Source organism: Mycobacterium sp. JS623 (genome assembly GCF_000328565.1).
GTDB lineage: Bacteria > Actinomycetota > Actinomycetes > Mycobacteriales > Mycobacteriaceae > Mycobacterium.
This window is the reverse complement of sequence record NC_019966.1, coordinates 6185616-6240338: the sequence shown is the minus strand read 5'-3', so window position 1 is coordinate 6240338 and position 54723 is coordinate 6185616. Positions and strand designations below refer to the sequence as shown.

The 54723-nt window shown below is 65.8% G+C and carries 60 protein-coding genes (2 of these 60 running past the window's edge); 28 read left to right on the top strand and 32 right to left on the bottom strand.

Features of this window, described 5'->3' with window-relative positions:
• Both MYCSM_RS30300 and MYCSM_RS30295 read right to left on the bottom strand, forming a co-directional pair.
• Nucleotides 1–147, bottom strand: the 5' end (the start) of a protein-coding gene (locus MYCSM_RS30300) for a DUF222 domain-containing protein (protein ID WP_015310005.1). The gene continues 153 nt to the left of window position 1, outside the view; the window shows 147 of its 300 coding nt (coding positions 1–147); the start codon lies at nucleotides 145–147; its stop codon lies off the left edge, out of view.
• Nucleotides 148–186: 39 nt separating this feature from the next.
• Nucleotides 187–672: a flavin reductase family protein gene (locus tag MYCSM_RS30295; protein ID WP_015310004.1), complete on the bottom strand. Its 486-nt coding sequence runs from the start codon at nucleotides 670–672 to the stop codon at nucleotides 187–189.
• Between the two features lie 23 nt (nucleotides 673–695).
• Between MYCSM_RS30295 and MYCSM_RS30290 the strand changes: the two genes are divergently transcribed.
• Nucleotides 696–1151: a PPOX class F420-dependent oxidoreductase gene (locus tag MYCSM_RS30290; protein ID WP_015310003.1), complete on the top strand. Its 456-nt coding sequence runs from the start codon at nucleotides 696–698 to the stop codon at nucleotides 1149–1151.
• A 2-nt stretch (nucleotides 1152–1153) separates the two neighbouring features.
• Here MYCSM_RS30290 and MYCSM_RS30285 read toward each other — a convergent pair whose 3' ends face one another.
• Nucleotides 1154–1543 (bottom strand): DUF3224 domain-containing protein, encoded by a 390-nt coding sequence (locus tag MYCSM_RS30285; protein ID WP_015310002.1) that lies wholly within the window; start codon nucleotides 1541–1543, stop codon nucleotides 1154–1156.
• Nucleotides 1544–1765: 222 nt separating this feature from the next.
• On the opposite strand from MYCSM_RS30285, the gene MYCSM_RS30280 reads away from it, so the two are divergent.
• From MYCSM_RS30280 to MYCSM_RS30270, 3 genes are read left to right on the top strand one after another with little or no spacing between them, the layout of a single operon-like run.
• Nucleotides 1766–2992: a glycosyltransferase family 4 protein gene (locus MYCSM_RS30280; protein WP_015310001.1), complete on the top strand. Its 1227-nt coding sequence runs from the start codon at nucleotides 1766–1768 to the stop codon at nucleotides 2990–2992.
• Nucleotides 2986–3717 (top strand): class I SAM-dependent methyltransferase, encoded by a 732-nt coding sequence (locus MYCSM_RS30275; RefSeq protein WP_015310000.1) that lies wholly within the window; start codon nucleotides 2986–2988, stop codon nucleotides 3715–3717. The genes MYCSM_RS30280 and MYCSM_RS30275 overlap by 7 nt, the downstream gene beginning before the upstream one ends.
• Nucleotides 3704–4774: a hypothetical protein gene (locus MYCSM_RS30270; RefSeq protein WP_015309999.1), complete on the top strand. Its 1071-nt coding sequence runs from the start codon at nucleotides 3704–3706 to the stop codon at nucleotides 4772–4774. Before MYCSM_RS30275 ends, MYCSM_RS30270 begins: the two co-directional genes overlap by 14 nt.
• A gap of 16 nt (nucleotides 4775–4790) precedes the next feature.
• Here the strand turns inward: MYCSM_RS30270 and MYCSM_RS30265 are convergent, their stop codons facing one another.
• On the bottom strand, nucleotides 4791–6113 hold the full coding sequence (locus MYCSM_RS30265; protein ID WP_015309998.1) for a cytochrome P450: 1323 nt from the start codon (nucleotides 6111–6113) through the stop codon (nucleotides 4791–4793).
• 85 nt (nucleotides 6114–6198) lie between these two features.
• On the opposite strand from MYCSM_RS30265, the gene MYCSM_RS30260 reads away from it, so the two are divergent.
• Nucleotides 6199–8799: a helix-turn-helix transcriptional regulator gene (locus MYCSM_RS30260; protein WP_041312866.1), complete on the top strand. Its 2601-nt coding sequence runs from the start codon at nucleotides 6199–6201 to the stop codon at nucleotides 8797–8799.
• Nucleotide 8800: 1 nt separating this feature from the next.
• On the opposite strand, the gene MYCSM_RS30255 is transcribed toward MYCSM_RS30260, so the two are convergent.
• Complete coding sequence (locus MYCSM_RS30255; RefSeq protein ID WP_015309996.1) at nucleotides 8801–9448, bottom strand: class I SAM-dependent methyltransferase; 648 nt, start codon at nucleotides 9446–9448, stop codon at nucleotides 8801–8803.
• A 54-nt stretch (nucleotides 9449–9502) separates the two neighbouring features.
• Between MYCSM_RS30255 and MYCSM_RS30250 the strand changes: the two genes are divergently transcribed.
• Entirely contained in the window at nucleotides 9503–10072 is a 570-nt protein-coding gene (locus tag MYCSM_RS30250; protein ID WP_015309995.1) for a TetR/AcrR family transcriptional regulator, read from the top strand.
• Here the strand turns inward: MYCSM_RS30250 and MYCSM_RS30245 are convergent.
• Nucleotides 10069–10695 (bottom strand): TetR/AcrR family transcriptional regulator, encoded by a 627-nt coding sequence (locus tag MYCSM_RS30245; protein ID WP_015309994.1) that lies wholly within the window; start codon nucleotides 10693–10695, stop codon nucleotides 10069–10071. The genes MYCSM_RS30250 and MYCSM_RS30245 overlap by 4 nt on opposite strands.
• Nucleotides 10696–10800: 105 nt before the next feature.
• On the opposite strand from MYCSM_RS30245, the gene MYCSM_RS30240 reads away from it, so the two are divergent.
• Nucleotides 10801–12150 carry a cytochrome P450 gene (locus tag MYCSM_RS30240; protein WP_015309993.1) on the top strand — a complete coding sequence of 450 codons (1350 nt, stop codon included), beginning with the start codon at nucleotides 10801–10803 and terminating at the stop codon, nucleotides 12148–12150.
• On the opposite strand, the gene msrA is transcribed toward MYCSM_RS30240, so the two are convergent.
• Complete coding sequence (gene msrA / locus MYCSM_RS30235; RefSeq protein ID WP_198345133.1) at nucleotides 12147–12686, bottom strand: peptide-methionine (S)-S-oxide reductase MsrA; 540 nt, start codon at nucleotides 12684–12686, stop codon at nucleotides 12147–12149. The two genes, MYCSM_RS30240 and msrA, sit on opposite strands and share 4 nt — an antisense overlap.
• Nucleotides 12687–12688: 2 nt before the next feature.
• The gene (msrB, locus tag MYCSM_RS30230) at nucleotides 12689–13147 is read right to left on the bottom strand and encodes a peptide-methionine (R)-S-oxide reductase MsrB (RefSeq protein ID WP_015309991.1); all 459 of its coding nucleotides are present in this window, start codon (nucleotides 13145–13147) and stop codon (nucleotides 12689–12691) included.
• A gap of 61 nt (nucleotides 13148–13208) precedes the next feature.
• On the opposite strand from msrB, the gene MYCSM_RS30225 reads away from it, so the two are divergent.
• Entirely contained in the window at nucleotides 13209–13607 is a 399-nt protein-coding gene (locus MYCSM_RS30225) for a hypothetical protein (protein ID WP_015309990.1), read from the top strand.
• On the opposite strand, the gene MYCSM_RS30220 is transcribed toward MYCSM_RS30225, so the two are convergent.
• A complete protein-coding gene (locus MYCSM_RS30220) occupies nucleotides 13594–14439 on the bottom strand; it encodes an alpha/beta fold hydrolase (protein WP_015309989.1) in 846 nt (281 codons plus the stop codon). The genes MYCSM_RS30225 and MYCSM_RS30220 overlap by 14 nt on opposite strands.
• A gap of 61 nt (nucleotides 14440–14500) precedes the next feature.
• On the opposite strand from MYCSM_RS30220, the gene MYCSM_RS30215 reads away from it, so the two are divergent.
• The 3 genes from MYCSM_RS30215 to MYCSM_RS30205 all read left to right on the top strand — a co-directional run bounded on the left by MYCSM_RS30215 (nucleotide 14501) and on the right by MYCSM_RS30205 (nucleotide 16928).
• Nucleotides 14501–15007 (top strand): nuclear transport factor 2 family protein, encoded by a 507-nt coding sequence (locus tag MYCSM_RS30215; RefSeq protein ID WP_015309988.1) that lies wholly within the window; start codon nucleotides 14501–14503, stop codon nucleotides 15005–15007.
• Nucleotides 15004–16044, top strand: coding sequence for an NAD-dependent epimerase/dehydratase family protein (locus MYCSM_RS30210; protein ID WP_041312864.1), 1041 nt, complete (start codon nucleotides 15004–15006; stop codon nucleotides 16042–16044). The genes MYCSM_RS30215 and MYCSM_RS30210 overlap by 4 nt, the downstream gene beginning before the upstream one ends.
• Nucleotides 16045–16109: 65 nt before the next feature.
• Nucleotides 16110–16928, top strand: coding sequence for a class I SAM-dependent methyltransferase (locus MYCSM_RS30205; RefSeq protein ID WP_015309986.1), 819 nt, complete (start codon nucleotides 16110–16112; stop codon nucleotides 16926–16928).
• A gap of 35 nt (nucleotides 16929–16963) precedes the next feature.
• On the opposite strand, the gene MYCSM_RS30200 is transcribed toward MYCSM_RS30205, so the two are convergent.
• Entirely contained in the window at nucleotides 16964–17446 is a 483-nt protein-coding gene (locus MYCSM_RS30200; RefSeq protein ID WP_015309985.1) for a DUF4262 domain-containing protein, read from the bottom strand.
• A gap of 21 nt (nucleotides 17447–17467) precedes the next feature.
• The gene (locus MYCSM_RS30195; RefSeq protein ID WP_015309984.1) at nucleotides 17468–17944 is read right to left on the bottom strand and encodes a DUF4262 domain-containing protein; all 477 of its coding nucleotides are present in this window, start codon (nucleotides 17942–17944) and stop codon (nucleotides 17468–17470) included.
• An 80-nt stretch (nucleotides 17945–18024) separates the two neighbouring features.
• Between MYCSM_RS30195 and MYCSM_RS30190 the strand changes: the two genes are divergently transcribed.
• Nucleotides 18025–19407: an NAD(P)/FAD-dependent oxidoreductase gene (locus MYCSM_RS30190; RefSeq protein WP_015309983.1), complete on the top strand. Its 1383-nt coding sequence runs from the start codon at nucleotides 18025–18027 to the stop codon at nucleotides 19405–19407.
• Here MYCSM_RS30190 and MYCSM_RS30185 read toward each other — a convergent pair.
• Nucleotides 19404–19874 carry an SRPBCC family protein gene (locus MYCSM_RS30185; RefSeq protein ID WP_015309982.1) on the bottom strand — a complete coding sequence of 157 codons (471 nt, stop codon included), beginning with the start codon at nucleotides 19872–19874 and terminating at the stop codon, nucleotides 19404–19406. The two genes, MYCSM_RS30190 and MYCSM_RS30185, sit on opposite strands and share 4 nt — an antisense overlap.
• 93 nt (nucleotides 19875–19967) lie before the next feature.
• On the opposite strand from MYCSM_RS30185, the gene MYCSM_RS30180 reads away from it, so the two are divergent.
• Genes MYCSM_RS30180 through MYCSM_RS30170 form a run of 3 tightly spaced genes read left to right on the top strand, consistent with a single transcriptional unit; the run spans nucleotide 19968 to nucleotide 21891 of the window.
• Nucleotides 19968–20354, top strand: coding sequence for a DUF427 domain-containing protein (locus MYCSM_RS30180; RefSeq protein ID WP_015309981.1), 387 nt, complete (start codon nucleotides 19968–19970; stop codon nucleotides 20352–20354).
• Nucleotides 20355–20388: 34 nt separating this feature from the next.
• On the top strand, nucleotides 20389–21294 hold the full coding sequence (locus MYCSM_RS30175; RefSeq protein ID WP_015309980.1) for a DNA-3-methyladenine glycosylase family protein: 906 nt from the start codon (nucleotides 20389–20391) through the stop codon (nucleotides 21292–21294).
• 39 nt (nucleotides 21295–21333) lie between these two features.
• Nucleotides 21334–21891, top strand: a complete 558-nt coding sequence (locus MYCSM_RS30170; protein ID WP_015309979.1) for a Dps family protein — start codon at nucleotides 21334–21336, stop codon at nucleotides 21889–21891.
• Between the two features lie 154 nt (nucleotides 21892–22045).
• Here MYCSM_RS30170 and MYCSM_RS30165 read toward each other — a convergent pair whose 3' ends face one another.
• The 3 genes from MYCSM_RS30165 to MYCSM_RS30155 are packed head-to-tail and all read right to left on the bottom strand — an operon-like array spanning nucleotide 22046 to nucleotide 24978.
• Complete coding sequence (locus tag MYCSM_RS30165; RefSeq protein ID WP_015309978.1) at nucleotides 22046–23095, bottom strand: cupin domain-containing protein; 1050 nt, start codon at nucleotides 23093–23095, stop codon at nucleotides 22046–22048.
• A 58-nt stretch (nucleotides 23096–23153) separates the two neighbouring features.
• Nucleotides 23154–24464: a ClC family H(+)/Cl(-) exchange transporter gene (locus MYCSM_RS30160; protein WP_015309977.1), complete on the bottom strand. Its 1311-nt coding sequence runs from the start codon at nucleotides 24462–24464 to the stop codon at nucleotides 23154–23156.
• Nucleotides 24465–24474: 10 nt separating this feature from the next.
• The gene (locus MYCSM_RS30155; RefSeq protein ID WP_015309976.1) at nucleotides 24475–24978 is read right to left on the bottom strand and encodes a PaaI family thioesterase; all 504 of its coding nucleotides are present in this window, start codon (nucleotides 24976–24978) and stop codon (nucleotides 24475–24477) included.
• Between the two features lie 63 nt (nucleotides 24979–25041).
• Here MYCSM_RS30155 and MYCSM_RS30150 point away from each other — a divergent pair, with 63 nt between their 5' ends.
• From MYCSM_RS30150 to MYCSM_RS30135, 4 genes are all read left to right on the top strand, one after another.
• Nucleotides 25042–27120, top strand: coding sequence for a heavy metal translocating P-type ATPase (locus MYCSM_RS30150; protein ID WP_041312862.1), 2079 nt, complete (start codon nucleotides 25042–25044; stop codon nucleotides 27118–27120).
• A gap of 410 nt (nucleotides 27121–27530) precedes the next feature.
• Nucleotides 27531–32111 carry a glutamate synthase large subunit gene (gltB, locus tag MYCSM_RS30145; RefSeq protein WP_015309974.1) on the top strand — a complete coding sequence of 1527 codons (4581 nt, stop codon included), beginning with the start codon at nucleotides 27531–27533 and terminating at the stop codon, nucleotides 32109–32111.
• Nucleotides 32104–33570 carry a glutamate synthase subunit beta gene (locus MYCSM_RS30140; RefSeq protein WP_015309973.1) on the top strand — a complete coding sequence of 489 codons (1467 nt, stop codon included), beginning with the start codon at nucleotides 32104–32106 and terminating at the stop codon, nucleotides 33568–33570. Before gltB ends, MYCSM_RS30140 begins: the two co-directional genes overlap by 8 nt.
• An 81-nt stretch (nucleotides 33571–33651) precedes the next feature.
• Nucleotides 33652–34470: a polysaccharide deacetylase family protein gene (locus MYCSM_RS30135; RefSeq protein ID WP_015309972.1), complete on the top strand. Its 819-nt coding sequence runs from the start codon at nucleotides 33652–33654 to the stop codon at nucleotides 34468–34470.
• A 489-nt stretch (nucleotides 34471–34959) separates the two neighbouring features.
• Here the strand turns inward: MYCSM_RS30135 and MYCSM_RS30130 are convergent, their stop codons facing one another.
• Nucleotides 34960–35847, bottom strand: a complete 888-nt coding sequence (locus MYCSM_RS30130; protein ID WP_015309969.1) for an LLM class F420-dependent oxidoreductase — start codon at nucleotides 35845–35847, stop codon at nucleotides 34960–34962.
• Between the two features lie 61 nt (nucleotides 35848–35908).
• Here MYCSM_RS30130 and MYCSM_RS30125 point away from each other — a divergent pair, with 61 nt between their 5' ends.
• Both MYCSM_RS30125 and MYCSM_RS30120 read left to right on the top strand, forming a co-directional pair.
• Entirely contained in the window at nucleotides 35909–36475 is a 567-nt protein-coding gene (locus MYCSM_RS30125) for a TIGR03086 family metal-binding protein (protein ID WP_041312860.1), read from the top strand.
• A 15-nt stretch (nucleotides 36476–36490) separates the two neighbouring features.
• Complete coding sequence (locus MYCSM_RS30120; RefSeq protein WP_015309967.1) at nucleotides 36491–37495, top strand: PHP domain-containing protein; 1005 nt, start codon at nucleotides 36491–36493, stop codon at nucleotides 37493–37495.
• Here the strand turns inward: MYCSM_RS30120 and dinB are convergent.
• Together dinB and MYCSM_RS30110 are read right to left on the bottom strand one after the other, a co-directional pair.
• Entirely contained in the window at nucleotides 37492–38727 is a 1236-nt protein-coding gene (dinB, locus tag MYCSM_RS30115) for a DNA polymerase IV (protein WP_015309966.1), read from the bottom strand. The two genes, MYCSM_RS30120 and dinB, sit on opposite strands and share 4 nt — an antisense overlap.
• 24 nt (nucleotides 38728–38751) lie before the next feature.
• The gene (locus MYCSM_RS30110) at nucleotides 38752–39393 is read right to left on the bottom strand and encodes a TetR/AcrR family transcriptional regulator (protein ID WP_015309965.1); all 642 of its coding nucleotides are present in this window, start codon (nucleotides 39391–39393) and stop codon (nucleotides 38752–38754) included.
• 77 nt (nucleotides 39394–39470) lie between these two features.
• On the opposite strand from MYCSM_RS30110, the gene MYCSM_RS30105 reads away from it, so the two are divergent.
• Nucleotides 39471–40946 carry a flavin-containing monooxygenase gene (locus MYCSM_RS30105; RefSeq protein WP_015309964.1) on the top strand — a complete coding sequence of 492 codons (1476 nt, stop codon included), beginning with the start codon at nucleotides 39471–39473 and terminating at the stop codon, nucleotides 40944–40946.
• 15 nt (nucleotides 40947–40961) lie between these two features.
• Here the strand turns inward: MYCSM_RS30105 and rraA are convergent, their stop codons facing one another.
• The 9 genes from rraA to MYCSM_RS35420 all read right to left on the bottom strand — a co-directional run bounded on the left by rraA (nucleotide 40962) and on the right by MYCSM_RS35420 (nucleotide 46863).
• Entirely contained in the window at nucleotides 40962–41444 is a 483-nt protein-coding gene (gene rraA / locus MYCSM_RS30100; protein WP_015309963.1) for a ribonuclease E activity regulator RraA, read from the bottom strand.
• Nucleotides 41441–42196, bottom strand: coding sequence for a MerR family transcriptional regulator (locus MYCSM_RS30095; protein ID WP_015309962.1), 756 nt, complete (start codon nucleotides 42194–42196; stop codon nucleotides 41441–41443). The genes rraA and MYCSM_RS30095 overlap by 4 nt, the downstream gene beginning before the upstream one ends.
• Nucleotides 42197–42245: 49 nt before the next feature.
• Nucleotides 42246–42755 (bottom strand): hypothetical protein, encoded by a 510-nt coding sequence (locus MYCSM_RS30090; protein WP_015309961.1) that lies wholly within the window; start codon nucleotides 42753–42755, stop codon nucleotides 42246–42248.
• Between the two features lie 68 nt (nucleotides 42756–42823).
• The gene (locus MYCSM_RS30085; RefSeq protein ID WP_015309960.1) at nucleotides 42824–43666 is read right to left on the bottom strand and encodes a CopD family protein; all 843 of its coding nucleotides are present in this window, start codon (nucleotides 43664–43666) and stop codon (nucleotides 42824–42826) included.
• A complete protein-coding gene (locus MYCSM_RS30080; protein ID WP_015309959.1) occupies nucleotides 43663–44169 on the bottom strand; it encodes a copper resistance CopC family protein in 507 nt (168 codons plus the stop codon). The genes MYCSM_RS30085 and MYCSM_RS30080 overlap by 4 nt, the downstream gene beginning before the upstream one ends.
• Nucleotides 44166–44837 carry a YcnI family copper-binding membrane protein gene (locus tag MYCSM_RS30075; protein WP_015309958.1) on the bottom strand — a complete coding sequence of 224 codons (672 nt, stop codon included), beginning with the start codon at nucleotides 44835–44837 and terminating at the stop codon, nucleotides 44166–44168. Before MYCSM_RS30075 ends, MYCSM_RS30080 begins: the two co-directional genes overlap by 4 nt.
• A 35-nt stretch (nucleotides 44838–44872) precedes the next feature.
• Entirely contained in the window at nucleotides 44873–45400 is a 528-nt protein-coding gene (locus MYCSM_RS30070) for a hypothetical protein (RefSeq protein ID WP_015309957.1), read from the bottom strand.
• A gap of 5 nt (nucleotides 45401–45405) precedes the next feature.
• Nucleotides 45406–46059, bottom strand: a complete 654-nt coding sequence (locus tag MYCSM_RS30065; protein WP_015309956.1) for a DUF6474 family protein — start codon at nucleotides 46057–46059, stop codon at nucleotides 45406–45408.
• 54 nt (nucleotides 46060–46113) lie between these two features.
• Nucleotides 46114–46863 (bottom strand): hypothetical protein, encoded by a 750-nt coding sequence (locus MYCSM_RS35420; protein ID WP_051073840.1) that lies wholly within the window; start codon nucleotides 46861–46863, stop codon nucleotides 46114–46116.
• A gap of 490 nt (nucleotides 46864–47353) precedes the next feature.
• Between MYCSM_RS35420 and MYCSM_RS30055 the strand changes: the two genes are divergently transcribed.
• Both MYCSM_RS30055 and MYCSM_RS30050 read left to right on the top strand, forming a co-directional pair.
• Nucleotides 47354–47845 carry an ImmA/IrrE family metallo-endopeptidase gene (locus tag MYCSM_RS30055; protein WP_015309954.1) on the top strand — a complete coding sequence of 164 codons (492 nt, stop codon included), beginning with the start codon at nucleotides 47354–47356 and terminating at the stop codon, nucleotides 47843–47845.
• Nucleotides 47842–48993, top strand: coding sequence for a hypothetical protein (locus MYCSM_RS30050; RefSeq protein ID WP_041312856.1), 1152 nt, complete (start codon nucleotides 47842–47844; stop codon nucleotides 48991–48993). The genes MYCSM_RS30055 and MYCSM_RS30050 overlap by 4 nt, the downstream gene beginning before the upstream one ends.
• Before the next feature lie 51 nt (nucleotides 48994–49044).
• Here MYCSM_RS30050 and MYCSM_RS30045 read toward each other — a convergent pair whose 3' ends face one another.
• From MYCSM_RS30045 to MYCSM_RS30030, 4 genes are all read right to left on the bottom strand, one after another.
• Entirely contained in the window at nucleotides 49045–49443 is a 399-nt protein-coding gene (locus MYCSM_RS30045) for a helix-turn-helix domain-containing protein (RefSeq protein WP_015309952.1), read from the bottom strand.
• Nucleotides 49444–49848: 405 nt separating this feature from the next.
• Complete coding sequence (locus tag MYCSM_RS30040; RefSeq protein ID WP_015309951.1) at nucleotides 49849–50589, bottom strand: TMEM165/GDT1 family protein; 741 nt, start codon at nucleotides 50587–50589, stop codon at nucleotides 49849–49851.
• Nucleotides 50590–50844: 255 nt separating this feature from the next.
• A complete protein-coding gene (locus MYCSM_RS30035; protein ID WP_015309950.1) occupies nucleotides 50845–51378 on the bottom strand; it encodes a hypothetical protein in 534 nt (177 codons plus the stop codon).
• Between the two features lie 106 nt (nucleotides 51379–51484).
• Entirely contained in the window at nucleotides 51485–51754 is a 270-nt protein-coding gene (locus MYCSM_RS30030) for a hypothetical protein (protein WP_015309949.1), read from the bottom strand.
• Between the two features lie 86 nt (nucleotides 51755–51840).
• Between MYCSM_RS30030 and sodN the strand changes: the two genes are divergently transcribed.
• Nucleotides 51841–52263 (top strand): superoxide dismutase, Ni, encoded by a 423-nt coding sequence (sodN, locus tag MYCSM_RS30025; protein ID WP_015309948.1) that lies wholly within the window; start codon nucleotides 51841–51843, stop codon nucleotides 52261–52263.
• Between the two features lie 67 nt (nucleotides 52264–52330).
• Here the strand turns inward: sodN and MYCSM_RS37920 are convergent, their stop codons facing one another.
• Nucleotides 52331–52489, bottom strand: coding sequence for a hypothetical protein (locus tag MYCSM_RS37920; protein WP_015309947.1), 159 nt, complete (start codon nucleotides 52487–52489; stop codon nucleotides 52331–52333).
• 571 nt (nucleotides 52490–53060) lie between these two features.
• Between MYCSM_RS37920 and MYCSM_RS30020 the strand changes: the two genes are divergently transcribed.
• The 3 genes in view from MYCSM_RS30020 to MYCSM_RS30010 are tightly spaced (at most 23 nt apart) and all read left to right on the top strand, a layout consistent with a single transcriptional unit that may run on beyond the window.
• Complete coding sequence (locus MYCSM_RS30020; protein WP_015309946.1) at nucleotides 53061–53402, top strand: rhodanese-like domain-containing protein; 342 nt, start codon at nucleotides 53061–53063, stop codon at nucleotides 53400–53402.
• Between the two features lie 23 nt (nucleotides 53403–53425).
• Entirely contained in the window at nucleotides 53426–54454 is a 1029-nt protein-coding gene (locus MYCSM_RS30015) for a DUF4328 domain-containing protein (protein WP_015309945.1), read from the top strand.
• Between the two features lie 4 nt (nucleotides 54455–54458).
• Nucleotides 54459–54723, top strand: the 5' portion of a protein-coding gene (locus MYCSM_RS30010; RefSeq protein ID WP_015309944.1) for a glycerophosphodiester phosphodiesterase. The gene runs 560 nt beyond the window's last position; the window shows 265 of its 825 coding nt (coding positions 1–265); it begins with the start codon at nucleotides 54459–54461; its stop codon lies beyond the right edge, outside the window.

The following is a 54723-nucleotide window of genomic DNA, read 5'->3' as shown; positions in this document are numbered from 1 at the left end:
CATCTTCTTGTCGATCTCGCCCAACCGTTTGAGAAGTTCCGTCTTCTCGGGGCGCGTCAGTGCTTCCAGCGGAAGCGCGGCGAGCTGACGGTAACTCGCTTCGGCGGCGTCGAGAGCCGCGATGACTTGCTTCTTATTCGAACTCATGTTCGAAGCGTAGCGCGGTCGTCCGACACGTGACGAAAGTCAGGCGTCGTGGCCCGGATCGAGATCGCGAACATCAGAGAACGTGACGAGTTGCTCGAACCCGTCGGGGGCGCTTCCCGCTACGGGCTCGAGCAGGACGCCAACGTGGTCGCCGAGGTCGTAGCGGCCGCGCACCGCGCCGGCAAACCACCCGGCCGCGTCGTCCAGGATCGGCAACTCGTGAGGGCCCGAGTGCCATGCGCACCGCGCGAATTTGTCGGTGCGATCGCCGGTCTCACTGCCGAACAACCGGGCGAGCTCAGACTGTCGTCGCTCGATCAGGTGGACCGCCAAGTGGCTGGCTCGCTCGGCGACGCGATACGTGTGGTTGCGTTTCGATAGTCCCGCCAGGAATCGTGGCGGATGGATGCTCGTCTGGCTGGTGAACCCGACAAGACAACCGGCCAGCTCGTCGCCGGAGCGGGTGGTGACCACAAACATCGGGTAGTCGAGCAGCGCGACGAGTTTCTCGAAGGGCTGCGTCATCGCCGCGTCGCTAGGGTTGGGGCATGGTCAGAAAGTACGCGACTGCAGATGCCGTTGACCTGTCCGCCCTGCTGGACTTCATTCGGCCGCGACATCGCATGGTGCTCACCACTTTTCGCGCCGACGGCTCGCTGCAGAGTTCCCCGGTATCCGGCGGCGTCGACGACGCCGGCCGCATCGTGATCTCCAGCTATCCGCAACGCGCCAAGTCGGCCAACGTTCGTCGCACGCCGCGGGCCAGCGTGTTGGTGCTGTCTGACGAATTCAACGACGCTTACGTGCAGGTCGACGGCGACGCCGAGGTGATCGACCTGCCGGACGCTGTCGAGCCGTTGGTCGATTACTACCGGTCGATCGCCGGTGAACATCCCGACTGGGCGCAATACCGGCAGGCGATGGTCGACCAGGGCAAGTGTCTGATCCGCGTCACTCCCCGACGCTGGGGTCCCGTGGCGACGGGCGGCTTCCCTCCGCAATAGCGTCACCACGCGCCGTCGAGGTCCAGCGTCATCGCACCCGACGGATCGGCACGAAACTTTCCGGTGCCCGCGACGTTCGCCAGCCCCTGGGTGCCCGACGCGACCCGCAGCTCCGCCGCCGCCACGCCGTCGCGGTACTCGCCGTCGTGCAACAGCACTATGCCGCCCTGCTTGCCGCCGATCGTCCCGGTGATGTGTTCGACACCGACGAACAACGCGCTCCTGTCGGGTGAGTAGGTCAGTAGCCACTTCGTTGTGGACGTCCCCTGGATGTCGCCCTCGTAGCGCTTGGCGACCAGCGCCTCGGTCAACTTCGTCGCGTCATCGCCATCCTCGAACGGCGTTTCGTCCCAACTGGCGATCTCGAAACGGGCTTCGATGTGTCTGCTCATGCCTGCCGGGATACCCCGGACGACAGATCGGGAATCGATAGGCCGAGCAGCGCCGTTCGCGCTGTCTGTGGTAGTCAGAGCTGGGAGGGCGCGTTGCATCCGCTAGCACGTCAAACTATAGTCTGGACACATGTCCAGAGGGTTCGGAGTTACTGCGTGACACCATTTGTCCAGCTCACCGGCCCACGATCTGCCCTCTGCTGCGCGTGTTTGTGAGCTGACATGCGCATCGCTTTGTTGTCTTATCGGAGCAAAACTCATTGCGGCGGCCAGGGGGTCTACGTCCGCCACCTGTCGCGCGGCCTCGTCGAACTCGGCCACGACGTCGAGGTGTTCTCCGGCCAGCCCTACCCCGAGGTGCTCGACCCGCGCGTGCGGCTGACGAAAGTGCCCAGCCTCGACCTGTACCGAGAGCCTGATCCGTTCCGCGTTCCGCGGCCGAGGGAAATCCGCGACCGCATCGACATGCTCGAACTGCTGACGACGTGGACGGCCGGCTTCCCCGAACCCCGTACCTTCACGATGCGCGCTGCCCGGCTGCTGGCCGAGCGGCTCGGCGACTTCGACGTGGTCCACGACAACCAGAGCCTCGGCACCGGCCTGCTGGCCATCGCCGAACTCGGCCTGCCGGTGGTGGCAACGGTGCACCATCCGATCACGCGCGACCGTGTCCTCGACGTGGCGGCCGCGCAATGGTGGCGGAAGCCGTTGGTGCGCCGCTGGTATGGCTTCGCCGAGATGCAGAAGAAGGTGGCGCGCCAGATTCCCGAGCTGTTGACCGTGTCGTCGACCTCGGCAGCCGACATCGCCGAGGACTTCGAGGTCGCGCCGAGCCAGCTGCATGTGGTGCCGCTCGGCGTGGACACCGCGCTGTTCAAGCCCGCCCAGCAGCGGGTCCGCAACCGGATCATCGCGATCGCCAGCGCCGACGTACCGCTCAAGGGCATCAGCCACCTGCTACACGCGGTCGCCCGGTTACGCGTCGAACGCGATCTGGAACTGCAGCTGGTGGCCAAGCTCGAACCCAACGGGCCGACCGAGAAGCTGATCGCCGAGTTGGGTATCTCTGACATGGTGCACATCTCCAGCGGGGTGAGCGACACCGAGCTGGCGGAGCTGCTCGCATCGGCCGAAATTGCTTGCATCCCTTCGTTATACGAAGGTTTCTCGCTGCCCGCCGTGGAGGCGATGGCCAGCGGTACACCGATCATCGCCAGCCGTGCAGGCGCGTTGCCCGAAGTGGTCGGCGCCGACGGGGAATGCGCGCGGTTGGTGCGGCCTGCCGATGTCGACGAGTTGACCGATGTGCTTGGCGAGTTGCTCGACTCGCCCCATGAGTTGAAGCGTTTGGGTGCCGCGGGGCGGCGTCGCGCGCTCGAGGTGTTCAGCTGGGAATCCGTTGCGGCGCAGACCGTCGCGGTGTACGAGAAAGCAATGGCGAAATGCTGACTGTCGACTTCGACCGATTAGGCGTCGGTGCCGGCACGAAGGTGATCGATGTGGGGTGCGGCGCGGGCAGGCACTCGTTCGAGGCCTATCGTCGTGGCGCCGACGTCATCGCGTTCGACCAGAATGCGGCCGACCTCAATGACGTCGACGAGATTCTGCAGGCGATGAAGGAGCAGGGCGAAGCGCCGTCATCGGCCCGCGCCGAGGCCGTCAAGGGCGATGCGCTCGAGTTGCCTTATGCTGACAGCACTTTCGACTGCGTGATCGCCTCGGAGATCCTCGAGCACGTCCCCGAGGACGATAGGGCGATCAGCGAACTCATCCGAGTGTTAAAACCCGGTGGCTCACTCGGCATCACGGTACCGCGGTGGCTGCCGGAAAAGGTGTGCTGGGTGCTGTCGGACGAATACCACGCCAACGAGGGCGGGCACATTCGCATCTACCGGGCCGACGCGCTGCGCGACAAGGTACTGGCGCACGGCCTGCGATTGACGCACACGCATCATGCACATGCGCTGCATGCGCCGTTCTGGTGGCTGAAATGTGCTGTGGGAACCTCGAAGAATGACCACCCCGCGGTGGCGGCCTACCACAAGCTGCTGGTGTGGGACATGATGGAGCGACCGTGGCTCACCCGCACCGCGGAGTCGCTGCTGAACCCGTTGATCGGCAAGAGCGTGGCACTGTACTTCAGGAAGCCGGTGGAGCCTGTTGCTGTCTCCTGAGGTTCCCGGCGTTCCCGGCGTACTCACGCCGGCGCAGTGTCGTCAGACCGCGCAGTCGATCGCCGAAACGCAGGAACCCTCCGGCGCTATCCCCTGGTTCGACGGCGGACACACTGATCCGTGGGACCACGTCGAGAACGCGATGGCGCTTACTGTCGCAGGGCTTTTGGAGCCGGCACGGGCGGCGTTTAACTGGTGCCGCCACATGCAGCGAGCGGATGGATCCTGGCCTATTCAGTTGCGCAAGGGCGTGGTCGAGGACGCCAACAGCGACAGCAACTTCTGCGCATATATCGCGACGGGCGTCTGGCATCACGTGCTGATCACCCGCGACCAAGCATTCGCCGAGACGATGTGGCCGGTGGTCGCAAAGGCCATCGACTTCGTCGTCGACCTGCAGACCAGCGGCGGTGAAATCTCTTGGGCCAGAAGCTCATCCGGACCTGAACCCGAAGCGCTGCTGACGGGCTGCGCCAGCATCTACCACAGCGTCAGATGCGCGTTGGCGCTCGCGGACTACTGCGACGATCCGCAGCCGGAATGGGAAGTCGCCGTGGGCCAGTTGGGACACGCGATCGCCCATCATCCGGAAGCGTTTGTGACCAAGGACCGTTGGTCGATGGAGTGGTATTACCCGGTGCTCGGCGGCGCACTGCAGGGGTCGGCGGCCCGCGAGCGCATCGATGAGCGATGGGACGACTTTGTGGTGCCGGGCCTGGGTATCCGGTGCGTTGACGACCGGCCGTGGGTGACCGGCGCCGAAACCTGTGAGCTGGTGATGGCGTTGGACGCCATCGGCGATTCGGCTCGGGCACACGAACAGTTCGCTGCCATGCACCACCTCCGCGAAGAAGACGGCTCCTACTGGACGGGCCTCGTGTACGCCGACGGCAAGCGCTGGCCAGTCGAGCGCACAACATGGACCGGTGCGGCGATGATCCTCGCCGCCGATGCATTGTCGCGTACCACTGCGGCCAATGGCATCTTCCGCGGTGTCGACCTGCCGCGCGGCCTCGAGGGTGAGTACGACTGCGCCTGCGCCACGAGCGACCGTTAATCGCCGACCAACCCGGCTACCGGCGTCGAACGCGCACCAACGCTCCGCGCGACGGCGCCAGCGCCACGCTTCGCGATTTCCAGCCTTCGTCGCGCGCATTTGAGGGATAAATAATGTAGCCGTGCAGCAGGGTTCGCAGCACCACGCGTAACTCCATGGTCGCAAACGCCGCGCCGATGCAACGGCGGACTCCGCCGCCGTACGGAATCCACTGGGCTGGGTCAGGGCGTTGCGTCATGAACCGATCGGGATCGAAGCAGGCCGCGTCGTGGAACACCGACTCGTCGGTATGTAACAGCCCAATGCTCGCGACGAGCGTGGTCCCCTCTGGCATCGTCCACGGACCGATCTGCAGTGTCGGTGCCTTGACCTGACGAAACGTGGTATCGATGACGGGGCGTGTGCGCAATACCTCAAAGATGGTCGCGTTCAACAGTTCTTCGGATCCCGCATCGACATCGGCCACGAGGCGGTCAAGCAATTGCGGGTGTCTCTGCAGACGTTCGACGGCCCACGCCAGCGTGGTGGCAGTCGTTTCGTGGCCCGCCGCAAGCATCGTGATCAGCTCGTCGGCGATCTCGTCCCGAGTCATCGCAGAGCCGTCCTCGTAACGGCTCCGCAGCATCAACGCCAGCACATCGTCGCGGTCGGCCAGTCCGGGGTCGGCCAGGGCTTTGTCGATCAGCCGATCGACGATCGCGTCGTACTCACGGCGGTACCGAAGGAACCGGCCCCACGGGCTCCAGCGTCCCCAATCCCATTGCGGCACAGGGATCAGTGCAAACTTCGAGCCGAGCCTGATTCCGGGCGGCAGTGTTTCCCGGAGCCGCTCGAATTCCTGCCCCTCGGCGCCGAACACGGCGCGCAAGATGACGTTCAGGGTGATGCGCATCATCGACGGCAGCGCCGCGAATGCCTGGTCCTGCGGCCACGTCGCGAACTCGCTTACTGCCTCGAGTTCGATGATCGCCTCGTATGCAGCCAGTCGCCTGCCGTTGAACGACGGTGTCAACAACTTGCGGCGCGCGCGGTGCCGAGCACCCATCATCGCGAACATCGAGTTCGGTCCCATAACCCGGCCGAGGTTCGCGTCCGTCGTATCCACCAGGTGGGGAGCGGTCCTGAACAACTGCCGAATATCGTTGGGATCACTGATGACAACCAGCTGCCCGAAGATGGGCAGATCGATGGTGAAGGCCGACCCGTAGCACCGGCGCAGCATCGCAAGGGCGATCCGTCGATCGGTCAAGGCCAACGCACCCTGGACAGATCGGGGGAGCCGCGGGCCGGGCGGCAGCTTCACAACGGCGGCAGGCGTGCCCAGATCGGTCGTCGTCATAGCGCGGGGATGGTATTCCGGCGAGGCATCCAGTCAATGGACGGAAAGCGACGACCACGAGTCGGCGCGCTCCTACGCTATTCGGGTGCGCTTGACGTGGCCCTTGATAGGTCGCTCCGAAGAGATGCAGCTGATCTCGGCGGCGATTTCACATCCTGACACCGCCGGGATTCTGTTGTCAGGCGCGGCCGGCGTCGGAAAGAGCCGGGTGGCCAGGGAGGCGCTGTCGGCCGCCGAGTCACGTGGCTGCGTGATCCGGTGGGTCGTGGCCACCACCGCAGCCCGTGCCCTTCCGCTGGGCGCGTTCGCGTCGTTCGTCGGCTCCGCGCCCAGTGACATGCTGCAGCTCGTGCGCGGCGTGATCGAAGCGCTGACCGCCGCCCGCCAGGGTGCCGTTGTGATCGTGGCTGTCGACGATGTCCACCTGCTCGATGACCTGTCCACCTTCGTGTTGCAGCAGATCGTGCAACGCCGCGCCGCCAAGGTCGTGGTCACGGCCCGCGAGGGCGAGCCGATTCCGGCAGGGCTGCAGGAGATGTGGACGCATGATTCGTTTGAGCGCATCGACCTTCAACCGATCTCCCGAGACGAAACCGCGACACTGCTTTCGGCGGCACTCGGTGGTCGCGTGGACGTGGACGCGACGCGCCGCTTGTGGCACCTCACGCGGGGCAACGTCTTGTATCTGCGCAACATCGTCGAACACGAAGTGGCCGACGGGCGCCTTGCCGAGCGGCACGGCTTCTGGACGTGGACCGGCAAACCGGTCGTGACATCCAGCTTGGTCGAGATGATCGAAGCGCGGACGGGAGCACTGCCCGCAGCGGTCGGCGAGGTGATCGATGCGTTAGCGGTGGGCGAGCCCATCGAGCTGGCGTCGCTGTGCCGAATCACCGACGCCGGCGCGGTCGAAGAGGCCGACATGCGTGGGCTGATCAAGCTGGACAGTGTTGACGGAAGGGTCGAAGCGCGGTTGGCCCATCCGCTGTACGGCGAGGTGCGCCGGGAGCGCGCACCGTCCACCCGATTACGGCGACTGCGCGGGTGCGTTGCCGCTGAACTCGCAAACGGAGACGACTGCGACAACATCCGGACGATCGTGCGGCGTGCGACGCTGAGCCTGGACTCTGACCTCGAACCGGATGCCGACCTGCTTGTCAAAGCCGCGCATGGCGCTGTGTGGCTGGCTGATCTTCCTCTTGCCGATCGACTGGCCGAGGCGGCTATGCGAGCGGGCGGTGGTGCGGAGGCATACATCATTCGCGGGTGCAATCTCTCGGGACTCAGCCGTGGCGAGGATGCCGAGGCAATCCTGGCAAGCGTCCCCACCAGCGGGTTCACCGATACCGATCACGGCAGGCTTGCGTTCGTGCGCGGCATGAACTTGATGTACACGCTGGCCGACCCTGCACGCGCGAGAGACGTTGTCGACGAGTTGTCTTCACGAATTGGCGCGGACGCATGCCTCGATGCCTTCCACGCCGTGTATTGGGCCGCGCTGGGTAAGCCAGAACTCTCACTGGCGGCGTCGCGCGATCTCGTTCTCACCGAGTTACCCGCCGTCGTCGGCGCGCAAGCCGCGTCGCAGATTGCACTTGCACTCGGCGACGTCGGCCGCACGACGGATGCGGTTGCAGCGGCCGATGCAGGCTACGCCATCGTGGATGGCGCCTTCGATGCTGAGAACATTCGATTCGTCATTGCCACGAGCCATGTTGGCGCCTTGCTGCAGTCCGGTCGCGTGCGCGAGGCAATGCTGGCCGCCGAGGGCTTGCGCCGCCAATGGGCTGATCTGCCGGGCGTGCTGCAGGTGCTCAGTCTCGCCGTCGCAGGTCGGGCCGCCCTCGGAGCCGGTCAGCTCGACGCCGCATGTTCCATGCTGCAACCGATCGATCTGTTGATCGGTGAGAGCAACGGTTGGGGATATCGGTATCAGCTACCGCATACCGTTGCGTTGGCCATGCGCGGATCAGCCGATGACGCGGCGACTGCACTTGCCAGCGCGGAGAAGTATCGCCATCCGAGTCATGGATGCGTCGACTTCGAGTTGGGACTGGCGCGGGCATGGGTTGCGGCGTCGCAAGGGGTTGTCAGTCAAGCGATCTCACAGTCGCTCGAGGCAGCCGAAACAGCGGCTGCCAACGGCCAGTTTGCCGCCGAAGTGGTGTGTCTGCAGGCCGCGACACAGTTCGGCCACGCGGCTGCGGAGTCTCGACTTCGTACTTTGGCCGAGATCGTCGAAGGGCCTCGCGCCCCGCTCGCGGTCCGCTTCGCTTCCGCATTACACAGCCGCGATGGAGCCGAGCTCGCCGCGGTATCACATGGCTTCGAGGAAACCGGTGACCTCATCGCGGCGGCCGATGCCGCTGCGCACGCCGCATTGATCTGCCGGGGCCAGGATCTGCGCGGCTCGGCGTACACGTATGCGACCCGAGCGGAGGGGTTGGCCGAATTATGCGGCGGCGCAATCACACCCGCGCTGCACGAAGCCGTTGAGCCCGTGCCGCTGTCGTCGCGAGAACGTGAGATCGTCGCGCTGATCGCAGAAGGCCTGTCCAACCGTGAAGTCGCCGACCGGTTGTGTCTGTCCGTGCGCACCATCGAGGGCCACATCTATCGGGCGATGGCCAGGACAGGGGTGTCCAACCGCGAGGAACTCTCCGGCCTGTTGAAGCGGCGGCGTTGAGCTACAACTCCTGGCCTGGCGTACCTGACGTCCGCTCCAACACGCGCATCGAACCTGTCGCCAACACCTCGCGGAAGTCGCCGGTGGCCAGTGCCCGCTGGTAGATGTGAAACGGCGCCTGGCCGCCATCGTTCGGGTCGGGGAACACGTCGTGGATGATCAGCGCACCGCCGATGTCGACCCATCGCGCCCAGCCCTCGAAGTCGCGCTGTGCGGCTTCTTCGGTGTGGCCGCCGTCAATGAACAGCAGCCGCAACGGCATTCGCCAGCCGCGGGCGACGACCGGGGACTTGCCGACGATCGCCACCACGTGGGCGTCCAGCCCCGCGGCATCGAGCGTGTGCCGCAGCGCCGGCAGTGTGTCGAACAGCCCGGTGACGGAGTCCACCATCGATGCGTCGTGGTACTCCCACCCCGGCTGATGTTCCTCGGAACCATGGTGATGGTCGATGGTATAGAGCACCCCGTCCGTCTGCTGTGCGGCGGCGCCAAGGAGCACGGTGGATTTGCCGCAGTACGTGCCGATCTCGACGCCGACGCCGTCGCCTAGATACCGGACGGCGGTGTCGAATAGCGTGCGTCCTTCGTCAGCGGGCATGAAGCCGGTGACCTGCTCAGCGAGGGCAAAGAGTTCGTCTGCGTTGCTCATCGGGATCCAACTTACCGTTGCTGGTAGAAGGCACTTGTAGTAGCGTCCGGACACGTGTCCGATCCGGTCCTGGAGTCGACTCGGCGCCGCCTGACCGCCAAGCAGGCCGACACCGTCGACCGCCTTGGCCGCGCCGCCGTTGACCTCTTGAGTCGGGAGGGATTCGCCGGCCTGACGGTGCGGCGGGTAGCCGCGGAAGCCGGCGTCGGAGCCGCGACCGCCTACACGTATTTCTCGTCGAAGGAGCACCTCGTCGCCGAGGTGTTCTGGCGTCGGCTGGCGGCATCGCCGCCCGCGGCGCACGACTCGGTCGACGCGGCTACCCGGGTGGTCGACGTGCTACGTCACATCTCGCTGCTGGTCGCCGATGAGCCCGAATTCGCTTGTGCCGTAACCAATGCCCTGCTGGGCAAGGACCCAGACGTCGAGGTGCTGCGGCTGCGCATCGGCCGCGACATCCGCGACCGGTTGGCTTCCGCGCTTGGCTCCGACATCGATCCGGAGATCATCGACTTGCTGGAGATGCTGTATTCCGGCGCACTGGTGCGCGCGGGAATGGGCTACGCGTCGTATGCGGATATCGCGCAGCGGTTGGAGAAGTCCGCGCGGTTGATGCTGCGTTAACGCGGGCCCAGAATCGCGGTTGCGGCCGCGACCGCGTGCTCGACGATTCCCTGCACGTCGCGGTCGTCCTCCACGAACAGTGCCGTCAGCTCCCGCAGCCCGCCCAGCAGGATCAGCGCGAGCGGACGCGAGATCGGGGCAAGGTCCGCTCGCCGAAAACCTGGGCTGTCGGTGAGGTCGACCAACATGTCGGTGAGCGCCTCCATCGCGAGCCGATTCAGCGGCCGCGCCACCAGGCCGAGCGCGGGCGCCTCGCGGATCCAGCTCAGCGTGATCGCCGGCCGCGACCCGATGTGGTCGACGTAGGCCACCGCTGCCTGGCGGATCTGGAGCTGCCAGTCGGCCTCGGGGTCGACGGCTGCCTGGATATTGGCGATCAGATCCTCGTTGTTCCTGCGAAGCAGTTCGATCAGGCACTCTTCCTTGCTGGCGAACTGCTCGTAGAACGTGCGCTTGGACGTCCGTGCATGCCGAACGATGTTGGCAACGGTGGAGTCGCGGTATCCCCGCTCACCGATCGAGGCGGCCAGGCCCTCGATCAACCGGTCGCGGAAGGCGTCGTCGACGGACGCAGCTGGGACGGCCGGCCCGTCGGAGCCAGCTCCGTTGAGCGCTGTCGTCATTTCGCCTCCCCGCAACCCTTGCGCGTGTCTGGTACCAAGCGGTACCGTACTACACACACCCACGGTACACCGAAGTACCAGGGAAACAGCTGGGAGTGATTCACGATGACCGACACCGCAGTGACCGTCGAAGCGAAGCCCCCGACAACTCCGGGCAGGATGCCCCCGGCGGTGCGGCTGCCCAAGCCGGTCCAGATGGTTCTGATGGCTGGGTTCCGCCGTCGGTTCCTGCGATATGCGGGTAAGCGGCACGGCTCCGTGTTCGCTATCAATGTTCCGTTCTTCGGCCGTAGCGTGGTCGTCTCCGACCCCGCGCTGGCGCGGCAGGTTTTCCTCGCGAGCACCGACGACCTGATCAACGTCCAACCGAACCTCAGCCGGATCTTCGGGCCGGGCTCGGTCTTCGCGTTGGACGGCAAGGAACACCGGGCCCGTCGCAAGCTGCTCGCCCCGCCGTTTCACGGCCAGAGCATAAAGAACTACGAAAAGATCATCGAAGAGGAAACGCTGCGCGAAACTGCGTCGTGGCCCGAAGGCGTCGAGTTCCGCACGCTCGAGCCGATGAATCGGATCACGCTGAATGTCATCCTGCGCACCGTGTTTGGCGCTGATGGCGCAGAACTCGACTACCTGCGCGAGATCATCCCCCCGTGGGCCGAGCTGGGGTCGCGGATGGCCACCCTGCCCGAGCCTCCGTTCAACACCGGGCGGCACAGCCCGTGGGGCAAGCTCGCCGAGTTCCGCCGCAACTTCGACCGCATCGTGTTCGCCTTGATCGAGAAGGCCCAGGCCGACCCGCATCTCGAAGACCGCACCGACATCCTGGCGCTACTGTTGCGCAGCACATACGAGGATGGCACTCCGATGTCGAGCCAGGACGTATCCGACGAACTGCTGACGCTGCTGGGTGCGGGACATGAGACCACCGCGTCGACGCTGGGGTGGGCGTTCGAGCGGCTGCGCCGCCACCCCCACGTACTGGCCAAGCTGGTCGCGGAGAACGACGAGGACGGTAACGAGTACCGCCAGGCCACAATCCAAGAGCTGCAACGGAACCGGACCGTGATTGACTTCGCCGGCAGGCATGTCCAAGCCCCGCATTTCGATCTCGGCGACTTCCGGATTCCACACGGCTACACCGTGATGATCGCGATCTCGAACGTGCAGTCCAACCCCGAGATCTTCCCGAATCCCGAACGTTTCGACCCGGACCGATTTGTCGGCACCAGGGCGCCGACGGCATGGATCCCGTTCGGTGGCGGCACCCGGCGTTGCATCGGTGCCGCGTTCGCCAACGTCGAGATGGACGTCGTATTACGAACGGTCATGCGCCACTTCGTGATTGACACCGACGACGCCCCAGAGGAGAAGGCTCACTTTCGGGGCATCGCGTTCACACCGAAGGACGGCGGCCGAATCACGGTGCGCCGCCGCAAATCGGCAGCGTCCGCCTAGACTTCTGCGCGCTTCGGCAGCTTCCAGCCGGGCCGCGGGAAGTGGCACGTGTACCCGCTGGGGTAGCGCTTTAGGTAGTCCTGGTGCTCGGGCTCGGCTTCCCAGAAGTCGGCCGCCGGCGTCACCTCAGTGACCACCTTGCCCGGCCACAGCCCTGACGCGTCGACATCGGCGATGGTGTCCAACGCGATGCGCTTCTGCTCATCGTCGACGTAGAAGATCGCCGACCGGTAGCTGGTGCCGACGTCGTTGCCCTGCCGATCCTTCGTGGTCGGATCGTGGATCTGGAAGAAGAACTCGAGCAGGTTGCGGAAATCGGTCTGGGACGGGTCGTAGACGATCTCGATCGCCTCGGCGTGGCCGGGGTGGTTGCGGTAGGTGGCGTGCGCGTTCTGTCCGCCGGTGTAGCCGACGCGAGTGTCCACTACGCCGGGCTGCTTGCGGATCAAGTCCTGCATACCCCAGAAGCAGCCGCCGGCGAGGATTGCCTTCTTGACGGAGTTGGATGCGCGATTCGCCTCCGGCTTCTCGCTAATGGTCACGCTGTCTCCTCTTTTGTGAACAAAGACTTGTATTGCCCATATCCTTCCGCCTCGAGGTCGTCGAGGTGGATGAACCGCAGCGCCGCCGAGTTGATGCAGTACCGCAGCCCGCCGTCGTCGCGCGGCCCGTCGTTGAACACGTGGCCGAGATGGCTGTTCCCGTGTGCGGAGCGGACCTCGGTGCGGATCATCAGGTGCGAGACGTCACGTTTCTCTATCACGTTGCCTGTGTCGAGCGGTTTGGTGAAACTCGGCCAGCCGGTGCCACTGTCGAATTTGTCGACCGACGCGAACAGCGGCTCACCCGACACGACGTCGACGTAGATGCCCGGCTTGTGGTTGTCCCAGTACTCGCCGGTGAAGGGCCGTTCGGTGCCGTTCTTCTGCGTCACGTAGTACTGCTCCGGCGAGAGCGCGTCAACCGCGGCCGGATTGTTGTTGTATTGCTGCGACATAGTGCCTTTATAACCGCGCGGCGCGGGCGGTTAATCCCATGTTTGTCGCTACCGTTAATAGATGCGCTCAGCCGCGGTGGTCCTTACCGCCCTCGTCCTCGCCGGATCGGGTGCGCCCGCCGCGTCGGCCACGACCGCACCACCTGAGGTATCTGACGCCGCTGGCATCGTCTTCACCGACAACTCGTCGATCGTCGACGCTCGTCCGGTGCCCGTCGAGTCATGGAGTCGCGTCGGCAACGACCAGGCCGTGGCGGTGCATTTCACCAGCGGGACCCCTGCATGCAACGGCGTGCACGCCACCACACAGGAGACTGCAGACGCGGTGACCGTCACGTTGACCGGCGGCTCGCTTCCGGCAGTGGCGGGTCGGATGTGCATCATGCTCGCGGTGACCGGCACGCTCGTCGTCCCCCTCAAGAGCCCGCTCGGCGACCGGCAGGTGCTCAGCGCCGCTTAGCGCCAGAGCGCGCCGAGTCGACGACCGCGATGGTCTTCGAGGCGACCGCGTCGGGCTGATAGATCATCATGTTGTGCCCGCTGCCGCCGACGATCACGTTGTCCGCCCATAGCGTGTCGGCCAGCAGCGTGTTCGCGCGGTGCACCTGGAACTTGGTGAACTCCTCAGGGCCGATGGCCGCGCGCGGCGGGAAGACGTCGGAACTCAGCACGACGGCGGGCACCCTCGGTATGGCCAGCGGCGGCGCCGCCTTGATCGCGGCGAACGCGTCGTCGGCGAGGAATCCCTCGCCATCGGGTGCGGGTGTCGGCGTTCGCGCAGACTGGTCGAACTCGGCGTCCTGATCTGCTCGGCCCAGCCCCGGCAGATACTCCGACGTCGGGTCGACGAAGACCAGGCCACAGACCAAACTGTGGTGGGTCCGCGCCAGCAGATCGGCGATGAGTCCGCCGTAGGAGTGGGCGACAACCACCATTGGAGTCGAAAGTCGGGCCGCCGCAATCAATTTCACGACGTCGAGGACGTCCTGCTGAACGGAGTGAGGTTGGGGCACGGGGGTCGATCGATAGGACCCGTCCTGCCGGGTGTTGGGCCTGTCGTAGGCGCACACCCTGGTGGTCGTCGCGATCGCGGGTGCCGCAGCGCTCCAGACATCGGCGTAACTGCCCTTGCCTGGGATGATGAACACCGTCGGCGAGCCGGTGCCCTGACAGCTGAGGAACAGCTGGCGGCCGCCGCCGATGTCGACGGGTCCCGAGAAAGCGGCGCGCGGTTCCGCGGCGCAACCCGCGAGGACGACCAGCGCGAAGATGAACCCGAGCAGGGCCTTCACTCACCTGACGATACGACCGGGTGCTCGACAAATACAGGTAGAACGTGTTCTAGTTCTTCGGGTGACGAGCAAGACGTTCACCCGCGAGGAGCTGGCCGCGGCGTTCGAGAAGTTCGAGGCGACCGTCGATCGGGCAGCGCAGACGCGCGACTGGGATCCATGGGTTGACCAGTACACACCCGACGTCACGTACGTCGAGCACGCGGCGGGGACCATGCACGGCCGCAACGAGGTGCGGCCCTGGATCTGGTCGACCATGGAGAGCTTCCCCGGCAGCTACATGACGTCGTTTCCGTCGCTGTGGTCGGTGATCGACGAGTCGACGGCGCGGATCATCTGCGAGCTCGACAATCCGATGCGCGACCCCGGCGACGGCACGATCATCAGCGCCACCAACATCTCGATCATCACCTACGCCGGTGACGGTCTATGGTGCCGCCAGGAGGACATCTACAACCCGCTGCGGTTTGTCGCCGCGACGCGGAAGTGGTGCCGCAAGGCTCAGGAACTGGGCACGTTGCCCGACGAGGCGGCAGCGTGGATGCGGCAATTCGGAGACGCGAAGTGAGCGCGAAACTGGTCATCGGCGCCAACGGGTTCCTCGGCTCCCATGTCACAAGGCAGCTTGTCGCCGGAGCCGCTGCGGCGGCGACATCGGGCAGAGCCGGGCATGACATTCGAGTCATGGTCCGGCCGAATGCGATGACGATCGGCATCGATGACCTGGCCGTCACGCGCTACCACGGCGACATCTGGGACAACGACACCTTGCGTGAAGCGATGACCGGTGTCGACGACGTGTACTACTGCGTGGTCGACACCCGCGGCTGGCTGCGTGATCCCGCGCCGCTGTTCCGCACGAACGTCGAGGGCACCCGCAATGTGCTGGAGGTCGCCAAACATGTGGGCCTGCGCAAGTTCGTGTTCACGAGCAGCTACGTGACGGTCGGCCGCCGCCGCGGCCACGTCGCGACGGAAGAGGACACCATCGATCTGCGGGGTGTGACGCCGTATGTCCGGTCCAGGGTCCAGGCCGAGAACATCGTGCTGACCTACGCCGAGGAGCACGATCTGCCCGCCGTTGCGATGGGCGTGTCGACCACATATGGCAGCGGCGACTGGGGCAGAACCCCCCACGGCGCGATCATCGCGGGCGCGGCGTTCGGCAAGCTGCCGTTCGTGATGAGCGGCATCGAACTGGAGGCGGTAGGGGTCGAGGATGCCGCGCGCGCAATGATTCTCGCCGCCGAGCATGGCCGCGTCGGGGAGCGTTATCTGGTCTCGGAGAAGATGATCAGCAACGCAGAGGTGGTGCGTATCGCCGCGGAAGCGGCCGGGGTTCCGGCGCCTACCAAGTCGATTCCGTTACCGGTGTCCTACGCGTTGGCGGCTGCGGGCAGCATCAGGGCGAAGTTACGTGGCACCGACGAGCAGCTGTCGGTGGGCTCGCTGCGTCTGATGCGCGCAGAAGCGCCGGTCGACCACGGCAAGGCGGTTCGCGAATTGGGTTGGCAGCCAAGGCCGGTCGAGGAATCGATCCGCGAAGCCGCCCGATTCTGGGTCGGTCTGCGCGACGCCAAGCGCAAGAGCAAAACCACCAGTTGAACGGCGCGCCGAGCGGCGTTTAGTCGCTGGCCTTCGTCGTCGGCGCGCTACTAGCCTCGGGTGACATGACGGAGAAACTGCACGTCGACCTGTCCGGTGCGCCGCAGACGATGCTGGCGACCTTCTACGCCAAGGCTTTGGACGCCGACCTTGACCACCCGATCCTGGGTGACCGGTTCGCGAAGGAGATCGTCGACCGCATCGACTACGACTGGAAGAAGACGTCGATCACGGCGACGAACTCGCCCGCGGTGACCACGCGCAGCGCGCACTTCGACCACTGGGCGCGCCAGTTCCTCGCGGTGCACCCCGAAGCCGTTGTGCTGCACCTTGGCTGCGGCCTTGACGCCCGCTTCTTTCGGTTGGCCCCGGGACCCGGTGTCGAGTGGTACGACATCGACTATCCCGATGTCGCGCACCTGCGTCAGCAGCTCTACCCGAGCCACGACCACTACCACGTCGTCGCCGCATCGGTCACGGACCCGAGTTGGTTTGCCGAGATTCCGCGCGAGCGGCCAACTCTGATGATCGGCGAGGGCCTGACCATGTACCTCACCGAAGAGGACGGCGTCGCGCTGCTGCGCCGCGTCGTAGACCACGCCCCGTCCGGCGAATTGCAGTTCGACGCGTTCAACCGTCTTGGCATCAAATCGCAGTGGACCAACACGGTGGTGCGGCGGTCAGGAGCGACGCTGCGCTGGGGCATCGACGGACCCGACGACATCACCGAGGCGGTGCCCGGGGTGCGGTTGCTGTCATGGGTGTCTGCCCTGGAATCAGATGCGTTTGCGCACGTGCCCTGGTACTACCGGTGGACCCTCAAGACCATGAAACGCGTTCCTGCCCTTCGCTTTATGGCCCAATACCACCGGTACGCCTTCTGAGCGCGTGTGGCCAGCTTGCGCCCCGGGTCTGACAATTACGGCGTCCGACGGGCAGCCTTCTGAGCGCGTATCCCCAGCACGGGCTGGCGAAGCTGGCCGGGGCCCCAGCCCGCAGCCCACGGCCAGCGGCCGCGGTCGTCGGACCAGACCAGCTGCAACGCGCGGATATCCGGACCACCCAGTGCCACAGCAAAATTCAAATGTGCATCGGGATGGTCCACCTCGACGATCTCGAGCAGCGGGCCATCGCCCACAGCAATGTGCGCGCCCAGCCCGAACACGCGCCCGCCCACCGCGGCCCCCGCGACATCGTTGAGCAGACGAGCCGCGCTCTCCTGCGGCAGTCCGGTCACCAACAGTTCCGGCAGCCCGCGAACGTGCAGCCCGATTGTGTAAGCAAACGGGAGCCGATCGTCCTCCACGGCTTGCACCACCCAACCGTGCAGCTGGATGATCGCGCGGAGTTCGTCGAGGTATTCCTCGGTGGCGCCGTTGGGGTTGTCGCATTGCCAGCACATGACCGCACCTTCCCGTCGTGATTACGGCCAGCTTGCGCTTGGAGTCCGACAACCCAGCACCGGTTGGCGCCGTCGACCATCGCAGAACGTGGCAGTCCACGGCCAGCGGCCGCGGCCATCGGCCCACACCAACTGCAGCGCCCGAATCTCGGGTCCACCGAACGCAACTGCGAACTTCAAGTGAGCGTCAGGGTGACCCATCTCGACGATCTCGATTTGTGGACCCGACGGCACCTTGAACTGACGGCCAGGGGTTAACTCCTCGCCGGCCACCGCATCACGGGCCACTGTGTTCAGCAATCGGGTGGCGCGCTGCGGGGATACCGCCGTCATCAACAATTCGGGCAGTCCCCAGTCATGGAGTCCGATCGTGTACGCCAAGGGGGTCCGGTCGCTTTCGACGTACTGCACCATCCAGCCGCACTTGCGAATCGTCTCGCGCACCTCGTCGAAGTAGTCCTCGATCGTGAGATCGGGGTGATCACACTGCCAGCACATGCCGCGCCTCTCTGCGTCGTCGTTGGAGCACAGCCTGCACCCGCGGTCCGACAAGTCACCGGCCCTGCCAGAATCGGACGGTGTCCACGCCAGGTCCCGTCAACGGTCGCGTTTCGAACTGGTTCACCGAGTACCCGTCATTGCGGCCGCCGTTGCCCGGTCATCGCGACGCCGACGTGTGCATCGTCGGCGCCGGGTACACCGGCCTGTGGACGGCCTACTACCTGAAGCGAGCCGACCCGACGCTGCGCATCGTCATCCTCGAGGCCCGCTTCGCCGGCTTCGGCGCGTCGGGACGAAACGGCGGCTGGCTCTCCGGGCTGGTGCCTGGCGACCGCAACCGGATGGCCCAGCTATACGGCCGCGACCGTGTGCTTGCGTGGCAGCAGGCGCTCAACGAGGCCATCGATGGGGTCATCGACGTCACGACCGCCGAGGGCATCGACGCGGGCATCGTGAAGGGCGGCACGATGCACATCGCCCGCAACGCTGCACAGGCGTCGCGCCTGGCCGCCGAGCTCGACGAGGAACTCAGCTGGAAGGTCGACGGCATCGCCCCGTTGACGAAAGCCGAAGCGGCCGAACGGATTCAGTTCGACGGCGTGGTTTCGGCCTATCACACGCCGCACTGTGCCCGGATCCAGCCCGCACAGCTGGCGCGCGGGTTGGCCGACACCGTCGAGCGGCGCGGTGTCGACATCTACGAGGACTCGCCCGTCACCTCGATCGAACCGGGTCGCGCGGTCTCCCCACTTGGCACCGTCAGCGCGCCGATCGTGCTGCGCGCCACGGAGGGCTTCACCGCACGCATGAAGGGCCTGCGGCGCCGCTGGCTTCCGATGAACAGCTCGATGATCGCCACCGAGCCGATTCCGGAGAGCGCCTGGGCATCGATCGGCTGGGAGGGCCGCGAAACCGTCGGAGACACCGCGCACGGGTTCTTCTACGCCCAGCGCACCGTCGACAACAGGATCGCGATCGGCGGACGCAGCGTGCCGTACCGATACGCGTCACGCACCGACGTCGACGGCGCGGTGCCGGAGCGCACCATCAGGCATCTGACGGCGACCCTGCGCTCGATCCTGCCGCAGGTTCGCGACATCCCGATCGCGCACGGCTGGTGCGGCGTGCTGGCCGTGCCGCGCGACTGGGAGGCCAGTGTCGTTCTCGACAAGGCAACGGGTCTCGGCTGGGCGGGCGGCTACGTCGGCCACGGCGTCACGGCCACGTACCTCGCCGGTCGCACACTGGCGGACCTGGTGCTCGACCAGCGCAGCGCGCTCACCGAGCTGCCGTGGGTCGGCCACCGGTCACGGAGCTGGGAACCCGAACCGCTGCGCTGGATCGGGGTGCGCGGCATGTACCTCGCCTACAAGGCCGCAGACTGGCACGAGTCGCGCGGCCGACGGACGACGTCACCGATCGCGGTCGTCGCCGACAAGATCGCCGGCAGACCCCACTAGCCCGCTTCGGCCTTTTCCTTCAGGCGTTGCAGCGTCAACTTGATGTGCTCGGCGTTGGCCGAAGAGCGGTCCATCACCCCGGTGGCCAGGCCGCCGGGCTTCACGAACCAGCCGGGTCGGCGGTCCCACATCCGTTCGGTCAGTCGGCAGCCGTCGCCTTCGGCAGCTATGTCGTAGCGCCAGTGCGCGACGGGGATCCCGAAATAGCCGACGTCAAAGGCGAACGCTCGACCGGGTTCGGCGTCGGTGACGGTGCACTTGGTGCTCCACTGCCGCATTCCGTTGCGGTTCGTTCCCTTGAACACCGCGCCAGGCCGCGCGGAGTCGCCCTTCAGCCATTTCATCGCTGCGGCCTCCTCGGCGCATGCGGCAAGCGTCGAGAGGTCGGTGATCAGGTGGTACACCCGCTCGGGGTCGGCATTGATGCTCACCTCGGCCTGCGCGCATGCGGCGCCCGGATCAGTCATGGGGCGATCGTAGGTGGCAGGTCGGAAGAAATGGCGGGTCTGCACATGTTGCGCTGGATAGCTTGGATTAGGACCGGCGTCAGGAGAATGGTGATGTCCAATCGACCCGTACTCGAGCCCACCGCGGCTCATCCGATCACCGTCGAACCGACGGGCAAGCACGTGACCGTGCGCATCAACGGCGAAGTGATCGCCGAGACCGACGACGCGCTGACGTTGCAGGAGTCGACCTATCCCGCGGTGCAATACATCCCGCCCAGCGACGTCGTTGCCGCGAGGCTGAAGCCCAGCGACACCGAGACCTACTGCCCGTACAAGGGCGACGCCAGTTACTACCACGTCGTCACCGAAGCCGGAACGACCGTCGACGACGTGATCTGGACCTACCAGCAGCCGTATCCGGCGGTGGCGCAGATCGCTGGCCACGTCGCGTTCTATCCGGACAAGGCCGACATCTCCGTCGGGCCGGCAGGGGCGTAGCGCCTCGGCGCTGGACTCCGCATAACCTGACGAGGTGGATAGTGCGGTCAGCTTCGACGGACCGGCCAGCCCAGCGCTGACCCTGGCGCCGTTGCGCCGCGGCCGCGGTGACCCGTGCTACCACGACGACGCCGACGGTGCGATCTGGCGGACCAGCCTGATGCGCAGCGGACCCGTCACCGCGCGAATCACCAAGTCGGCGACAAACGTCGTCGACTGTGAGGCATGGGGTACGGGCGCAACGGAATTCGTTGAATCGCTGCCCGCGTTGTTGGGTGCCCACGACGATGCGTCGGGCTTCACGCCAACGGAGCCGACCATCGCTGCCGCGCACCGGTCGGTGCCGCACCTGCGGCTGGGCCGCACGGGACGGGTACTCGAGGCGTTGATCCCCGCCATCCTCGAGCAACGGGTGTACGGCATGGACGCACGCCGCGCATGGCGCGCATTGGTGACCAAGTTCGGCTCGCCTGCACCGGGTCCCGCTCCTGCCCACATGCGGGTACCGCCGCCTGGTGACGTGTGGCGGCGCATCCCGTCCTGGGAGTTCCATCGCGCCAACGTCGACCCCGGTCGGGCCCGCACCATCGTCGGTTGTGCGCAGCGGGCGGATTCGCTGGAGCGGCTGACCGGCCGGGCACCGCAGGACGCCCGCACGGCGCTGATGTCGCTGCCCGGCGTTGGCATATGGACGGCCGCCGAGACCGCTCAACGGGCATTCGGCGACGCCGACGCGCTGAGCGTCGGTGACTACCACCTCGCCGCCATGGTCGGCTGGCGGCTTCTCGGCCAAGCGATCGACGACCCCGCGATGGAGGAGTTGCTCGAGCCGCTGCGGCCGCATCGCCACCGTGCCGTGCGACTGCTCGAGGTCACCGGACGTGCACATGCCCCCCGGCGGGCGGCCCGCCAGGCGATACCGAAGCTGCGCGCGCTCTAGTCACGATTACCGTCGCGTTGGTCCGGGTACCCGTCCCGCATGACTGAGTTCACCATCCCCGGCATGTCCGAGAAAGACGGCAATAAGATCGCCGACCTGCTGCAGAAGCAGCTCAGCACGTACAACGATCTGCACCTGACGCTCAAGCACGTGCACTGGAACGTCGTCGGCCCGAACTTCATCGGCGTACACGAAATGATCGATCCGCAGGTCGAACTAGTCCGCGGATACGCCGACGAAGCCGCTGAACGCATTGCGGCGCTTGGTAAGTCGCCGCAGGGCACACCCGGCGCGATCATCAAGGACCGCACCTGGGACGACTACTCCGTCGAGCGAGACACTGTGCAGGCGCACCTGGCCGCGCTGGATCTTGTCTACACCGGCGTGATAGAGGACACCCGCAAATGCATCGACGCGCTCGAGGATCTTGACCTGGTATCGCAGGACATGATCATCGGTCACGCCGCTGAGCTGGAGAAGTTCCAGTGGTTCGTGCGTGCGCATTTGGAGAACGCCGGCGGTCAATTGGCCAACCAGGGCGCGCGGACCGAACGGGCCGCCGCAACCAAGGCCAAGAAGAAGGCACCTGTCAAGTAGCGGGTGCTGCCTCACTCGAGCGCATCGTCGCGCACGCGTGACTCCTCCGTTGGACGTGATGCCTGTGCGGTGAGGGCTGCACGAACAGGGTGGCTGCGGATTGTGTTGCGCCTGAATTGTGTTGCGATGGAAACTTTTGCGACAGCAGCGTGATCTAGCGTTCCCCCACGGCATATTCGTCCACGGGGTTGTTGCGGGTGACGATGAGCGGGTCGGATTTGGTGAACGGGAAGTTCGGCAAGTCATCGATGTGCATGTTGAACGTTGCGGCAAGCACCTCACGGGAATACGCACTTGCCGACGCGCGGTAGCCGATGTCGCCCGGGGTGGGCTGGTCGAAGAAGATCGCGAAGTGCATGTCAGGGGCGTCGACGACCTCGATGTGATGCGGGTAGGCGCGCGGAATGAAGTACACGTCGCCCTCCTTCAGGCGCCAAGTATCAAGCGTGCCATCGGGATTCATCACCGTCATCCGTGCCGAACCCGCATGCACGTAGCCCATCTCGGCGGTGATCGGATGCCAGTGGGGTTCACGCATGCCGTCCTCGCGGATGCGCAGCGAGTACATCGACAGGTCCTTCAGCGCCGGCCAGAACTGCAGACGTGCCAGCCGCGCGGAGCCGACGGCGATGCCGATCGGTGGGCTCTGCGCCTCGACCGCGAATTTGTGCGGATCGTCGAACGCTGCCGTCGGTGGAACCACCGGATCGCCTGCGCGCCTGGCCAGCTTGCGGTCGGTAGTATCGCGTCGCACCTTGGCGAAGTCGGCGGAAGGCAGATCGTAGGTGTTGCCGAGCACGGCGTCGGTCATCGCGCCGAAAGCCGCTGCCAGACCGAAGTCTTCGGGGCGCTCGCTGCGGAAGGCAAGGATGAACTCCGCGGGTTCCTCGCCGATGTTCTCGATGTGGTGAAGCGATCCGGAGTCGATGTGGAACATCTCGCCTGCCCTGACCGTGAAGCTGGAAAACCTGCTGTAGGTGTCCAGCACCGAGACGAACGACGTGCCGGACACGCAGTAGGTGAGCTCGTTGCAGTTGGCGTGCCAGTGCGGGGTTCTCATTGCGTCGGGGTTGATGACGATCCGCTTGATGGAGATGCCCGACAGGATCGGCAGCGTGTCGGCGGTGACCCGCCTGATCGAGCCGAGGTCGTTCTCCTCGACGATCTCGCCGTCGATCAGTGAGGTGGCGTGTGTAGTTGGCATGGTCGAAAGCTTCCGCCCAGATCAGAGTTGTTACTCGCGAAATGAGTAGAACCGTGCGTTAACTCTGATCTCGGGCGGAATCAGCGTCGGGCATCCGCTCTCGCAGGCTCTCGTAGATCGGTGGTGATCCCACGAGGTACGCGACGAATACCGCCGCTGCGGTCGCCGCCATCATCGGCACGAGCACCTCGGTAGTGGCCGTCATCTCGGTCACGACGACCATCCCCGTCACCGGCGCGCGCACGGTGGCCCCGAAGAATGCGGCCATCCCGACGAGTGCCATCGGCACTGCCAACTGCGTTGCGTCCCCTGGCCATACCGCGTTGAACGCTCCGACGAACAGGAGCCCCCACAGCGCGCCGACGGCCAGCAGTGGCGCGAACAGTCCGCCAGGGACCGCAGCCGAGTACGACAGCGGCCCGGCGACGAAGCGCACGGCAAGGATTGCGATGACGGCGGACGCGGCGAGGTGCTGTCCGCCGAGGATCCGTTGGGTCAGGTTCTCGCCGCCACCGCCCGCGAACGGATATGCGAACATCGCGAGCCCGATGACGGCGCCGATGATCGCCGCCTTCGCCAGGGTGGGGATGCGGCGAATCGCGCCGACGTGGTCGAGGAACCACAACACCAATCCGTTGTATATCGCCCCCAGAGCGCCGGTCAGTAATCCGAAGGCGACGAAAACGGGCAGCCAGGCAAGGGCGGTATCGGTGATCGGCTCGACGTCGAAGTCGGCGTGGTTGCCCAATATCAACCGCGAGCAGGCCACGGCCGATGCAGCCGAAAACAGCGTCGCCAGAACGGTTTTCAACCGGAATGACTTGGTGACTTCTTCGAGCGTGAAAAGCGTGCCGCCGATCGGGGCGTTGAACGCAACCGCCAGGCCGGCGCCGCCCAACGCTGTCTGCATCATCCTGACCTCGGCGTCGGGCAACCGTGCGCGTCGCGCCGCTTCGGCTCCGATGGCCGCGCCCATGTGCACGGTCGGCCCTTCGCGACCCAGCACGAGTCCCGAGCCGATGCTCAGCACGCCACCGATGAACTTCGCAGGAAGCAATCGAATCAGCGGCGGCTGGGCCTCACCCAGAAACACCGCTTCGACATGTTGAATGCCACTTCCGGCGGCCAACGGCTCCCATCGCACGATCAGCGCGGCGAGGGTGGCGCCTGCCGCGGCGGCGGCCATCGGGACCAGCCAGCCAGGCCCCGGTAACTTGTGCGCCCAGTCGACGACATCGATGCGCAGGTCATCGGCTTTTTGCAGACACCAGCGGAACGCGCCGCCCACGAAGCCGATGAGCACGCCCGCGACGATCGCCGTTAGGCAGATGTGTAGCGAGCCCCGCATGGAATCGTCGGGCTCGGCCATGAGCCGGATGCTATCCGAGGTAGGCCGTGATGCGGGCGATGATCGCCGGCTTACCGGAGGCGTCAACGGCCAGGGCCTCCGCGACGCCGCTGCTGCGTCCGACCTGCAAAGCTGTTGCCTCATAACGGGATTCGGGTCCACTGTAAAACTGACGCAGAAAATTCACGCGCAGCGAGGCCGTGAGCAGAGGCTGGTCCCCGCGGCCGTCGTTGACAGCGGCCGAGCCGACCAGCTCCAGCGCCATCGCCGACACCCCGCCGTGCACGATGCCCAGGCTGTTGTTCAGCACCGGATCGGAGTCGGCCACCAGGACTTTCGTCGCGCCTCCCCTGCGGTGATGGTTGATCAAACCGCCGACGTGGTCGACGAGCATCGCCACCGCCGCGACGGTCGGTTGACCGGTGAGCGGGTTGGCCATCGCGCCCGCGGGGATGGAGGCAACGCAGCGCTGCGGGCCTTCCTCGGCCGTCACGATGCCGAACCGGCCCAGTGGCGTGCTCAGCGGATGTGACATCGCCGTCCGGGGTGGCGTGGACAGGGCTGGGCTTATACCCCTAGGGGGTATATAGTGGCCGGCATGACCGAGACACAGCATCAGATGCACGCCGAACATGCCGAGCACGGCGTCGAGCATGGTCATGCGGGCCACGGCGGTCACGGCGATCACTTGGCGCAGTTCCGCAGGCTGTTCTGGACCATGCTCGTGCTTGCTGTCCCGACGGTCGTGCTGTCCGGCATGTTCGCGATGATCCTCGGCTACGCCGTGCCGGACTTCCCAGGATCGAGATGGGTGTCGCCAGTACTCGGCACTGTGATGTACGTCTGGGGCGGACGGCCGTTCCTCACCGGCGCAATCAGTGAAATCCGTTCGCGCGCACCGGGAATGATGCTGCTGATCGGCCTGGCCATCACGGTCGCATTCGTCTCGTCGTGGGGCGCCAGCCTCGGCGTTCTGCCGCACAACCTCGACTTCTGGTGGGAACTCGCGCTGCTGATCGTGATCATGCTGCTCGGTCATTGGATCGAAATGCGGTCGCTGGCGCAGACCACGTCGGCGCTCGACTCGCTGGCCGCGCTGCTGCCCGACGAGGCCGAGCGCGTGACCGACGACGGAACCGAAACCGTCGCGCCGGCCGAGCTTCGAGTCGACGATGTGGTGGTCGTGCGGCCCGGTGGCAGCGTGCCCGCCGACGGCGTGATCGTCGACGGCGCCGCGGAAATGGACGAGTCGATGGTGACCGGCGAATCCCGGCCCGTGCGCCGCAGCGTCGGCGACGCCGTCGTCGCGGGCACCGTCGCCACCGACTCCGGCCTGCGCGTCAAGGTGACCGCGGTCGGCGACGACACCGCGCTCGCAGGCATCCAGCGGCTGGTGACCGAGGCGCAGAACTCGTCGTCACGGGCGCAGCGGCTTGCCGACAGGGCGGCCGCCTGGCTGTTCTGGTTCGCCCTTTCAGCCGCGATCGTGACCGCGGTGGTGTGGGGCTATCTCGGGCAGCCCGCAGACGCCGTGATCCGTACCATCACGGTGCTGGTGATCGCCTGCCCACATGCCCTTGGCCTGGCGATCCCGCTGGTGGTCTCCATTGCGACCGAACGCGCCGCGCGCGGTGGTGTGCTGATCAAGGATCGCCTGGCGCTGGAGAGCATGCGGACGGTCGGCGCGGTGCTGTTCGACAAGACCGGCACGCTGACCAAGGGCGAGCCGACGGTGACCGCGGTGGCCGCGGCGGGGTCTCACAGCCACGACGAGGTGCTGGCGCTCGCCGCGGCCGCGGAGGCCGACTCCGAGCACCCGCTCGCCAAGGCGATCGTCGAAGCCGCACGCCGCCGAGAGCTGAGGGTGGCCCCATCATCGGACTTCACCTCGTCGCCTGCCGTCGGCGTGACGGCACAAGTCGACGGCCACACCGTGCGGGTCGGCGGTCCGCGGATGCTCTCAGAGGCCGGCCAGGCAGAGCTGCCCGAGGTGGCACGCTGGCGCGACGAGGGCGCGATCATCCTGCACGTCCTTTCCGACGACACCGTCGTGGGGGCCCTGGCGCTGGCCGACGAAATCCGCGAGGAATCGCGGCAGGCCGTCGACGCCCTGCACCAACTCGGCATCCAGGTGGTGATGATCACAGGGGATGCGCAGACCGTGGCGGATTCGGTCGCCGCCCAGCTGGACATCGACCGAGTGTTCGCAGGTGTGAGGCCCGAGGATAAGGCCGCCAAGGTGGCCCAGCTGCAAGACGAAGGGCCTGGCGGGAGGCGGGGTGGCAGGCAGACCGTCGCGATGGTCGGCGACGGCGTCAACGACGCGCCGGCGCTGGCGCAGGCGGATGTCGGCATCGCGATCGGCGCAGGCACCGATGTGGCGATCGCCTCGGCCGGTGTGATCCTGGCCAGCTCGGACCCGCGCTCGGTGCTGTCGGTGATCCAGCTGTCGAAGGCCTCGTATCGCAAGATGAAGCAAAACCTTTGGTGGGCAGCGGGATACAACTTGATCTCGGTGCCCCTCGCGGCCGGCGTGCTGGCACCAATCGGGTTCGTCATGCCGATGTCGGTCGGGGCGATCTTGATGTCGATCTCGACGGTGGTGGTGGCGTTGAACGCTCAGCTGCTACGGCGCCTGGACTTGCGGCCGGAGGCTAGTGTGGCCGCCAATCTCTAAGAATCTGACTAGGCTTTTCGCAAACTTGTTTCCCGTAGTCGCAGCAGGGTACAGACTTGATTATCCATCACAGCTAACATTGTGGATGATTGGGCCCAGGATGTGATCTACCACTCACGGCACCGACAGTGTCGCAAACTCGACGAAAGCCCAACAGCGGCAACGTTATTCGTTCGTTATCGACGCCGAAATCCTCGGCAAGGCCAACCCGCCCGACGAGTATAGTTAGGTCTGACTAAGTTGGCATGTCAGGCGGTGTTTGTCATATCGTTTTCTCCACTTGTGGCGAGTGGGATAGGGCCGTCGTTCGATGTTGCACGAAGGCACCTCCATCGCCGATCCGGCTAATGCCGTCGTCGACGGCTGCCTTGTAGAAGCTTCGTAAGGCGTTGAGAAAAGGACAGGTGGGAATGGCGCCCAGCAGTCAAGGGCTGTACAACCCCGCGTTCGAGCATGACGCGTGTGGCGTGGCAATGGTGGCCGACATGCACGGCCGCCGCAGCCGCGACATTGTCGACAAGGCCATTACGGCCTTGGTGAACCTGGAGCACCGCGGTGCCCAGGGTGCTGAACCGCACACCGGCGACGGTGCGGGCATCCTGCTGCAGGTTCCCGACGAGTTCCTGCGCGCCGTCGTCGAATTCGACCTGCCCGAATACGGCAGCTACGCGACCGGCATGGCGTTCCTGCCGCAGTCGTCCAAGGACGCCGCCGCGGCCTGCGAGGCCGTGGAAAAGATCGTCGAGGCCGAGGGTCTCGAGGTGTTGGGCTGGCGCGAGGTGCCCACCGACGAGTCGTCTCTCGGCGCGCTGGCCCGCGACGCGATGCCCACGTTCCGCCAGCTGTTCATCGCGGGCGCCTCGGGCATGGACCTGGAGCGCCGCGCATACGTGGTGCGCAAGCGTGCCGAGCACGAGCTGGGCACCAAGGGGCCTGGTCAGGACGGCCCCGGCCGCGAAACCGTTTATTTCCCAAGCCTTTCCGGTCAAACCTTCGTCTATAAGGGCATGCTGACCACACCGCAGCTCAAGGCGTTTTACCTAGACCTGCAAGACGATCGGCTGATGAGTGCGCTGGGCATCGTGCACTCGCGGTTCTCGACGAACACCTTCCCATCGTGGCCGCTGGCCCACCCGTTCCGGCGCATTGCCCACAACGGCGAGATCAACACGGTCACCGGCAACGAAAACTGGATGCGCGCGCGCGAGGCGCTGATCAACACCGACGTGTTCGGTGCTCACAATCTCGACAAGATCGTGCCGGTGTGTACGCCGGGCGCCTCGGACACCGCGCGTTTCGACGAGGTACTCGAGCTGCTGCATCTCGGCGGACGCAGCCTGCCGCACGCGGTGCTGATGATGATCCCCGAGGCGTGGGAGCGCCACGAGTCGATGGACCCGGCGCGTCGCGCGTTCTACCAGTATCACGCTTCGCTGATGGAGCCGTGGGACGGCCCGGCGTCGATGACGTTCACCGATGGCACCGTGATCGGTGCGGTGTTGGACCGCAACGGCCTTCGCCCGTCACGCATCTGGGTCACCGAGGACGGCTTGGTCGTGATGGCCTCCGAGGCCGGCGTGCTCAACCTCGACCCGTCCACCGTCGTCAAGAAGATGCGGCTGCAGCCTGGCCGCATGTTCCTGGTCGACACGTCCAAGGGCCGCATCGTCGCCGACGAAGAGATCAAGGCCGAGTTGGCCGCCGAGCATCCGTATCAGGAGTGGCTCGACGCCGGCCTGTTCCACCTCGACGAGCTGCCGCCCGGCGACTACGTCCGTATGCCGCATCACCGGGTTGTGTTGCGCCAGCAGATCTTTGGCTACACCTACGAGGAGCTCAACCTGCTGGTGGCGCCGATGGCACGTACCGGTGCAGAGGCGCTGGGTTCGATGGGCACCGACACCCCGGTCGCCGTTCTGTCGCAGCGCCCGCGGATGCTCTACGACTACTTCCAGCAGCTCTTCGCGCAGGTCACCAACCCGCCGCTGGACGCCATCCGGGAAGAGGTGGTGACCAGCCTTTCGGGCACCGTCGGCCCCGAGGGCGACCTGCTCAACCCGACCGCGGAGTCGTGCCGCCAGATCACGCTTTCGAACCCGATCCTGCGCAACGCTGAGCTTTCGAAGCTGATCTGCGTGGACCCCGATCACGAGATCCGCGGACACAAGCACGGCATGCGCGCCGCGGTGATCCGCTGCCTGTACCCGGTCAACCGCGGCGGCCAAGGCCTGCGCGAAGCCCTCGACCGAGTGCGGGCCAAGGTGTCGGAGGCGATTCGTGACGGCGCACGCATCATCGTGCTGTCGGACCGTGAGTCCGACGAGTCGATGGCGCCGATCCCGTCGCTGCTGAGCGTTGCAGCCGTGCACCACCACCTGGTCCGCGACCGCACCCGCACCAAGGTCGGGCTCGTCGTCGAGGCTGGAGACGCCCGCGAGGTGCACCACATGGCCTGCCTGGTCGGCTTTGGTGCGGCCGCGATCAACCCCTACATGGCATTCGAGTCGATCGAGGACATGATCGACCGCGGTGCGATCAAGGGCATCACCAGCGACCAGGCCAAGGCCAACTACGTCAAGGCCGCGGGCAAGGGCGTGCTGAAGGTGATGTCGAAGATGGGCATCTCGACGCTGGCGTCCTACACCGGCGCGCAGCTGTTCCAGGCCATCGGCATCAGCCAACCGTTGCTCGACGAGTACTTCACCGGCCTGACGTGTCCGGTCGGCGGCATCGACCTCGATGACATCGCTGACGACGTCGCCGCCCGCCACGCGCTGGCCTACCTCGACCGGCCCGATGAGTGGGCACACCGCGAACTCGAGGTCGGCGGCGAGTACCAGTGGCGCCGCGAGGGCGAGTACCACCTGTTCAACCCGGACACGGTGTTCAAGCTGCAGCACTCAACGCGCACCGGCCAGTACTCGATCTTCAAGGAGTACACCCAGCTGGTCGACGACCAGAGCGAAAAGATCGCGTCGCTGCGCGGCCTGCTGAAGTTCAAGGACGGCGTGCGTACGCCGGTGCCGCTGGACGAAGTGGAGCCGGCAAGCGAGATCGTCAAGCGCTTCTCCACCGGCGCGATGAGCTACGGCTCGATCTCCGCCGAGGCGCACGAGACGCTGGCGATCGCGATGAACCGCCTTGGCGGCCGGTCGAATTCGGGCGAGGGCGGCGAGGACGTCCGTCGCTTCGAGCATGACGAGAACGGCGACTGGCGGCGCAGCGCCATCAAACAGGTGGCGTCGGCGCGGTTCGGTGTCACGAGCCACTACCTGACCAACTGCACGGACATCCAGATCAAGATGGCCCAGGGCGCGAAACCCGGTGAGGGTGGCCAGCTTCCGGGTAACAAGGTGTACCCGTGGGTGGCCGAGGTGCGGCACTCGACCCCCGGCGTCGGCCTGATCTCGCCGCCGCCGCACCACGACATTTACTCGATCGAGGACCTGGCGCAGCTGATCCACGACCTGAAGAACGCCAACCCGCAGGCCCGCGTGCACGTGAAGCTGGTCTCCGAGAACGGCGTTGGCACCGTCGCGGCCGGGGTATCGAAGGCGCACGCCGACGTGGTGCTGATCTCGGGTCACGACGGCGGCACCGGTGCCACGCCGCTGACGTCGCAGAAGCACGCTGGCGCGCCGTGGGAACTCGGCCTTGCCGAGACGCAGCAGACCCTGCTGCTCAACGGGTTACGCGACCGGATCGTCGTTCAGGTCGACGGTCAGCTCAAGACGGGCCGTGACGTGGTGATCGCCGCGCTGCTCGGCGCCGAGGAGTTCGGCTTCGCGACCGCGCCCCTGGTGGTGTCCGGCTGCATCATGATGCGGGTGTGTCACCTCGACACCTGCCCGGTCGGCGTGGCCACCCAGAACCCGGTGCTGCGGCAGCGGTTCACCGGCAAGCCGGAGTTCGTCGAGAACTTCTTCATGTTCATCGCCGAGGAAGTCCGGGAAATGATGGCCCAGTTGGGCTTCCGGACCGTCAACGAGATGGTCGGCCAGGTCGGGCTGCTGGACACCACGAAGGCCGCCGAGCACTGGAAGGCCTACAAGCTGGACCTGACGCCGGTGCTGCACGAGCCCGAGTCGGCGTTCATGAACCAGGACCTGTACTGCAGCTCGCGTCAGGACCACGGTTTGGACAAGGCGCTGGATCAGCAGCTGATCGTGCAGAGCCGGGAGGCCCTTGACTCCGGCACGCCGGTCCGGTTCTCCACCACGATCGCCAACACCAACCGCACGGTGGGCACGATGCTCGGCCACGAGTTGACGAAAGCCTATGGCGGACAAGGGATGCCCGACGGCACCATCGACATCACGTTCGACGGGTCGGCGGGCAACAGCTTCGGCGCGTTCGTGCCAAAGGGCATCACGCTGCGCGTCTACGGCGACGCCAACGACTACGTCGGCAAGGGCCTTTCGGGCGGCCGCATCGTGGTGCGCCCGTCGGATAACGCGCCAGCGGACTATGTCGCCGAGGACAACATCATCGCCGGCAACGTGATCCTGTTCGGCGCCACCAGCGGCCAGGTGTTCCTGCGCGGTGTGGTCGGCGAGCGGTTCGCGGTGCGCAACTCCGGTGCGCACGCCGTCGTCGAAGGCGTCGGTGACCACGGCTGCGAGTACATGACCGGCGGCAAGGTCGTCATCCTCGGGCCGACCGGACGCAACTTCGCTGCAGGCATGTCGGGCGGTGTGGCGTATGTCTATGACCCCGCAGGCGCGCTCGGCGAGAACCTCAACGCCGAGATGGTCGACCTCGACGAGATGGACGACGACGATGTCGCGTGGCTGCAGGAAATGATTCAGGCACACGTCGATGCGACGGACTCAGCTGTGGGACAGCGTGTCCTGTCCGATTGGGAGAACGAACTGAAGAACTTCACCAAGGTGATGCCGCGCGACTTCAAGCGGGTCTTGCAGGCGATCGCCAAGGCCGAACAGACCGGCGAGAACGTCGACGAGGCGATCATGGCGGCGGCCAATGCCTGATCCCAAGGGCTTCCTCAAGTTCACAAAGCGCGAGACCCCGCAGCGGCGGCCGGTCCCGCTCCGCCTGATGGACTGGAAAGAGGTCTACGAAGACTTCTCCCACGACGTCTTGCGGGAGCAGGCCACCCGCTGCATGGATTGCGGTATCCCGTTCTGCCACAACGGCTGTCCGCTCGGAAACCTCATCCCCGAGTGGAATGATCTGGTGCGCACGGACCGCTGGCGTGACGCGATCGAGCGGTTACATGCCACCAACAACTTCCCTGAGTTCACCGGCCGGCTGTGCCCGGCGCCGTGCGAAGGCTCCTGCGTGCTCGGCATCAACCAGGATCCGGTGACCATCAAGCAGGTCGAGGTCGAGATCATCGACAACGCCTTCGATCAGGATTGGGTCGTCCCGCTGCCGCCCCAGAAACTGACCGGCAAGACCGTCGCGGTCGTCGGATCCGGGCCAGCGGGCCTGGCCGCCGCCCAGCAGCTGACCCGCGCAGGCCACAAGGTCACGGTGTTCGAGCGCGACGACCGCATCGGCGGCTTGCTGCGTTACGGCATCCCCGAATTCAAGATGGAGAAGCGCCACATCGACCGGCGCCTTGCGCAGATGGAAGCCGAGGGCACCGTCTTCCGGGCCGGCGTGAACGTCGGCATTGACATAACAGCGCATCAGCTCCGTCAGGAGTTCGACGCGGTGGTGCTGGCCGGTGGCGCGACCGCATGGCGCGATCTGCCGATCCCCGGGCGCGAGCTCGACGGCATCCATCAGGCGATGGAGTTCCTGCCGTGGGCCAATCGGGTGCAGAACGGCGATCCGGTCGTTGACGAGCACGGTCTGCCGCCGCTGCACGCGAAGGACAGGAAGGTCATCATCATCGGCGGTGGCGACACCGGCGCCGACTGCCTGGGCACCGTGCACCGGCAGGGCTGCGCCAGCGTGCACCAGTTCGAGATCATGCCCCGGCCGCCGGAGACCCGGGCGGACTCCACGCCGTGGCCGGTGTACCCGCTGATGTTCCGGGTGTCTTCGGCGCATGAGGAGGGGGGCGACCGCGTCTACTCCGTCAACACCGAGGAGTTCCTCGGCAGCGACGGGCGCGTCACCGGGCTGCGTGGGCATGAGGTCGTGATGAACGCCGGGAAGTTCGAGAAGGTCGAGGGCACGGACTTCGAGATGGAAGCCGACCTGGTGCTGCTGGCGATGGGATTCGTCGGCCCCGAGCGCGAAGGTCTGCTGACCGACCTCGGCGTCGAAATTAACGAGCGCGGCAACGTTGCACGCGACGAAAATTTCGCGACCAGTGTGCCCGGCGTCTTCGTAGCGGGCGACATGGGCCGGGGGCAGTCGCTGATCGTGTGGGCAATCGCCGAAGGCCGCGCAGCAGCGGCCGGCGCGGACCGTTACCTGATGGGGGAAACAGCGCTTCCTGCGCCGATCAAGCCCACCGCCGTTCCGCAGCGCTGATCCTGTGCATTAGGTAGCGAACTGCTGCGACACGCAGCCTAATAAGCGGCATTTGCGTCCACTCGGGAGACAGTAGTCCCGATGACTGGCCGCAGACCGATCACCTATGCAGGCACCGAGCTAACTCGGCGCCACTTCCTTGCGGGTCTGTCGGTGGCGACGCTTGCCGGAGTGGGCTTGGCGCGATGGACCATCGGTGCGCCGCCACGGCTCGCGCAGGCGGCGACGGCGCCCCTAGCACCACCGGTTGTCGCGAACAGAATTCCGCTGCCGGGTAGTGGCGCATTGAGCAGCATCCCCGGCGACGGCGATCTGCTGGCGCTGACGCTGGACGACGGCGTCAACACCGATGTGGTGCGGGCCTACACGCAGTTCGCCAAGGACACCGGCGTGCGGCTGACGTACTTTGTCAACGGTCGATACGCATCATGGACCGATAACCGGGACCTGTTGCGTCCGCTCGTCGAGTCGGGCCAGATACAGCTCGGCAACCACACCTGGGCACATCCCGACTTGGCGACGTTGCCCAAAGACCAAGTGGCCGAACAACTTCGGCGCAACCACCAGTTCTTGATGCGAAACTACGGTGTCGACGCCCGGCCCTACTTTCGCCCGCCGTATGGCAGCCACAACCCCGTTGTCGACGGCGTCGCCGCCGAGCTCGGGTATTTCGTGCCGACGATGTGGTCGGGCTCGTTGGAAGACCAGAACATCATCGGTGAAGACGAGATCGTCAAGATGGCCAACAAGTACTTCAACCCGCAGGCCATTGTGATCGGGCACCTCAACCATCTACCGGTGACGCACGTCTATGACCAACTGGTCGACGTCATCCGGTCGCGCAATCTGCGCACTGTCACGCTCAACGACGTGTTCGCAAAGCCCCAGCAGCAGGCCTGATCGGAGCCGTCGGCGGGCCCTGAGTGTCGCGTCCATGGCGCAAGGGCTCGAGATTTTGAAGCAAGAGCGCAGAGCCAATGCAGCGGGTAGGGATGCGGCTGCAACGCTTCCTGTGCGGTGCCACAATAGTCCCAGCAGCCACTTCAGAAACAGCAGACGATTCATCGGCGTGCCTAGTTCAGTTTGCCGGATACTAGGTATCTAATGACTTGATGAGGGTTTTGCGGTAACGTAAGCCCCCGGTTCAGCTATTGCTATATCGCAGGAGTGAGCACCGTGTACCTCAACCCGCTGTCTCGGTCTCGGGTGAGTCGAATCGCCTGGTCATTGATCCGCCACCCCCTCAAGTGCCGCGAGTTTCCCGCCAAAGCCGAACGCCTGATCACCGCTGACGAGCTACTTCGTTACGGTGTCTAGCGAACCCTGACCGCCTCGGTTACGCCCAGCGGGCGGCATGAGAACCTACGTTTGCCTACCGTTATTTTATCGTTACCGTCCATTGTCTTTGCTGGTGAGCAGCCCGGAATCCCTGATCGCCTCGGCGAGCGGTTCAAGTACGGCGGGGGTATGCGGCGTCGGCAGATAGATGATCGCCAGATCCAGCCCCTCTTCCCCGAGCGCGGCCGCCTCGGCGAGCGCGTGCCCGTGGTCCAGCGGCTTGCCGTGCTCGAGGTGGTTGTCGCTCAACCGCACGTGCGAGGAGAGCATGATCTCCTTCGGATCCCTGCCGATGTCCGCGCAGTGTGCGGCGAGGACGTCGCGCTTTCGGGCGAACTCCGCCGGTGGCCCGCCGACGAAGTTCCAGTGCTGCGCATACTTGGCGGTGATGCGCAGCGTCCGCTTCTCGCCGCTGCCGCCAATGCAGATCGGCGGGTGCGGCTTCTGCGGTCCCTTCGGCTCGTTGCGCGCGTCCTTGAGCTGATAGAACTTGCCGTCGAACGTCGTGCTGTCCTTACTCAGCAGGCTGGTAAGCACCTGACAGGCTTCCTCGAACCGATCGAAGCGTTCCTTGATGCTGCCGAGCTCGATGCCGTAGGCGCCGGACTCCTCTTCGTTCCAGCCCGCGCCGATGCCGAGCTCGAGCCGGCCGTTCGAAACGATGTCGAGAGCCGACGCCATGTTGGCGAGCACGGCGGGGTGGCGATAGTGAATGCCAGTCACCAGCACGCCGACGCGAAGGCGATTGGTGGCCTGCGCGAGCGCCGTCAGGGTCGTCCAGCCCTCCAGGCAGGGCCCTGAGGAGTCGGAGAAAATCGGATAGAAGTGGTCGAAAGTCCAGCCGGACTCGAAAACGTCGATGTCGTCGGCGGCCTGCCAAACGGCGAGCATGTCCGACCACGTGGTGTTCTGCGGGGAAGTCTTGAATGCGAATCTCACGTGTTTCCAAACTAGTCCCCGACGCCGATTAATTCCTGGCACTGGCCGGGTCAGTATCCGCATGATGAATTTCGCTCCTGCCTGTGAACGCACCGCGAACGCGCTGAGGAACGTGACCGACGATCAGCTCGACGACCGGACGCCGTGCGAAAAGCTGAGCCTGCGAGACCTTGTCGGTCATGTGGGCGGGCTGGCGTTAGCGTTCACCGCGGCCGCGCGCAAGGACTTCGGCCCGCTGACGGACACCCCGCCCGTGGAGGGCGCGCCCCTGGATGAGGACTGGCGTACCGCCTACCCGCAGCGGCTGGCGGAATTGGCGGCGGCGTGGCGTGAGCCGGCGGCGTGGGAGGGCATGACGCGCGCCGGTGGCGTCGACTTTCCCGCCGAGGTCGGCGGCATCGTCGCGCTCACCGAGGTGGTGATCCACGGCTGGGACGTGGCGGCTGCGACGGGCCAGGACTACGACGTCGACCCCGCCACCCTGGAGGCGGTGCTACCGCACGTGACGGCGACTGCCGAGCAGGGGCCGGTCGAGGGATTGTTCGGACCGGCGGTGCCGGTTTCCGATGACGCGCCGATGCTTGATCGGGTCATTGCGCTGAGCGGACGCGACCCGGCGGGCCGCTAGCGGCACACTGGAGAGATGGATCCAGTACTCGCGCTGCGCCAGATCGCGTACTACAAGGACCGGGCCCGCGAAGATCCGCGTCGCGTGATGGCTTACCGCAATGCCGCCGACATCGTCGAGGCACTATCCGAAGCGGAGCGCGATCGACACGGCGCGGCCAACACCTGGCAGTCGCTGCCCGGTATCGGGCCGAAGACCGCCAAGGTCATCGCTGAGGCTTGGGCAGGCGGCGAACCGGATGTGCTCGTCGAATTACGTTCGGCGGTAAAGGATCTCGGTGGCGGTGAGCTCCGCGCCGCGCTCAAGGGCGATTTGCATGTGCACTCCAACTGGTCGGACGGCTCCGCGCCGATCGAGGAGATGATGCTCGCTGCAAAGGAGTTGGGGCACGAGTACTGTGCGCTGACCGACCATTCGCCGCGTCTCAAGATCGCCAACGGCCTGTCGCCCGAGCGGCTGCGCAAACAACTCGACGTCATCGATGAAATACGCGACACCGTCGCCCCGATGCGAATTCTGACCGGCATCGAGGTCGACATTCTCGAGGATGGCTCGCTGGACCAGGAGCCCGAACTCTTGGAGCGGCTCGACGTGGTGGTCGCCAGTGTGCATTCGAAGCTGTCGATGGATGAGCCGTCGATGACGCGCCGAATGCTGAAGGCGGTGGCCAACCCTCATACCGACGTGTTCGGGCATTGCACCGGCCGGCTCGTCACCGGCGGCCGTGGCACGCGACCGGAGTCGAAGTTCGATGCCGAGAAGGTGTTCACCGCCTGTCGGGATAACGGCACTGCTGTCGAGATCAATTCACGTCCCGAACGCCGGGATCCACCAACGAGACTGTTGAAGCTGGCGTTGAACATCGGGTGTGTGTTTTCCATCGACACCGACTCACACGCCCCTGGCCAGCTGGACTTTCTCGGCTATGGCGCGCAACGCGCGCTCGATGCCGGCGTGCCCACGGAACGGATTGTCAACACCTGGTCTGCGGACAGGCTGCTGGAGTGGACGGCGAATTAGTCTGGCAGGTGCGGCATTTCGAGGCCCGGGTCTCGGCCGAGCAGCACGCCGCGCGTCAACGCGGTATTCCCGTAACGCTGTCGCACCTTGTCGACCGCATCGTCGATTGCGACGGTGTCCGCGTGTTCCTCGAACGGCAACTCCAACTGCTGTGCGCCCTCACGATCGATATTCGACACCGCGAACCCGACCAGCGTCAGACCGCGCTCGGCAATCAGCGGAGCGGCCGCCACAACCAGGGCGCGGGCGGTTTCGAGAATGACGTCGGTCGACGCTGTCGCCCGCGGCATCGTGTGCGAGCGAGTGGCTCGACCGAAATCGTCAAAACGCAACCGCAACACCACCGTTCGGCCGGTGCGGCTCGCCTTGCGCATCCGCCGGGTGATCCGGTCGATCAGGTTGACGACCACCGCGTCGACCTCCGCTGCGGACATCGTGTTTCCCGCCCGCCCCAACGCGCGTTGCGCGCCGACCGAGCGGCGGCGCACGCCCGTCACCACGCGGCGGCGATCTATGTTGCGCGACAACGCAAACAGCTGACGGCCCATCGCCCCGCCGACCATCGCAGCGAGCGTCGTCTCGCCGAGTTCGGCAACGTCGGCGACCGTCTCGATGCCGTGCGCATGCAGCTTCTCGGCAGTCTTGGCGCCCACGCCCCACAGCCGCCGTACCGGCAGCGGATGCAGGAAAGCGAGTTCACGGTCCGGCGGGACCAGCAGCAGCCCGTCGGGCTTGGCCTCCTGGCTGGCCACCTTGGCCAGAAACTTGGTGCGGGCGATGCCGACGGTGATCGGAAGGCCGACGCGATCGCGGACGTCCGCTCGCAGGCGGGCAGCGATCTCGACCGGTGTGCCCGACACCCGCCACAGTCCAGACACGTCGAGGAAGGCCTCGTCGACCGAGAGCGGTTCGACCATCGGCGTGGTGTCGTGAAATACCTCGAACACGGCGTCGCTGGCTTGCGAGTACGCCGACATTCGCGGGGGCACCACGATCGCGTGCGGACACAACGCGCGGGCCTGGCGCCCGCCCATCGCAGTGCGCACCCCGTAGGCCTTCGCCTCGTAGCTGGCAGCCAGCACTACGCCGCCGCCGACGATCACCGGCCTGCCGCGCAAGGAGGGGTCGTCGCGCTGCTCGACCGACGCGTAGAACGAATCGAGGTCTGCGTGAAGAATGGTCGGCGGCTGAGCCGCCGAATGGGACGTGGCCCCGGAGCCGGACACGAACATATGTTCGCATCGACGGCCGACAGGTTATGGAGTGCGGCCGTAAATGCTGGTGATCCAGACGTACACCAGCGTGTCGAGCGCAGCGTCTTCCACGATGGACGGTTTCTGGCCGGTATAGGAGGCGAACATCGTCCGCTCGTTCATCAGGTTCAGCGCTGCAGCGAGATCTTGTGCAGGCACGCTCTCCGGTGCGGCGCCACGAACACGTTCGGCGGTGATGACGGCCGCGGTCCGGTCCACCCACTTCTGCATGAACGTCGACCACAGTTCACGGATCTCGGCGTTGGCCCCGGTCGCAGCCACACCCGCGAGCGCGACCGGCAGGTGCGCGCGCAGCGGTTCGAAGAATGCGTAGATGCCGTCGCGCCAGGCCCGCGCGGGGTCGGCGGCGTAGTCCTCGGGGCTACCCTCGAACGTCGCATCGGCCTCCGCGAGCACCCGCTCGAACAGCGTCAGCAGCACCGCGTCTTTCGACGGGAAGTAAAAGTAGAACGTCGGGCGCGAGATTCCGGCGCCTTTAGCCAGGTCATCCACGGAGATCTCGGCGAACGATCGGCCCTGCAGCAACCGCTCGAGCGTGGCGAAAATAGCCAGCTCGCGGTCGTCGCCGGACGGCCGTGTCGCGCGGCGCCCACGGGCTGCACGAGGCTGGCTGACGGTGGTCACGAGGTAAGACTTTACGCTATGTCGAATTTCTCAACACACCGTTGACTCAGTCGACACAGTGTTGATAGCTTTACATCATGACCGAATTTGTCGACGTAGTCATCGTCGGGGCAGGCATCTCCGGCATCAGCGCCGCCTGGCACCTGCAGGACCGTTGCCCGGATAAGAGCTATGTGGTGCTGGAGCGCCGCGAGAATCTAGGCGGCACCTGGGACCTGTTCAAGTACCCGGGCATCCGCTCGGACTCCGACATGTTCACGCTGGGCTTCCGCTTCAAGCCGTGGACGTCTGAGAAGGCCATTGCCGACGGCCCGTCGATCATGGCGTACCTGAAGGAAACTGTTGCCGAGTCCGGCATCGACAAGCACATCCGCTACGGCCAGCAGGTGGTCGGCGCCGACTGGTCCGACGCCGAGAACCGCTGGACCGTGCGCGTCGAGCGCGACGGCGAGGAAGTCGAGATCAAAGCCTCGTTCCTGTTCGCCTGCAGCGGCTACTACAACTACGACCAGGGCTACTCACCGGAGTTCGCCGGATCGGACGACTTCGAGGGCACGATCATTCACCCGCAGCACTGGCCCGAGGAGCTGGACTACGCGGGCAAGAATATCGTGGTGATCGGCAGTGGTGCCACTGCGGTGACTTTGATTCCGGCGCTTGCCAATTCGGGTGCCGGACACGTGACGATGCTGCAGCGCTCGCCGACCTATATCGGCGCGCTGCCCGACGTCGACCCATTCACCGTGCGAACAAACAAGACTCTGCCCGCCAAGCCGGCCTACGTGCTGAACCGGTGGAAGAGCATCTTGTTCCAGTCCGCGCAATACCAGATCAGCAGGCGTTTCCCGCATTTCATGCGCAAGACGCTGATGACCATGGCTCAGCGGCGCCTGCCCGAGGGTTACGACGTCGAGAAGCACTTCGGTCCCAGCTACAACCCATGGGATCAGCGACTGTGCCTTGCACCCAATGGCGATCTGTTCAAGGCGATCCGTGCCGGCAGGGCCGACGTCGTCACCGACACCATCGAGCGATTCACGAAGACCGGCATCAAGCTCACGTCAGGTGAAGAGCTGCAGGCCGACATCATCGTCACCGCAACGGGTCTGAACCTGCAGCTGTTCGGCGGCGCCGCGATCTCGCGCAACGGTGTGCCCGTCGAGCTCACCGACACCATGGCCTACAAGGGCATGATGCTGACGCACATGCCGAACATGGCCTTCACCATCGGCTACACGAATGCGTCATGGACGCTGAAGGCCGATCTGGTGTCGGAGTTTGTCTGCCGCGTGCTGAACTACATGGACGCCAACGGCTTTGACACCGTCGAGCCGCAGCATCCGGGCAACTCGGTCGACGAACGCCCGCTGATGGACTTCACGCCGGGCTACGTGCTACGCGCACTTGACTACCTGCCAAAGGCCGGTCATGTCGCGCCGTGGCGGCTCAAGCAGAACTACCTGCTCGACCTGCGGCTGATCCGGCACGGCAGCGTCGACGATGAGGCGCTGGCATTCACCAAACATCGTGCCGCTGAGCCAGTTTCGGCCTAACGCAGTCAGGCTTGGCTAGTCCTTGGCGACGACGACAATGCCGTCGTCGTCGCTATAGGCGATCTCACCGGGCTTGAAAACCACGCCACCGAACTCGACGGCGACATCCCGCTGACCATCGCCGGTCTTGCTGCTCTTGCGCGGATTAGTGCCAAGCGCCTTGATGCCGATCTCGAGTGTGCGCAGGGTAGCCGCATCGCGAACCGCCCCGTTGATGATCAGCCCGACCCAGCCGTTGTCGACGCCGAGACCGGCGATCAGGTCGCCGACGAGTGCGCTGTGGAGCGAGCCGTCACCGTCGATCACCAGCACCCCGCCGTTACCCGGCTCGGACAGCACAGATTTCAGCAGCGCGTTGTCCTGAAAGCACCGGACTGTCGTGATCGACCCCGCGAACTGCACACGACCGCCGTACTGTTTGAACTGCAGGTCGCAGCTGCGGACGTCCGGTCCGATTTCGTCGACGAGGTCAGCGGTGGGGCGGGGCTCGATGGTCACGCGTCGATGCTAGCCACCACGATGTCGTGCACGTACTGGGCCAAGCCGGGTTCGACGTCGTCGTAGTAGCGAGTGAACCGTTCGTCGGTCAGATACATCTGCACCAGGTTGCGGTGCATCTCGTCGCCGCAGTCATAGAACCGTTCGATCGACGCCCGGTGCCGTCCCGCAAGCGCGTTCCCTTCGTCGGATCCCGGCTCGACGCCGTCGCGCTTGGCCTGAGCCAAGTCCGACAGCAGTGCATCGCCCTCGGCCTTGATCGCGATCCAGTCCTGCTTGCTGAATCGCGAAACCCGTTGCTGCGACTGCTTCCACGCGTCGGTATCGCCCCAACGCTGTTCGGCTTCGGTGGCGTACTCGTCGCTGAATGCGGTGGTGCCGAAGATCTCTACTTGCTCCTCCGCGGTCAGCTGAATGCCGCTGCGGTGTGCGTTCATCAGTTCCTCCACTGCCTTGATGGTGTGCTGAAGTCGATCGGCCTGATCCAGCAGCAATTGGTGTTGGCGCCGCAGGTGCTCGAGCACATTCGCGTCCGGGTCGTCCAGCAGCGCATGGATTTCGTTGAGAGGCATCCCCGCGGAGCGGTACACCAGCACGAGATGAAGCCGCTCGATGTCGGCGTCGGTGTAACCGCGGTAGCCCGCAGGCGTACGGACGCTCGGCACCACAAGGCCGATGTGGTCGTAGTGATGCAGGGTGCGCACGGAGACGCCTGTGAGGGTGGCTACCGCACCGACAGTCTTGGCGTCCATGACGCCACTATCGACCCTGACGCTGTGTGAGGGTCAAGGGAGATTCGATCTAGTCGTCCGAGTGCCTGCGCGCCAGCAGCACGACCAGGATCGCCAGCACACCGGCGGCGATGGCTGCGGCCAGCGGCAGCCGCGACGGCTCGGGGCCGATCAGGGGCACCGGCGCGGGTCCGCTGACGGGGTTACTGGCGGTGGACACCGCCGACTTTGCTTGCGCCGCAGCCTCTTTCGCCGCCGACGCGAGATCGCCGTTGGTGTCAGCCAGTTTCGCGGCCGTCGGAGCCGCCTTCTTTGGTGGTGCTTTCTTGGCTGCGGTCTTTTTGGCGGCCTTCTTAGCGGGGGCCTTCTTCGCAGGCGTCTTCTTGGCCGCCTTGGCCGGTGCCTTCTTCGCTGCTGCCTTGGCCGGTGTCTTCTTGGCGGGCGGTGCGGGCGGTGCGGGCGGTGCAGGCGGTTCGGGGGCGGGCGGGGCCGGATCGAGGCTGGGCGCCGACGACGCCGGCTGCTCTGCCGGTGTTTCGGCGTCAGGCGTTTCGTCGGGTCGATCCTGCTGGTCTGCCATCTGGCTGCTCCTTTGCGCCCGTTCGTCTCCCCGGCAGTGGTTCCCATCATGCCAGGCTGTGAATTGGGCTAACCGGTCACGGCCAGTGCGGCCGCCAGCATCAGCGCAACGGCCATCATCGCCAGCTCAACCACGGCCCGGGACCGCGACACCACGGCCGTGACCCGATGCGAGCGGGCGGCGGGCAGCCACATCGTGCGGTTGCGGTAGGCCAGCAGCAGGAGCAGCACCGTCACCACGACCTTCGCCGACAGCAGCCGTCCGTATGCGGTCGCATACAACTCACTCGGCGCTCCGAGCACGACCAGCGTCCCGAGCACACCGCCCACCAGCAGCGCAGCCACACATGCCAGCGACAGCTGCGAGAACCGCGGCAGCACCCGTGCCCACTGACCGCGATGATCGACCGTGAGCACGAGTGCTGCCAGCGCGCCGCACCACAGCGCCGCCGCCAAGGTGTGCACGGCCACCGCCAACCCGCCCAGTGCGCTCTCGGACAGGTGGCCGGTGAGCGGACGTGCCGCCACTCCCGCGGCCGCGATGCCCGCGACCGCGACGCTCGTCGTTGCCGACCGCGGAGCCGCCACCGCGGCCACGCACACCAGCGCCGCGGCAATCGTGCTGACCAGTCCCGAGCGTCCCGGCGTGGTGTGCACGGCGAAATCGACCGCGGTGTGCACACCCAGCCGCGACAGTGGAACAGAAGCGGCCTGCGCGGCTTCCACCCCCAGCCGGAGCAGCTCGCCGAGCAGCCAGGCTGCGCTGGCGATGGTCAACGGGCCGGTCGCACGGCGCGTCAGCTCGTCGCGGTAGCGGTCGATGTCGAGCATCGGCACCGCGGCAATACCGAGCGTGACCACCGCCGAGAAGTCGGCCGCAGCCCGCGCCAGCGTCGCGGTCAGCGGGATCACTTCTGCCGTCGCACCGCCCACAGCGCGCCGCCGGCGACGATCAGGCCCGCCACGACGAAGAACGGCCACACCGGAATGCCGTCATTCGCCGGGCTCGTGGCCGACGCCGACGGTCCCGGCGTACCCGTGCCAGACACCGTGAGCTTGAACGACCACGACCCCGAGACCACGTGCCCGTCCGCCGACGTCACCCGGTAGTTCACCGTGTAGGTGCCGGACGGACCGAGCGGCCGCAGGCCGACGCTGATGATCGCGCCGTCGACCTGCGGGTCGCCCATCGACCAGAGGTTGTTGTCGGGGCCGACAACCGTCATGGCGGCGAACGTCGGTTGCAGCGGCTCGTTGAATGTCGCGCTGACCTTCTGCGGCGCTGTGGTCAGTTCGGTGTTCTCGACCGGGTCGGTGGCAAGACGGGTCGCGTGAGCCGACGCGACACCGGCCCCCGCCACCGCCGCGGCGGTCAACGAGACGGCCAGCACCAGTGTCGCGATAAGGCGATTCATGCTCGTCGTCGTACCAGTAGCGCCGTCGCCACCGCAACGGCGGCCAGCGCCAGCGCGCCTCCGGCCAGCCAGCGTGCGGCGTTGTCGGCCGCGGGTGCATCCGCAGGGGTCGCGTGAGCCGCCTGGGTCTTCGGCATCGAATCACCATCGCCCGCAGCGATCTTGGCACCCGTCAGCGGGATCTCCGGTGTCGGGTACTCGGGTTCGGCTCCGCCCGGCGGCGTTGCCTGGTCCCACTTGACGACCGTCCCGTCCGAATACGTCTGCGTGGCCGGGAGGCTGAGCGTCGGCGCGTCGGGCAGCTTCACCGAAATCCGAAACAGGCCGAATTGATCCGGCGCGATGCCCGTTCCAGGTGCGGCCGTCCACGTGACCGACCGGACGGTGCCGGCGGCCGCGTCGCGGTCCAGCTTGGCGGTCCAACCCGGCATGGATTCCGTGCTGACCGACGCGACGTTGGGCAGAGCAACACTCAATTGTGTTGTGAGCGCACCTTTCTCGGACTCGTTGGGCACGTTGAAGGTAACCACCGAATAGGAGCCCGGTGTGGGATTGTCGGCAGTCGCGCGAACATGGGCTGACGCGGGCGCGGCGCCGGCCACCAGGCCGATGGATACCAGCGCACCGGCGATGAGGGCGCGCGAAGACGCCCGAGTAGTGAATCGCATTTGATTGTGGCTTTCTTGTGTCGTTGGGGTGTCGGTCAGCAGCGGTGGCTGACCGGCGGACCCCGGTACGACATCGAAGCCGCAATCAGAAGTGTCGAGCGCAGCGGCTGATCGGCCTCGCCGATCACCACGACAGGCGGGCCCGCGACCGGCGCAGCAAGGATCCGCACCGCGCCGCGCACGGCCCGCGACACCGCGCGGCACAGCCGATCGCTTGCAGCGATCAAAAGCGCGCCCGTCCCGATGGCCACCGCGTGCGCGGCGAGCATCACCGCGGCGGGGGGACCCGCGATCGCCGCGTGGTGATGTCCGGCCGCACTGAGGACGAGGTGGCCGCACAGCTGGCCGGCCGCCAGCAGGCCGAGCAACACCCTGGCGTCGGCCGCGCGGGTGACGGCCGCCGCGAGCGCGCCAATCGTCGCGGCCAGCACTGCCAGTTGCGCGACGACCGCACCCGACGGTGGCGCACCGCTACCTACGGCGTGTGCCGCTACCGCCAGCGCTGCGGTTAGCAGGCCCGCGGCTGAACCGCGAAGGCGTGCAGCGGGATTGGCGGCGGGCATGTCGGTCAGATCAGGCCGAGGCGGGCCATCAAGTCGGCGTCGATGCCGTCGAGCTGTTGGGAAATCGCGTCGTGAGCCGCGCGGCGACGCGACGTCGGCATGTTCTCCGCGGCCGTGACGGCGGCCGACAGGTCGTGGAGGCGCTCCGTGATCGCTGCGACGAACTGCTTGGTCTCGGCGTCTTTCGGCTTCTTCTCGGCGACGAGGCGCAGCGACTGCTCGGCGCCCGCGATCCGCGCCGACAGCTCAGCGCCGTGGCCGGAGAACTGGCCGAGCTGACTGAGCGGGACGCCGAGGCGGTCGGCCTTGCGTTCATCGAGATAGCCGCGCGCGGCCATGGCCCCGCGGTAGAACAGCGGCACGACGATCGGCGCGAGCAGCCGGGTCACCGTCAGCACCCGTCGAATTCGGGTGGGGGAGAACAACTTACCTTCGCGCGCCACCTTCAGCTGAGTCTCCGCGACCTTGAGTGCCGCCCTGTCGCTGTCGCGCTGGGCCCGCAGTTGTGCCTTGAGCGCTCGGGTTTCGGACCGGTGCTGGGACTTGATGCGGCGGGCTTCGTTTTTCGCGGCGAGCTTGGCCTCGAGCTTGGCCTTGGCCTTGATGGCGCGGGCCTCGGCCCGGCGAGTGGCGCGGGTTTTGCGCTTGAACAGGCTCATCCCGGCGGCCTCCGGTCATCTTGGCGGGCGAATCATGACAAAGCAGCAATGGTTTCAGCCCAACATTATCGTCCCGGGTAACCGTCGGTTTCGACGTGTCCTCCTCGCGGGTACGTTCAACTCCACAGCGAACCGTTTGCCCTGGCTGTGCAAGAATGACGGGTCTTGTGAATGGGCGGCTGCCGACGCCTTGAAGGGTGGTGACCACGTGGGTTCGCGGGTGCACAGCGCCGCGTCGGCCTGCTTCGTGGCTGTTGGCCTATACCTGTATGGCCTCGGCGGCGCGCTGGCAATCGCCGAGCCCTCAGCGTCATCAGAGTCGCCGTCCGGTACGCATTCACACGACGTCCATGGCAACAGGCCGAAGAACGATTCCGTTGGCAGCGGCGGCTCGAAAACCAAAACCGAAAAGGAGCCGCAGACCGCCGACGACAAACCTGGCAACGGCGACAATCCGGGCAACGGCAACTGCGGCAACGACGGAAGCAACGGGAACGCGCACGGCTGCCGCGGCGGAAGCACCGAGACGAGTCCGCCGGGTCCGTCGACGACCAACTCCACGACGGAATCGTCGACAAAGACGACGACGTCGCGAACGACTACCAGTCGAACAACGTCCAGTGAGACGACGTCCAGCGAGACGACGTCCAGTGAGACAACGTCCAGCAGCAAGACCACCACGACATCCAGCGAGACCTCCACCCCCGCGACCTCTTCGGTGGGCGTGCCCGGACCCGGTGGAGGTGGCGGTGGGAGCGGCGGCGCCGTCGACGTGCCGTCCGGGCGCCCGGCAGTACCGGACATGCAACTGCCGCCAGCGTCCGAACCATCCGCGATCGACGTCGTTCCAGGCGTCGGAGCAGCGGCCGTTGAGCTCCCGATCCCGCCGATCACCCTGCCGGTCATCGTCGCGCCTGCTGCGGGCCTTGGCTCAGGGTCGGCAGGCCTTCCGGCCTTGCCGGCGGCTCCTCGCGCCGGATCGGCAGAACCACCTGCTGGCCGAGAGCCGCTACCTGCAAATGTGGGCAGCAACTTGGCCGTGCCGGCCGCGTCATACCGGCTCGGCTACTCCGACTATTTACGGAATGCAGGATTATCCCAGGTAGCGGCCTTGGCAGTACCCGGCGTAACGGGCATGCTTGTACTCACCGGCGCCGGGGGATGGGTGGGATATCGCCAGGCGAAGGCGGGCCATGCGGTACACACAAACGGCGCCGCAAGGTTCGTGAACTGACAAACTCTCCGCCCTTTGGGGTCGGACAGCGCATAGTGGACTCGTCGAGAAGGGGGTTGTATGCCTGCCAGCCGCCGCGTCACCCGTGCCGTAAGCGCGGTGCTCGAACTCGCCCCGCGACGCGGGGAAGTGTCATTGCCCCGCCTCGTTGATGCAGTGAGCGAGGACCGCGCCCGGCCGATTGACCTCAAGATGGCCGACCTGCCCCCCGGAGTGTGTGGGCAGTGGCGCCAGTACGCCGACCGCGACGTCTTCCTGATCCAGAAGGGGCTACCCGCCTGGGACCGCACGTTGGCCCACGAGCTCGGCCATCTGGTGCTTGGACACGAAGGCATCCCCGTGGTCCAGGCAGCCAGGGAGAACACCGAGATGGCAAGCTCCGACCTGATCGGCTACATGCTGAACCAGCGGACGGGCTGCATGGGTCCTGCGGGTGAGGACGCCGAGCAGGAGGCCGAGGACTTCGCGGCACTGCTCATCTACCGCCTTGGGCGGCTTCCGTCGGATCGCTCCTCGATAGTTCAGGTCCGGCTCGGAGAGGCGTTTGGTTGATCATCTGGGTGATCGCCGGTCTGCTCGGATTGGCGACCGGCCTCCGCATCGGCTGGGCCCTGGTCAACAAGCAGTCTCTGGTTAGCACCGCGATGATCCTCGCCCTGGGCAGCCTGGGGCTGGTCGCGGCGTTGAATTGGCAACCGTTGACGCTGCTGATCGATGAAGGACTGCGCTGGCACAACCTTGCGATGGGGTTGTCGCAGCTCGCATTGATCGGCTGTGCGGCAGGCAGCTGCGTGATGATCACGACAGTCGCGTCGGAGAAGTCGCCGGCGACAATTCGAAAAATTGCTATTGCGCAGTACAGCGTTGCCGGCGTGATCGCGGTGTCGAGTCTGGTGATCTTCTTCGCTGCGGGCCAGCAACCGGAGATGTCGCCGCAGGAGTATCTCAAGAAGAACCTGGGCTCCAGCGACGGAAGGGTGCCGTGGCTGCTGCCGCTGCTCTACGTGCTGCTCGCGCTGACCCTGGTGTCGTGGGCCGGGATGCGGCACTCCAACCGCAGCAGGCGCGGCCGCGCGCTGTTCGTGTTCACTCTCGGCATCGTGCTGATCGTGTTGGCGTCCGCATTCTTCTTGCTGCGGGCCGCCGGCAGCACGGGGCTCGTCGGAGTCGGCGCGGCGGCCACCCTGCTCGGCTGCGCGATGCTGGTCGTCGCCGCGGGCTCGCTGCTGCCCAGCGTCGAGGATTGGTTCGGAGCCCGCTACGAGCTGCGGACCATCCAGCCGCTGCTCACCGAGCTCGGCCGGCGCCACCCGGACATCGGCATCGGGGTACGACCCCGCGGCCCGCTGGTGTTCCGCGTCGCCGAACGGATGTCGCTGATCTCGGATGCTCTGTTCCTTGAGGCCACCTCCGCCGACGCGGCGCGCAAACGACCGGTAAGCGCACCACCCGGGCGGGAGCTCGATGAGGACGACGACGAATCTCAGCTCGAGACACCGTCGGTGCCGCCGCAGCAGCAGGCACGCAGGATCGCGCAGTGGATTTACGACGGCCGAGAAGAAGCGCCGGACGATGCCGGCGCTACCTTCCCGGGACTTGGCTGGCTGCGCCAGCCGACGTCATTTTCGGATCGCGAATGGATCCTCGAGATCGCACAGCAGTATCGCCAGATGGCGATCTCCAAGAGTGGGACGGCCTAGAAGACCGAATTTCCCAAATTCGCCGGACACCACGTTGTGGCGAGCGGCGGGCTAATCGTCCAGGTGCTCCCGGCGACGCAGCTCGTCGACCTTAGAAACAATGTCCTGCTGGGCTTCTGCGGACAGGCCAACCGTGCGCGCCGCAATACGGCGAACACCCTCGTCGCGCATATTCGCCAGCCAGGTCAATTCCTTGTCAAGCTTCTCGTAGTACTCGTCGTCGGTGAAGTAGGCCGGCTTGATCCGGAAGAAGTTGGCAAGGGCTGCCATGGTGGCTGCCGAGGGGTTGGTGCGGTTGCCTGAGCGGAGCTGCGACAGGTACGGAGCAGACATCGTGACGCCTTCTGCCTTGAGCGCGGCGATGACTTCGGCGGACGTATGCGGGCCACGACCGGGCGGGTAAACCGTGTCGAACAGGCGGTTTAGCCGGGCGGCGAACGTTTTGCTCATCGAATTGACCTCCACTTACTTGACGAGCGGGTTTCTGGGGCGGCGTATTTGCTGATCATCGTAGCGAGACTTGTGCCAACAACCAAGTGCAAACCGCGGAAAAGTTAACCCGCCTTTTGTTTCGTGAGGCCGCTACAGGTCTTAACGGCGCCGTCGGTGTCTACCGGCACCGTCATCCTACGATGCGGCGAAGCAAATAATAACGGTTGCCTGACGGTGACTTTCCTGGAAGTTGCACACAGTTCGTCACAGGAATGCTGATGTTCACCACGGGCAACGTTGTCGGTGCGAAAGGAAGCGGAAACCGGAGTTTGCTAGTTGCGGATGCAAGCGGGTGCAACGGACACCTGCCGGCATGCTCCCCGGCAGTTGACGCCCGATAGCGAGCCGACCGTCAGAAGCTGGTCAGTCGTTCGACCGACAGTAGCCAGCCGCAGGACCCTCCGGGCTGGACGACGATTCGAGCGGCACCGGCGAAGCAGAATGCTGGCGACGGCTGCGAACCAGGGTCACCGCGGCTCTGGTTGCTGCAGCCGCGGCCACCGCCCCGGTAACTGGGAGCGCTATCGATCGGAGACCAATCGCTGTATCGAGCAGTATCCAGATTCCGAAGAGCGCAAACAGCACACTGGCCAACCCGTGTAGGAAGCGTTCAGGCAATCGCTTGTGCAGCACCGCGCCGACCGCGATGGCCACGCCGTCGGCGAACACCATGCCCGCTGTCGCACCGATCCAGACGCCCGCCCAGTTGTGATCACTGGCCAACGCGACGGTGGCCAACATCGTCTTGTCGCCGAGCTCGGCGAGAACGAACGACGAGACGACGGCCAGCAGCACATGCCGCGGCGCGGCGATCTTGATCTCGCTGCTGTCGCCGCCCTTGCGGCCCTCCCGCCAAGTCCACACCGCGAACAACAGGAAGGCGATCGCCGCGGCGAACGCGATCGGGCGGTCGGGCAACGAGAGGCCGAGGAAGTGGCCGATCGTCACCGAAAGGCCGTGCACCATGAACGACGCGATGCCGACCCCGGACAGCACCACCCACCACCGGTGACGCAGGGCGTAGGTCATGGTCATCAGTTGCGATTTGTCGCCGAGTTCGGCGACGAACACGACCGAGAGACTGACCAGTGCGGCGGTGAGCATGTGGACGACCTTTCGACACGTCGCCGACGGGTCAATTGCTCGCGACCCGTCAGACTTCGGTCGAAGGTCTCGCCCACCGCATTGCGGTTCGTCGGCCGGGCTGTACGCCAGTATGTCGACTCGACGATTGGGGGCTACTCCCCTTCGCTGACTTCGTCGAGGATAGTGGCGATTTCAGGGCTGCGCCACTTGGCTGGCGAGTTCGGCTGCCCGAATCCAGTGTTCAGGACAACGAATCAAATGGTTCGAAAACCCTTATGCCGCAAGCAGCATCGCCAAGATAGCGGTGTCGGGATGGCTGATGGGATCGACGCCGACGCGGCTCACCATCGACGTCACGGTGCCGTCGGCTTCTGCTTCGACCCACGCGGCGCGATGCTCGAGACCCAGATACGGAAGCCCCGGCAGCAGTACGCAACCCGATGCCGCGCCGGTGCACTCCGGCAGCGACGGCATGGTTTCCGATGGCGGGTGCAGCATGAGCAGTGCGGGCGGCTGATGCTCCGCGAAATGCCCTGGGGGCACGGCTGTTTCACCGACCACTGTGCCTTCGGCCACCACCAGCCCAACGGTTCCGGGCACCGGCGCGTCGGGAAGCTCCTCGCGCGCACCGAAAATCGTTGTGGTGGACAGCAATCCGGGCAGTGACGCGATGCGCACCGCGACTATCAGTAGCTGTGCCCATTCCTTGGTCGAGTCCGGCCACCGGCCGGATACCACGAACCCTTTGAGCGACCCGCGCGAATGGAATGGGGCGATCTCGATCGCCCGGTCAGATCCGTTCTCCATCTCGCCTCCGCGCCATCGGTGTTCGGGTACCTCCGCGACACGCCTATGGGTCGATTTGACCAGAATGAGGCAGGTCAAACCTGCTAGCAAGCGGACACGCACAAGATCAACGCGCCCGGACCGTCCACAGCACGCGATAGGAACCCGCCGCCGGTACCCAGCCGAACTGCCGCGAGTCGACAACCCCGGCTGCGCGCGGATTGTCCGACCGGGCTTCGAATGTCGCGCTGCGGCCGCGGCCACGCACATCTCCGACGCGCTTGACGAGCCACCGCGACGGCAGAGTGGGGTCTGGGAACACGCGCAGTTGGCCTCGTCGGGGGGCGCCACCGCCCAGTGCGAGCAGTCCATCGCCGGGATTGAGGGTGGGCCGCATTGAATCCTCGACGACGGCAAAGCGGCGCAGCGGCCACCGTCGCCGCGGATGGTTTCCGTCCACACCCAAAGGGTAGGTTTAGGAACATGCTGCATCGACTTTTCGCCAACGCAACCCCTGCCCATGCCCACTGCGATCTGTACTGCGGCGTCTATGACCCCGCCCAGGCCAAGATCGAGGCGCTCTCGTGCCTGAAAACCCTTCAGAAGTACGCAGACTCCGATGACGAGCACTTCAAGACCCGCGCCATCCTCATCAAGGAGCAGCGGGCCGAAGAGGTCAAGCATCACCTGATGGTGCTGTGGGCCGACTTCTTCACCAAGGAGCACTTCGAGCAGTTCCCGAATCTGCACCAGCTGTTCTGGGACGGCGTGCACGGCGCGGGTGAGGTCAAGAAGTCGCTCGACGTCGCCGTCGCCGAGAAGCTGCTCAAAACCATCGACGAGATCGCCGACATCTTCTGGCAGACCGAGAAGGCCAAGGGCATGGGCGTCTACCCGCCCGCCTGACAAGGCTCAGCCCCGTCTACAACGAATCCCCGGCTCACGATGAGCCGGGGATCTTTTTTGCCGCGAATCAGAACAAGACGATGAGGGCGAGAACGCCCAGCAGAATGAGCGCGATGACGCCGGCGCGCAGACACGCCATCATCTGGCCGCGCGTGTAGACGTTGGCCGTGCTGTGCCATTCAGACGGCGGTACAGCTGAACCGGGACCCATCGGATGTGACGCCATCAAACCCTCCTGACCTGCACGATCTTTGGCCCTCCCCCAGTGAGATCTGTCACAAACAGCTCGTGTGACGCCGATCATAACCCCTCTTGTTCCGCGTGAAAAATCGACACCTTGCATCGCGAAACCCCCGTCACTGAGCGCCGACGGGTGGGTCGTGACCACGCTGTGGATAAATCCAAGGCTGGCGGCTCACCGACGGGCGGGCGCGCCGCAGTCAGCAAACACGTCGCGGCGCCGTGCGTGCACCGAATTGAGTCGATATGTGTCGCCCGAATGGCCGACACAGCCGGCGGCAGCCCAGTGCTTGCCTTCGGAAACTTAGTGAGGCAACCCATTTCGCTCGGCGGCAGTCAACCTGTTGATCGCCGGGCCGTCCGCGCGCAAAGTTATCCACAATAATTCCCAGCAAGCCCACAGATTGGGCGGCTCAAACGGGGTTTGACCCGTTGACGGCCTGTGGATGAACTTGTGGAAACTGTGGATAGTCACGAATTGCTGACATCGAATCGACGTGCCAGTCAGCGCCTCCGGCAGTAGAGCGCTGACACGGCGCCGTGTCAGCATTAGCGGTATGGATGAGGTCGAGGTCACGCAAGCTCCGATCGCCGATGTTCCCTCGACGTTCGACGGGTCCGTGGTGCTGCTGGACGTTCGTGAGGACGACGAATGGCAGCGGGGTCATGCACCTGGTGCCAAACACATCCCGATGAGCGAGGTGCCGTCGCGCCTAGGCGAGATCGACGCCGACGCGACGCTGTTCGTCGTGTGCCAGGCCGGTGGCCGATCTCAGCGCGTCGCCCAATACCTGGCTCGCAACGGATACGCCCCTGTGAACGTCTCGGGTGGCATGTTGGCGTGGGCCAGTGCCGGGCGTCCCGTGATCACCGACGACGGCGCTATAGGCGTCATCTGAGCCGCTGTCGCTAGGCTGGTCCGATGATCCAGGTGTGTTCCCAGTGCGGAACGCGGTGGAACGTGCGCGATCGAAGGCGGGTCTGGTGCCCGCGGTGCAACGGGACGCTGCACGCGCCGTCGGGGCCGCCGCCTGGTACCGAATGGCGGCCGACAGCTTCTCCGCTCGGGCAGGGCAACCGGCCGCCTGGCCGGCCACTGCCGCCCGGATACCGCTGGATCGCGGTGCGCCCAGGCGCGGCGCCGCCGCCGCGACGCCGCTCGCGGGCTCTCGGCCCAACTCCTCGCTACGGGGCCATTCCGCGATGGGGTCTGGTCGACCACTTCGAGACGTCTGACGTGCAGACGGCCGCCGCTCCGCGAACCGGACCATCGCTGGCAATGGTGCGTGGCGCGCTGGTCGCGACCATCGTGATGCTCGGCGTGGCCGCGTTCGTACACGTGGTGCGGTATGTGCTGCTCATCGTCAACCGATCGATTTTGTTGAACAAGATCGTGGCGTTCGCCGCCACCTGGGCCGGCGTGCTCGTCAGCGTCATTGCACTGTTCATGGTCGTGGCCAGCCTGGTGGTGCTGACCAATTGGCTTATCGCGCGGCGGGCCGCCGCCTACGCGCATCACCGCCGCGACGATCCCCGCTCCGCGGCGGCCCTGCGCCTGGGTTGCCTTGTGCCGCTTGTGAATCTGTTCTGGGCGCCGGTGTTCGTGCTCGAGTTGGCGGGCGTCGAAGAGCGGTTGAACTGGCTGCGCAGACCGATCGCGACGTGGTGGATCGTCTGGGCCTTCAGCTACGTGTTGTCGATCTTCTCGATCGCGACCAGCTTCACGCAGGATGCGCAGGGCATCGCAGACAACACGGTGACCACGATCGTCGCCTACCTGCTGACCATGGCGGCGCTGCTGTTGGCCATGAAGGTGTTCCTCGGCTTCGAACGCCAGCCCGTGGAACGCTCGACCAGGCGCTGGGTGATCGTCCGCGACGACCAAAAAGCCGAAAAAGCCCAAGCCCCGGCCGTTGCGGTTGAGTCTGAAGGCCAGGACCCGGCAGCATAGCCGTATGAACTCGGGCGACGGCCTGCTCGGCGGCCATCCGTTCGTGGTGGCGCACCGGGGCGCATCGGCCGAACGTCCGGAGCACACCCTGGCCGCCTACGAACTGGCGCTCAAAGAAGGCGCCGACGGCGTCGAGTGCGACGTTCGACTCACCCGCGACGGGCACCTGGTATGCGTGCACGACCGGCGGATCGACCGGACGTCGAACGGGACCGGCCTGGTCAGCGAGATGACCCTGGCCCAGCTACGCGAGCTCGACTTCGGGGCTT

Bases quoted from the DNA above. Each gene is read 5' to 3' on its own strand.
- MYCSM_RS30295 (WP_015310004.1), bottom strand. From the start codon at position 672: ATGACGCAGCCCTTCGAGAAACTCGTCGCGCTGCTCGACTACCCGATG.
- MYCSM_RS30290 (WP_015310003.1), top strand. From the start codon at position 696: ATGGTCAGAAAGTACGCGACTGCAGATGCCGTTGACCTGTCCGCCCTG.
- MYCSM_RS30285 (WP_015310002.1), bottom strand. From the start codon at position 1,543: ATGAGCAGACACATCGAAGCCCGTTTCGAGATCGCCAGTTGGGACGAA.
- MYCSM_RS30280 (WP_015310001.1), top strand. From the start codon at position 1,766: ATGCGCATCGCTTTGTTGTCTTATCGGAGCAAAACTCATTGCGGCGGC.
- MYCSM_RS30275 (WP_015310000.1), top strand. From the start codon at position 2,986: ATGCTGACTGTCGACTTCGACCGATTAGGCGTCGGTGCCGGCACGAAG.
- MYCSM_RS30265 (WP_015309998.1), bottom strand. From the start codon at position 6,113: ATGACGACGACCGATCTGGGCACGCCTGCCGCCGTTGTGAAGCTGCCG.
- MYCSM_RS30255 (WP_015309996.1), bottom strand. From the start codon at position 9,448: ATGAGCAACGCAGACGAACTCTTTGCCCTCGCTGAGCAGGTCACCGGC.
- MYCSM_RS30245 (WP_015309994.1), bottom strand. From the start codon at position 10,695: ATGACGACAGCGCTCAACGGAGCTGGCTCCGACGGGCCGGCCGTCCCA.
- MYCSM_RS30240 (WP_015309993.1), top strand. From the start codon at position 10,801: ATGACCGACACCGCAGTGACCGTCGAAGCGAAGCCCCCGACAACTCCG.
- msrB (WP_015309991.1), bottom strand. From the start codon at position 13,147: ATGTCGCAGCAATACAACAACAATCCGGCCGCGGTTGACGCGCTCTCG.
- MYCSM_RS30225 (WP_015309990.1), top strand. From the start codon at position 13,209: ATGCGCTCAGCCGCGGTGGTCCTTACCGCCCTCGTCCTCGCCGGATCG.
- MYCSM_RS30205 (WP_015309986.1), top strand. From the start codon at position 16,110: ATGACGGAGAAACTGCACGTCGACCTGTCCGGTGCGCCGCAGACGATG.
- MYCSM_RS30200 (WP_015309985.1), bottom strand. From the start codon at position 17,446: ATGTGCTGGCAATGCGACAACCCCAACGGCGCCACCGAGGAATACCTC.
- MYCSM_RS30195 (WP_015309984.1), bottom strand. From the start codon at position 17,944: ATGTGCTGGCAGTGTGATCACCCCGATCTCACGATCGAGGACTACTTC.
- MYCSM_RS30185 (WP_015309982.1), bottom strand. From the start codon at position 19,874: ATGACTGATCCGGGCGCCGCATGCGCGCAGGCCGAGGTGAGCATCAAT.
- MYCSM_RS30180 (WP_015309981.1), top strand. From the start codon at position 19,968: ATGTCCAATCGACCCGTACTCGAGCCCACCGCGGCTCATCCGATCACC.
- MYCSM_RS30170 (WP_015309979.1), top strand. From the start codon at position 21,334: ATGACTGAGTTCACCATCCCCGGCATGTCCGAGAAAGACGGCAATAAG.
- MYCSM_RS30165 (WP_015309978.1), bottom strand. From the start codon at position 23,095: ATGCCAACTACACACGCCACCTCACTGATCGACGGCGAGATCGTCGAG.
- MYCSM_RS30160 (WP_015309977.1), bottom strand. From the start codon at position 24,464: ATGGCCGAGCCCGACGATTCCATGCGGGGCTCGCTACACATCTGCCTA.
- MYCSM_RS30155 (WP_015309976.1), bottom strand. From the start codon at position 24,978: ATGTCACATCCGCTGAGCACGCCACTGGGCCGGTTCGGCATCGTGACG.
- MYCSM_RS30150 (WP_041312862.1), top strand. From the start codon at position 25,042: ATGACCGAGACACAGCATCAGATGCACGCCGAACATGCCGAGCACGGC.
- gltB (WP_015309974.1), top strand. From the start codon at position 27,531: ATGGCGCCCAGCAGTCAAGGGCTGTACAACCCCGCGTTCGAGCATGAC.
- MYCSM_RS30140 (WP_015309973.1), top strand. From the start codon at position 32,104: ATGCCTGATCCCAAGGGCTTCCTCAAGTTCACAAAGCGCGAGACCCCG.
- MYCSM_RS30135 (WP_015309972.1), top strand. From the start codon at position 33,652: ATGACTGGCCGCAGACCGATCACCTATGCAGGCACCGAGCTAACTCGG.
- MYCSM_RS30125 (WP_041312860.1), top strand. From the start codon at position 35,909: ATGATGAATTTCGCTCCTGCCTGTGAACGCACCGCGAACGCGCTGAGG.
- MYCSM_RS30120 (WP_015309967.1), top strand. From the start codon at position 36,491: ATGGATCCAGTACTCGCGCTGCGCCAGATCGCGTACTACAAGGACCGG.
- dinB (WP_015309966.1), bottom strand. From the start codon at position 38,727: ATGTTCGTGTCCGGCTCCGGGGCCACGTCCCATTCGGCGGCTCAGCCG.
- MYCSM_RS30105 (WP_015309964.1), top strand. From the start codon at position 39,471: ATGACCGAATTTGTCGACGTAGTCATCGTCGGGGCAGGCATCTCCGGC.
- MYCSM_RS30095 (WP_015309962.1), bottom strand. From the start codon at position 42,196: ATGGACGCCAAGACTGTCGGTGCGGTAGCCACCCTCACAGGCGTCTCC.
- MYCSM_RS30090 (WP_015309961.1), bottom strand. From the start codon at position 42,755: ATGGCAGACCAGCAGGATCGACCCGACGAAACGCCTGACGCCGAAACA.
- MYCSM_RS30080 (WP_015309959.1), bottom strand. From the start codon at position 44,169: ATGAATCGCCTTATCGCGACACTGGTGCTGGCCGTCTCGTTGACCGCC.
- MYCSM_RS30075 (WP_015309958.1), bottom strand. From the start codon at position 44,837: ATGCGATTCACTACTCGGGCGTCTTCGCGCGCCCTCATCGCCGGTGCG.
- MYCSM_RS30070 (WP_015309957.1), bottom strand. From the start codon at position 45,400: ATGCCCGCCGCCAATCCCGCTGCACGCCTTCGCGGTTCAGCCGCGGGC.
- MYCSM_RS30065 (WP_015309956.1), bottom strand. From the start codon at position 46,059: ATGAGCCTGTTCAAGCGCAAAACCCGCGCCACTCGCCGGGCCGAGGCC.
- MYCSM_RS35420 (WP_051073840.1), bottom strand. From the start codon at position 46,863: ATGTCCGGTACTGCCGGGCGCCCGGACGGCACGTCGACGGCGCCGCCG.
- MYCSM_RS30055 (WP_015309954.1), top strand. From the start codon at position 47,354: ATGCCTGCCAGCCGCCGCGTCACCCGTGCCGTAAGCGCGGTGCTCGAA.
- MYCSM_RS30045 (WP_015309952.1), bottom strand. From the start codon at position 49,443: ATGAGCAAAACGTTCGCCGCCCGGCTAAACCGCCTGTTCGACACGGTT.
- MYCSM_RS30040 (WP_015309951.1), bottom strand. From the start codon at position 50,589: ATGCTCACCGCCGCACTGGTCAGTCTCTCGGTCGTGTTCGTCGCCGAA.
- MYCSM_RS30035 (WP_015309950.1), bottom strand. From the start codon at position 51,378: ATGGAGAACGGATCTGACCGGGCGATCGAGATCGCCCCATTCCATTCG.
- MYCSM_RS30030 (WP_015309949.1), bottom strand. From the start codon at position 51,754: ATGCGGCCCACCCTCAATCCCGGCGATGGACTGCTCGCACTGGGCGGT.
- sodN (WP_015309948.1), top strand. From the start codon at position 51,841: ATGCTGCATCGACTTTTCGCCAACGCAACCCCTGCCCATGCCCACTGC.
- MYCSM_RS37920 (WP_015309947.1), bottom strand. From the start codon at position 52,489: ATGGCGTCACATCCGATGGGTCCCGGTTCAGCTGTACCGCCGTCTGAA.
- MYCSM_RS30020 (WP_015309946.1), top strand. From the start codon at position 53,061: ATGGATGAGGTCGAGGTCACGCAAGCTCCGATCGCCGATGTTCCCTCG.
- MYCSM_RS30015 (WP_015309945.1), top strand. From the start codon at position 53,426: ATGATCCAGGTGTGTTCCCAGTGCGGAACGCGGTGGAACGTGCGCGAT.